This is a genomic window from Cohnella sp. CFH 77786 (assembly GCF_019400745.1).
GTDB lineage: Bacteria > Bacillota > Bacilli > Paenibacillales > Paenibacillaceae > Cohnella.
The window spans coordinates 230,687-288,032 of record NZ_WJIB01000010.1 but is presented as its reverse complement, the minus strand read 5'-3'; the positions used below and the strand labels follow the sequence as shown (position 1 = coordinate 288,032).

General features: G+C 53.9%; 42 protein-coding genes and 1 other RNA gene (1 of these 43 only partly in view). 34 read left to right on the top strand and 9 right to left on the bottom strand.

Features of this window, described 5'->3' with window-relative positions:
- The first annotated feature begins 32 nt into the window (after positions 1-32).
- The 4 genes from GE107_RS16735 to ssrA all read left to right on the top strand — a co-directional run bounded on the left by GE107_RS16735 (position 33) and on the right by ssrA (position 3,917).
- Positions 33-365: a hypothetical protein gene (locus GE107_RS16735; RefSeq protein ID WP_219641121.1), complete on the top strand. Its 333-nt coding sequence runs from the start codon at positions 33-35 to the stop codon at positions 363-365.
- Positions 366-1,914: 1,549 nt separating this feature from the next.
- Positions 1,915-2,859, top strand: a complete 945-nt coding sequence (pyrB, locus tag GE107_RS16730) for an aspartate carbamoyltransferase (RefSeq protein WP_219641139.1) — start codon at positions 1,915-1,917, stop codon at positions 2,857-2,859.
- Positions 2,860-2,919: 60 nt separating this feature from the next.
- Positions 2,920-3,405, top strand: a complete 486-nt coding sequence (gene smpB, locus GE107_RS16725) for an SsrA-binding protein SmpB (protein ID WP_219641120.1) — start codon at positions 2,920-2,922, stop codon at positions 3,403-3,405.
- A 149-nt stretch (positions 3,406-3,554) separates the two neighbouring features.
- Positions 3,555-3,917, top strand: a transfer-messenger RNA (tmRNA) gene (ssrA, locus tag GE107_RS16720).
- 89 nt (positions 3,918-4,006) lie between these two features.
- On the opposite strand, the gene GE107_RS16715 is transcribed toward ssrA, so the two are convergent.
- On the bottom strand, positions 4,007-5,212 hold the full coding sequence (locus GE107_RS16715) for a stalk domain-containing protein (protein ID WP_219641119.1): 1,206 nt from the start codon (positions 5,210-5,212) through the stop codon (positions 4,007-4,009).
- Between the two features lie 226 nt (positions 5,213-5,438).
- On the opposite strand from GE107_RS16715, the gene GE107_RS16710 reads away from it, so the two are divergent.
- Complete coding sequence (locus tag GE107_RS16710) at positions 5,439-5,795, top strand: winged helix-turn-helix transcriptional regulator (RefSeq protein ID WP_219641118.1); 357 nt, start codon at positions 5,439-5,441, stop codon at positions 5,793-5,795.
- Between the two features lie 347 nt (positions 5,796-6,142).
- On the opposite strand, the gene GE107_RS16705 is transcribed toward GE107_RS16710, so the two are convergent.
- A complete protein-coding gene (locus GE107_RS16705; RefSeq protein WP_219641117.1) occupies positions 6,143-7,129 on the bottom strand; it encodes a class I SAM-dependent methyltransferase in 987 nt (328 codons plus the stop codon).
- A 561-nt stretch (positions 7,130-7,690) separates the two neighbouring features.
- On the opposite strand from GE107_RS16705, the gene GE107_RS16700 reads away from it, so the two are divergent.
- The gene (locus GE107_RS16700; RefSeq protein ID WP_219641116.1) at positions 7,691-9,871 is read left to right on the top strand and encodes a glycosyltransferase; all 2,181 of its coding nucleotides are present in this window, start codon (positions 7,691-7,693) and stop codon (positions 9,869-9,871) included.
- A gap of 57 nt (positions 9,872-9,928) precedes the next feature.
- Here the strand turns inward: GE107_RS16700 and GE107_RS16695 are convergent, their stop codons facing one another.
- Complete coding sequence (locus tag GE107_RS16695; protein ID WP_219641115.1) at positions 9,929-10,678, bottom strand: glycosyltransferase; 750 nt, start codon at positions 10,676-10,678, stop codon at positions 9,929-9,931.
- 183 nt (positions 10,679-10,861) lie between these two features.
- Between GE107_RS16695 and GE107_RS16690 the strand changes: the two genes are divergently transcribed.
- Complete coding sequence (locus GE107_RS16690; protein ID WP_219641114.1) at positions 10,862-11,476, top strand: DUF1796 family putative cysteine peptidase; 615 nt, start codon at positions 10,862-10,864, stop codon at positions 11,474-11,476.
- A 184-nt stretch (positions 11,477-11,660) separates the two neighbouring features.
- Here GE107_RS16690 and GE107_RS16685 read toward each other — a convergent pair whose 3' ends face one another.
- A complete protein-coding gene (locus tag GE107_RS16685) occupies positions 11,661-12,281 on the bottom strand; it encodes a TetR/AcrR family transcriptional regulator (RefSeq protein ID WP_219641113.1) in 621 nt (206 codons plus the stop codon).
- 119 nt (positions 12,282-12,400) lie between these two features.
- On the opposite strand from GE107_RS16685, the gene GE107_RS16680 reads away from it, so the two are divergent.
- Positions 12,401-12,976: a cysteine hydrolase family protein gene (locus tag GE107_RS16680; protein WP_219641112.1), complete on the top strand. Its 576-nt coding sequence runs from the start codon at positions 12,401-12,403 to the stop codon at positions 12,974-12,976.
- Positions 12,973-14,091 carry an MFS transporter gene (locus GE107_RS16675; RefSeq protein ID WP_255570536.1) on the top strand — a complete coding sequence of 373 codons (1,119 nt, stop codon included), beginning with the start codon at positions 12,973-12,975 and terminating at the stop codon, positions 14,089-14,091. The genes GE107_RS16680 and GE107_RS16675 overlap by 4 nt, the downstream gene beginning before the upstream one ends.
- Positions 14,092-14,392: 301 nt before the next feature.
- Here GE107_RS16675 and GE107_RS16670 read toward each other — a convergent pair whose 3' ends face one another.
- Positions 14,393-14,569, bottom strand: coding sequence for a YjfB family protein (locus tag GE107_RS16670; protein WP_219641111.1), 177 nt, complete (start codon positions 14,567-14,569; stop codon positions 14,393-14,395).
- A gap of 143 nt (positions 14,570-14,712) precedes the next feature.
- Positions 14,713-15,696 carry an NAD(P)-dependent alcohol dehydrogenase gene (locus GE107_RS16665; protein ID WP_219641110.1) on the bottom strand — a complete coding sequence of 328 codons (984 nt, stop codon included), beginning with the start codon at positions 15,694-15,696 and terminating at the stop codon, positions 14,713-14,715.
- Between the two features lie 301 nt (positions 15,697-15,997).
- On the opposite strand from GE107_RS16665, the gene GE107_RS16660 reads away from it, so the two are divergent.
- From GE107_RS16660 to GE107_RS16650, 3 genes are all read left to right on the top strand, one after another.
- Complete coding sequence (locus GE107_RS16660; protein WP_219641109.1) at positions 15,998-19,288, top strand: ATP-binding protein; 3,291 nt, start codon at positions 15,998-16,000, stop codon at positions 19,286-19,288.
- A gap of 142 nt (positions 19,289-19,430) precedes the next feature.
- Positions 19,431-20,129 (top strand): hypothetical protein, encoded by a 699-nt coding sequence (locus tag GE107_RS16655; RefSeq protein WP_219641108.1) that lies wholly within the window; start codon positions 19,431-19,433, stop codon positions 20,127-20,129.
- Positions 20,130-20,155: 26 nt separating this feature from the next.
- Entirely contained in the window at positions 20,156-20,650 is a 495-nt protein-coding gene (locus GE107_RS16650) for a quercetin 2,3-dioxygenase (RefSeq protein ID WP_219641107.1), read from the top strand.
- Between the two features lie 53 nt (positions 20,651-20,703).
- Here GE107_RS16650 and GE107_RS16645 read toward each other — a convergent pair whose 3' ends face one another.
- A complete protein-coding gene (locus GE107_RS16645; RefSeq protein ID WP_219641106.1) occupies positions 20,704-21,336 on the bottom strand; it encodes a YfbR-like 5'-deoxynucleotidase in 633 nt (210 codons plus the stop codon).
- A gap of 452 nt (positions 21,337-21,788) precedes the next feature.
- On the opposite strand from GE107_RS16645, the gene GE107_RS16640 reads away from it, so the two are divergent.
- The 16 genes from GE107_RS16640 (at position 21,789) to GE107_RS16570 (ending at position 41,746) form a co-directional block, all read left to right on the top strand.
- On the top strand, positions 21,789-22,244 hold the full coding sequence (locus GE107_RS16640; RefSeq protein ID WP_219641105.1) for a DinB family protein: 456 nt from the start codon (positions 21,789-21,791) through the stop codon (positions 22,242-22,244).
- A 297-nt stretch (positions 22,245-22,541) separates the two neighbouring features.
- Positions 22,542-23,072: a dihydrofolate reductase family protein gene (locus GE107_RS16635; RefSeq protein WP_219641104.1), complete on the top strand. Its 531-nt coding sequence runs from the start codon at positions 22,542-22,544 to the stop codon at positions 23,070-23,072.
- Between the two features lie 316 nt (positions 23,073-23,388).
- Positions 23,389-23,874 carry a signal peptidase II gene (gene lspA / locus GE107_RS16630; protein WP_219641103.1) on the top strand — a complete coding sequence of 162 codons (486 nt, stop codon included), beginning with the start codon at positions 23,389-23,391 and terminating at the stop codon, positions 23,872-23,874.
- A gap of 71 nt (positions 23,875-23,945) precedes the next feature.
- Positions 23,946-24,203 (top strand): hypothetical protein, encoded by a 258-nt coding sequence (locus tag GE107_RS16625; RefSeq protein WP_255570535.1) that lies wholly within the window; start codon positions 23,946-23,948, stop codon positions 24,201-24,203.
- 574 nt (positions 24,204-24,777) lie between these two features.
- Complete coding sequence (locus GE107_RS16620; protein ID WP_219641102.1) at positions 24,778-30,174, top strand: Ig-like domain-containing protein; 5,397 nt, start codon at positions 24,778-24,780, stop codon at positions 30,172-30,174.
- Between the two features lie 255 nt (positions 30,175-30,429).
- Positions 30,430-31,239, top strand: coding sequence for a ribose-phosphate diphosphokinase (locus GE107_RS16615; protein WP_219641101.1), 810 nt, complete (start codon positions 30,430-30,432; stop codon positions 31,237-31,239).
- Between the two features lies 1 nt (position 31,240).
- A complete protein-coding gene (locus GE107_RS16610) occupies positions 31,241-32,728 on the top strand; it encodes a nicotinate phosphoribosyltransferase (protein ID WP_219641100.1) in 1,488 nt (495 codons plus the stop codon).
- A 26-nt stretch (positions 32,729-32,754) separates the two neighbouring features.
- Entirely contained in the window at positions 32,755-33,525 is a 771-nt protein-coding gene (locus tag GE107_RS16605) for an NUDIX hydrolase (protein ID WP_219641099.1), read from the top strand.
- Positions 33,526-33,547: 22 nt separating this feature from the next.
- Positions 33,548-34,039 (top strand): riboflavin biosynthesis intermediates N-glycosidase, encoded by a 492-nt coding sequence (locus GE107_RS16600; RefSeq protein ID WP_219641098.1) that lies wholly within the window; start codon positions 33,548-33,550, stop codon positions 34,037-34,039.
- A 10-nt stretch (positions 34,040-34,049) separates the two neighbouring features.
- The gene (locus GE107_RS27205; RefSeq protein ID WP_370636444.1) at positions 34,050-34,334 is read left to right on the top strand and encodes an ADP-ribosylglycohydrolase family protein; all 285 of its coding nucleotides are present in this window, start codon (positions 34,050-34,052) and stop codon (positions 34,332-34,334) included.
- Positions 34,297-34,956 (top strand): ADP-ribosylglycohydrolase family protein, encoded by a 660-nt coding sequence (locus tag GE107_RS16595; protein ID WP_370636443.1) that lies wholly within the window; start codon positions 34,297-34,299, stop codon positions 34,954-34,956. Before GE107_RS27205 ends, GE107_RS16595 begins: the two co-directional genes overlap by 38 nt.
- A 232-nt stretch (positions 34,957-35,188) precedes the next feature.
- Positions 35,189-36,577, top strand: a complete 1,389-nt coding sequence (locus GE107_RS16590; protein WP_370636442.1) for an MATE family efflux transporter — start codon at positions 35,189-35,191, stop codon at positions 36,575-36,577.
- Between the two features lie 87 nt (positions 36,578-36,664).
- On the top strand, positions 36,665-37,663 hold the full coding sequence (locus tag GE107_RS16585; RefSeq protein WP_219641097.1) for a polysaccharide deacetylase family protein: 999 nt from the start codon (positions 36,665-36,667) through the stop codon (positions 37,661-37,663).
- Between the two features lie 771 nt (positions 37,664-38,434).
- Positions 38,435-40,060 carry an S-layer homology domain-containing protein gene (locus tag GE107_RS16580; RefSeq protein ID WP_219641096.1) on the top strand — a complete coding sequence of 542 codons (1,626 nt, stop codon included), beginning with the start codon at positions 38,435-38,437 and terminating at the stop codon, positions 40,058-40,060.
- 406 nt (positions 40,061-40,466) lie between these two features.
- Positions 40,467-41,225, top strand: a complete 759-nt coding sequence (locus GE107_RS16575) for a hypothetical protein (RefSeq protein ID WP_219641095.1) — start codon at positions 40,467-40,469, stop codon at positions 41,223-41,225.
- 11 nt (positions 41,226-41,236) lie between these two features.
- Entirely contained in the window at positions 41,237-41,746 is a 510-nt protein-coding gene (locus GE107_RS16570; RefSeq protein ID WP_255570533.1) for a DUF3995 domain-containing protein, read from the top strand.
- Positions 41,747-41,945: 199 nt separating this feature from the next.
- Here the strand turns inward: GE107_RS16570 and GE107_RS16565 are convergent, their stop codons facing one another.
- Positions 41,946-42,173 (bottom strand): hypothetical protein, encoded by a 228-nt coding sequence (locus tag GE107_RS16565; protein WP_219641094.1) that lies wholly within the window; start codon positions 42,171-42,173, stop codon positions 41,946-41,948.
- Between the two features lie 889 nt (positions 42,174-43,062).
- On the opposite strand from GE107_RS16565, the gene GE107_RS16560 reads away from it, so the two are divergent.
- From GE107_RS16560 to GE107_RS16540, 5 genes are all read left to right on the top strand, one after another.
- Positions 43,063-44,433 carry an ABC transporter substrate-binding protein gene (locus tag GE107_RS16560; RefSeq protein ID WP_370636441.1) on the top strand — a complete coding sequence of 457 codons (1,371 nt, stop codon included), beginning with the start codon at positions 43,063-43,065 and terminating at the stop codon, positions 44,431-44,433.
- A 79-nt stretch (positions 44,434-44,512) separates the two neighbouring features.
- Positions 44,513-45,421 carry a carbohydrate ABC transporter permease gene (locus tag GE107_RS16555; protein ID WP_219641093.1) on the top strand — a complete coding sequence of 303 codons (909 nt, stop codon included), beginning with the start codon at positions 44,513-44,515 and terminating at the stop codon, positions 45,419-45,421.
- A gap of 1 nt (position 45,422) precedes the next feature.
- Positions 45,423-46,268: a carbohydrate ABC transporter permease gene (locus GE107_RS16550; RefSeq protein WP_219641092.1), complete on the top strand. Its 846-nt coding sequence runs from the start codon at positions 45,423-45,425 to the stop codon at positions 46,266-46,268.
- Between the two features lie 21 nt (positions 46,269-46,289).
- The gene (locus GE107_RS16545) at positions 46,290-48,080 is read left to right on the top strand and encodes a cache domain-containing sensor histidine kinase (protein WP_370636440.1); all 1,791 of its coding nucleotides are present in this window, start codon (positions 46,290-46,292) and stop codon (positions 48,078-48,080) included.
- Positions 48,073-49,650, top strand: coding sequence for a response regulator transcription factor (locus tag GE107_RS16540; protein WP_219641091.1), 1,578 nt, complete (start codon positions 48,073-48,075; stop codon positions 49,648-49,650). The genes GE107_RS16545 and GE107_RS16540 overlap by 8 nt, the downstream gene beginning before the upstream one ends.
- Here GE107_RS16540 and GE107_RS16535 read toward each other — a convergent pair.
- Positions 49,644-51,731 (bottom strand): RCC1 domain-containing protein, encoded by a 2,088-nt coding sequence (locus GE107_RS16535; protein ID WP_219641090.1) that lies wholly within the window; start codon positions 51,729-51,731, stop codon positions 49,644-49,646. The two genes, GE107_RS16540 and GE107_RS16535, sit on opposite strands and share 7 nt — an antisense overlap.
- A gap of 320 nt (positions 51,732-52,051) precedes the next feature.
- Between GE107_RS16535 and GE107_RS16530 the strand changes: the two genes are divergently transcribed.
- Positions 52,052-57,346 carry the 5' portion of an S-layer homology domain-containing protein gene (locus GE107_RS16530; RefSeq protein WP_255570532.1) on the top strand. It continues 2,754 nt past the right edge of the window, so 5,295 of the gene's 8,049 nt are visible here — the first part of the coding sequence; the start codon lies at positions 52,052-52,054; its stop codon lies off the right edge, out of view.

Here is a 57,346-nt window from a genome sequence, read left to right as displayed (position 1 = left end):
CGCGGGCGGCGGAGGGGGTTGTCCCCGCGCCGGTGCGCGGCGGGGACGCGGGAGCCGGCGCCGGCGCGGCGCGGGCGCGCAAGGCGGCGGCAGCCGCTCCGGCGGAGCAGGCGGCTGCGGTGGAGGCGAAGGCGCCGCGGACAGGCGGTCGCGGGGCGAAGAAGGTCGACATGTGGGGGCTTCCCGTGTCGGGCATCGGCCTCAAGGACGACGGCGGCGAGAAGGAAGCCCTGGCCGAAATGCGCCGGGAGGCTCGCCGCCAAGGAGGCGGCCGCCGCAAGGGCGGATCGCCTTCCGGCACGGACAAGGCCGGCGGCGGCGACAAACCGGCGGGCCGCAGCAGGCGGGGCAAACCGAAGGAATGACGAGCAAAGGGCCAGCCGGGCATTGACAGGCTGGCCCTTGCGTCTGCAAACGCACCAACGGATGGGATTCCGCCGAATTAGCCTCTCAGCGACACTAATTTGCGCCACTTGGTGGGATTCCGCCGAAGTAGCGTCTCAGGGACACTATTTTGCGCCACTTGGTGGGATTCCGCCGAAGTAGCGTCTCAGGGACACTAAATTGCGCCATCTGGTGGGATTCCACCGAAATAGCGTCTCACGGACACTAATTTGCGCCACTTGGTGGGATTCCACCGAAATAGCGTCTCACGGACACTAATTTGCGCCACTTGGTGGGATTCCGCCGAAATAGCGTCTCACGGACACTAATTTGCGCCACCTGGTGGGATTCCGCCGAAATAGCCTCTCAGCGACACTAATTTGCGCCAACGGGTGGGATTCCGCCGAAGTAGCGTCTCAGGGACACTAATATGCGCCATCTGGTGGGATTCCGCCGAAATAGCGTCTCACGGACACTAATATGCGCCACGGGGTGGGATTCCGCCGAAATAGCGTCTCACGGACACTAATATGCGCCACGGGGTGGGATTCCGCCGAAATAGCGTCTCACGGACACTAATTTGCGCCACTTGGTGGGATTCCGCCGAAGTAGCGTCTCAGGGACACTAATTTGCGCCACTTGGTGGGATTCCGCCGAAATAGCATCTCAGGGACACTAATATGCGCCACGGGGTGGGATTCCGTCGAAATAGCGTCTCACGGACACTAATTTCCGCCACCCGGAGGGATTCCGCCGAAATAGCGTCTCACGGACACTAATCTGCGCCACCTGGTGGGATTCCGCCGAAATAGCGTCTCAGGGACACTAATTTGCGCCACTTGGTGGGATTCCGCCGAAGTAGCGTCTCAGGGACACTAAGTTGCGTCACCTGGTGGGATTCCGCCGAAGTAGTGTCTCAGGGACACTAATCTGCGCCACCTGGTGGGATTCCGTCGAAATAACGTCTCACGGACACTAATTTCCGCCACCCGGAGGGATTCCGCCGAAATAGCGTCTCAGGGACACTAATCTGCGCCACCTGGTGGGATTCCGTCGAAATAACGTCTCACGGACACTAATTTCCGCCACCCGGAGGGATTCCGCCGAAATAGCGTCTCAGGGACACTAATTTGCGTCACCTGGTGGGATTCCGTCGAAATAGCGTCTCACGGACACTAATTTCCGCCACCCGGAGGGATTCCGTCGAAATAGCGTCTCACGGACACTAATTTGCGCCACCCGGAGGGATTCCGTCGAAATAACGTCTCACGGACACTAATTTGCGCCATCTGGTGGGATTCCGCCGAAATAGCGTCTCAGGGACACTAATTTGCGCCACCTGGTGGGATTCCGTCGAAATAGCGTCACACGGACACTAATTTGCGCCATCTGGTGGGATTCCGCGGAAATCGTGGGTCCGAAGTTAGCACTTTATAACAGGACGAGCGGCAGAAGCCATTTTACAATTCCGGCCGTATCTTATAGGATAGAAAATAGTGTGTACGGAAGAGTCGGAGAGGGTGCGTGAGCATGGATTTGAATCGGGATCGCAAGCTGTATCATGTACTGGGTGCCAAGCAGTTCGACCGTGCGGAGCTGGAACGCCTGTTCGCGGCTTCGCAGGAGATGGAAGGCGTGGTGTCCGCGGGAGGCGACAAACGACTGTCCGGCAAAATCATGACGACGCTGTTCTTCGAGGCCAGCACGCGTACGCGGCTGTCGTTCGAATCGGCGATGCATCGGCTGGGCGGCAGCGTCATCGGCACGGAGAATGCCGCGCAGTTTTCGTCGGCGATCAAGGGAGAGACGCTCGAGGACACGATCCGGATCGTGACGGGCTACAGCGACGTCATCGTCATGCGGCATACGGAGATCGGCGCGGCCAAGCGGGCGGCGAAGGTCGCCGGAATCCCGGTCATCAATGCGGGCGACGGAGCGGGGGAGCATCCCACCCAAGCTTTGCTCGATGCCTATACGATCAACAAGGAGTTCGGCCGCATCGACGGACTCAAAATCGCGATGGTTGGCGATCTCACGTATGGACGGACGGTCCACTCGCTCAGCTACATTTTGGCCAATTACCAAGATGTCATGATCTACTTCATTGCCCCCGAGAACGTGCAAATCCCGGGTTACGTCAAGCAGTATCTCGACGAGATGGGCATCCGGTACCAGGAAACGAACGATCTGAACGCGGTCGCCGGCTCCGTCGACGTCGTGTACCAGACGCGCATCCAGAAGGAACGTTTTCCGTCGGTCGAGGAGTACGAGAAAGCCGCGGGCAAATACATCATCGACCTGGCGCTGCTGGACCGCATGCGCAAGGACGCCATCGTGCTCCATCCGCTTCCGCGCGCGGGCGAGATCGCCGAAGAAGTGGACGCGGACCCCAGGGCGGCGTATTTCCGCCAGGCGCATAACGGCCTGTACATCCGGATGGCGCTCATCGCCAAATGTTTGAATCTGGCGGATTGACGATACGGCGTGCTATAATAAATCTCCGGCTATATTCGTAGAGAAGGAAGGTGAAGGAAAGTGGGCAGCAAGAACAAAGACCAGTTCGACAAGCCGTTGGCGCAAAACAAGAAAGCCTCCCACGACTACTTCATTGAAGAAACCTATGAAGCCGGGATGGTGCTGACGGGTACGGAGATCAAATCTCTACGCCGCGGCCGCGCCAATATCAGCGATGCCTTCGCGACCATCCGCAACGGAGAGATGTTCATCCACAACATGCACATCAGCCCGTTCGAGGAAGGCAACCGTCATAACACCGATCCGACTCGCGCGCGCAAGCTGCTCTTGCATCGCCAGCAGATTCATAAGCTTCTGGGCGAGACCAAGCGGGAAGGCTACACGATCGTTCCTCTCAAGATTTACACGCGCAACGGCTACGCCAAGCTTCTGATCGGCCTAGGAAAGGGTAAAAAGCAGTTCGACAAACGCGCCGACGCCGCGAAGAAAGACGCCCAGCGCGACATCCAGCGGATCCTGAGGGAGAAGCAGAAAGTCAGCTTTTAAGCGTCTTGCCAGGCTTACCAGCAACAATCATGCGGATATCAAGCCCTCCGTGTGGTATAATATCTTTAGTTCATCATGCTCCATAGCTGCCGTCTGGATAGGCAGCGCCCTTCGATTGCAGCCGCTGGTGGGCGGCATCAATCCTTTTCGGGGGCGTTTATGGATTCGACGGGGACAGTTCGAGCATGGGTAGCGGGTAGTAGGGCTGCGTCTGCTTCATCAACGCGGAAAGCCTATAAACGGCAACAAGCAACCTTCTCTGGCTCTGGCCGCCTAATAACGGTCACCAGGCTCTTACTCTCCATCGCCCATGTGGCGGGATAAGGGCTCAACTTTAGTGGGATACGCTGTCTAGTCTCCGCCTGGGGCTAGCTGAAGAAGATAATCAGGCTGACCCAACGCGAAGCCGGTTCCGGGGCGTTGCTCGGGTGACATCAAAACTGGGACTACACCCGTAGAAGCCTATGTGGCGTTGTCTTCGGACAGGGGTTCGACTCCCCTCGCCTCCACCAAATCAAGAAAGCCGACCGCATGAGGTCGGCTTTCTTGCGTGGAGCGCGGGGTTGGAGGGTCGCCCCCAGCAAGTATAACCTTCCTTCGGTTAAAATTTCCCGTTCGTATTTTTCCATTGATCCTTCGGCGGAATCGTCTCAATGACATCCCAGTGCTCGACGAGCTTGCCATTTTTCACCCGAAACATATCATAGATGGCATTATGGATGCCGTTAAATGTCGCTTCGCTTACGACCAGTACGAAATCGCCTTCGCCGATGACCATATGGATCTTATCGAAGCTCACCTTAACGCCTTGTTCGGCCATTCCCTCAAACGCCTTCATCACTGTCGACAAACCATCCCCAAACATCGGGTTATGCTGCGTATACGTTTCTCCGTCGATATAAGTGGGCATCACCGCAATATTGCCGCCCATAAATACATCATTTACAAATTTCTTGACAATTTCCTTGTTTTCTTCCGTTTTGTCCAAATCCGTAATCTCCGTCGTTCCATCTACCATCGTATGCCCACTCGGATTCGGCTCGGCGAGCTCCTGCAAGTTATCCCAGTGCTCTACGATTTTCCCGTTCTCGAACCGGTAGATATCGAATACGGCGAATTTCGAACCGAACAGGTTCACAAGCGAATGAACGGCTACGTAGTCGCCGTCTTCAATAACCCGCTGGACATCATAGGTCACGCCCGCTCCTTTCAACTGCCTGATTGCACCGACCAAAGTCTCTCTTCCGTCTGCAAAAGCAAGATTGTGCTGAATGTATTTGTCGGCGCTGATCCATTTCAAAGCTGCGGCAGGGTCTCCGGTCTCAAGGCCTTTTAATACCTCTACCACTTTATCTTTATTGCTTGTTTCAATTGACACAGCTTTAGAAGATGCATTCCATGTTACCCGTTGGCCTAACGCCTGCCCGATAAAATCCGCGGGGACATAGGTTATCCCGCTCTTGGAAACGAACGGCGCAACGGACAACTGTACGGCCTTGCCGCCGATATTTGCCTCCGTTCTGCCTATGCGAATATATATTTTCGTATCGCCTTTTTGCAGCGTAACGCTTCTTTCCGGCGAGCTCCAGACGATATCTGCTGCTCCGAGATCCGCCGCAACGGCTCTGAGAGGTAGGAATACTTGGTTCTTTTTCACGATTGGGGCATCTGCGTAAGCTTCCTCCACCCCGTTAATGACGATTCTAATCCCGTTATCCTTCTTTGCATCCGCTGCTGCAATCACGGGCAGCGAAGCGGACACTGACAATAAACCGACCAGAATCATAGAAGCGACTTGTTTTTTCATCCTATTACCTCCCCTAATTTATCATAAGCATACTTGTAACAAATTTAGTTACATCTAAGTGTAAAAAAAAGCGACTGGGTGTCCAAGTAATCCGGATTGCCGTTTTACGGGTTCACTCCTTCCTGCTGTCTTGTTACAATAAGAGAATAATAAATACCTATATTTACAACAAGTACTATTATTTTTTGTAGGTAGTATCAAAAAAGATAGTATTGGAGTGTTACAAATGGCCAAGTACGAAGAGAAATTTATGAAGTGTCCGGTATTTACGGTTCAAAGCCTGATCGGAGGAAAGTGGAAGGTTTATATTTTGTGGCAGCTGCATGACGGAGCAAAACGGTTCAGCGAAATTCATCGGGCGCTTCCTCACGTCACCCAATCGATGATTACGAACACACTCCGCGATCTGGAGAATGACGGCTTGATCCACCGCGAGGTGTACCGTGAAGTGCCGCCGAAGGTGGAGTATTCTCTCACCCCGATTGGCTTGAAGTTAATTCCCTGTCTGGGGCAGTTCGTCGAATGGGGCGTCGAATATATGAGCCACATGGGCAAGATGGACGAGGAAGAGGCGAGCGGTTAGAGCAGTAAGAGCGAGATAATGAGTAAACCCTTATCTTTCCACAACCTCTCATATGCATTTTCAATTGTTGCTGTGTTCGAGTTCGAATATTTCGGGGGAGCGCATCCGTCAAATAAGCCGTTCGCCTGGGCAAAGCATTTGGTTGATTTGTAACCAAATGCTTTTCTATTTTTCGAGGAGAGTATTGGAATGGGAACAGCGAAAAAAGTAGCGGTGCTGGTATATGATCAAGCGGATGCTTTGGAGGTAACGGGGCACAGCCCCAAACTTGGCAGTTGTCCAAACCGGAAACGGACTGCGGACGCACCAACTAGCCAAGAATCCCACGGCTTTAGCCGTGTGGAGTGTCATTTTTTTCTCATCCATAAGCTTCCGCCGCCGTTGCCACGGTATGCAAGCGGCGCCCGAAACACGTCATCCAGCAGTGTCCTGTGTTTCATGAAAGCGTATTTCGATGAAAATACGATTTCAAATTGATCGTTATACATCAAGAAAGCATGCAGCACATATTGCTCGTTCCAGAACAAATTCAAATCGTTAACCCAATCCTTCGGCATCTCTTCGGGAAGAAAAATATCATGTACATGAACGTATACGCCGCTGTTGAGTGCCGGCAGTATTTGAAAAAAGAAATGATTAACATCGGATCCATATTTCGATACGTGCGTACCATCAAAAAACAAGATATCGCCGGCCTGAAGTTTTTGGAACGTCTCCAAGTCTGTGTCCTGTAAGGTTTGCTTCCGGATTTGTAAATCGAACTGGTCCGACATCGTTGCCAAATCCTTCGAAGGATACGGCTCGATCACGGTTAAAGTATCCCCGAGGTTGCGCTTTCCCAACGCCTGCAACGCTTTGACGGCCATTTTCGTAGAATTTCCCGCACCGATTTCCAATACTTGCTTCGGCTTGAGCAACCGGATCAGCGAATAATAAAAGGCTGCGTCCGTATGGGAGAACGCTTCGTTATCCCAATAATACTCGACATTGTTTCTTCTCTGCACCGGTGTATCCATCAAGTCCCGCTGGGACTCCCGGCTTCTCTCCATGAAATCGATCTGAACAGCATCATTCCAATCGATTCCTTCCGCTCCATTTTTCGCGTTGTATTTCTGGATTTCTATCTTGGTAGGAACGGGAGCATAAAAATGCGTAGGCAGCAGAAACAAGCCCTTATTTTGCGCCATTTCCATCAGCTTGTTATCGGGATGATAAACAGCCGGGTTTCTGTTGATGTAATTTTGGGATAACCATTGAAAGAAGCTTCCCAAAAACTCCTCTTTTTGTTCATCATTCATGTTTTCGATGTTCTTCATCATTTCTTGAGGATCCATGAATCGCCAGCCCCTTCGAATACGTTACGACCATCATACTGACTTGGGGAAAAAATGGTGAATCGACTTCTCTTTGGAGCACCTGCTGGGTGTTCTTTTGTTGATCATTCAGAATCAAGATTCACGTCTTTTCCTTTCTAAATGATCTTCGATAAAAACGACATTCTCTGTTCCTTGAGGACGACGAAGTCGTTTTTACTTGGCATGTTCCGCCTTCGTCCATGCAATTCATTATCGCCACTAATAACATGGGGAAAGAGCAAGTACACGATAAAGCATGGCGAGGTGATAAGGATTGTGTCCAATACCCATACGGCGCTGAACGAGATCCACTCAACCTTGCGTAAATGGAAGCCCCAATCCAACGTTTCGAAACGCAGAAAAAGACGGCTCTTGCGCACCATTTCCGTTTGGCTGGAATCCAAACGAAAGAGGTCGCGAAGGAAAGGCCGACGGTCGCATGATCTCGCGAGAAAGGAAGCCGCTCGTCCCGATTCCGTCCCATTTTCTATTCCCCAACAGTGGCCGGACATCCCCTCTTCGGAAGACCTCAAGTACGACGTGTTCCGTTTTCCCATCATCGATTGGCATTATCGCTGGCAAAGGCCGCAACATCTGTCTACGAAGTGGGCTGAGGATGGCCACCGCGTTTTTTATTTCACCATGCAGACGAAGACGATCAAGCAGGAAGACGCCACCTTCAGCGACATCGCCAGTGCCATGGAAGTGAATCCGCTCGGCAATCATATATGGTCGGTCACACTCTGCTCCCATAAGCCTGTCGATCCCTATCATTCCGTCATCTCTCACCCATTGGACTATCAGTATATGCTGTGGTCGATACAGGCGCTGAAAAGTTACTTCAACATTCGCCAAACCTTATCCGTCATCGATTTACCTTACTGGTACCAGCTGGTTCAGCATTTCGACCGGACCAGCAACAAAATTCTGTACGACTGCATGGACGATCTATCGGGGTTTGGGGGCGTTAGCCCCAAGATACTTGAATTAGAGGATGAACTCGCGGAAAAGGCCGATGCCGTAACCGTAACCTCACGGGTTTTGATGCACAACAGGAAGAAGCAAAACGAGAATGTGTTTTACTTGCCAAACGCATGCGAATATTCGTTTTTCTCCAAGGCTCCGGATACCTTGGCCCCTGAACTGGCCTTGCTGCAAAAACCGATTATCGGCTTCTACGGCGCGATCTCGAATTGGTTCGACGGGAACCTCATCAATCAACTGGCCGAACGGAATCCGGATTGGCAGTTCGTGTTGGTGGGACATTACTACAGAGAATTGGTAGAAGCCTTCGACTCACGGTCCAATATCCTGCTTCTCGGAGAGAAGCCGTACTCGGACTTGCCGAAATACCTCTACGCCTTCGATGTATGCCTCATCCCGTTCAAGCAAAACACGCTCACGACCGCGACCAATCCGGTCAAAGCGTACGAATATCTCTGCTCGGGGAAGCCGGTCGTCTCGACGAAGCTGCCCGAACTCGAGGCCCTTTCCAGTCACATCTACTTGGCGGAGGGCGTTCGGGAGTTCGAGTCCGCCATTCTGAAGGGGCTGCATGAATCCGGCAAGGAGGCGCGCTTGCGGCAAGAATTTGCTGCCTCGAACACCTGGGACGAACGCTACGCGGAGTTGAAAGCGATCGTAAGCGCGGTCCTCTATCCGAAAGTCAGCGTCGTGATCCCCGTATTCAATCAATGGAGTTTGACGGAAGGCTGCCTGAAAAGCCTGTTGAACTCTTCCGGACAACATCATGTCGAGATTATTGTCGTAGATAACGCATCCACGGACGGTACAAGGCAGGCTCTGGCGACCCTCCAACATCCTGCGGTCCAGGTCGTATCGCTTACAACCAACCGAGGTTATGCAGGGGCCGTCAACATCGGATGCCAACTCGCCACTGGCGAATACTTGGTCTTACTGAACAATGATACGCTCGTGCCCCAGGGGTGGCTCGACCGACTCATTCGGCCTTTGCGCGAACAGGAGGAGATTGGCATTGTCGGTCCCATGTCCAATCAGATAGGCAACGAACAGAAGCTGGATTTCTTCGCTTCGGGAGATACGCAAGCATGGAACGAGAAATGGCTGGATCTTTTCTATGCTGTGAACAAGGGAAGCCTGAGGGATACCGACCGGCTCGCTTTCTTCTGCGTAGCGATGAGGAGAGAAGTGTTCGACCGGATCGGGGATCTGGACAGCAGATTCACCGTGGGCATGTTCGAGGATGACGATTACTGCGAGAGAATCGCCCGGGAAGGCTATCGCCTTGTCATCGCGGAAGACGCCTTCGTGTACCACCATGGGAGCGCCACCTTCAAGAGCATGAACCAGGAGCAATGGCAGCAGATATTCAACCGCAACAAATCGCATTTCGAGAAGAAGTGGAACAGGTCGTGGAAACCTTACCCATGGCCGGAAAACATCTTCGACACGGCGTCGAACGGACGGGAAGCCGCCGAAATCGTACGCGCCTCCGGGTTACGGTGCAGCATCGTCGCGGGGAAGCCGGATTGGACGGAGTCGCCGGCGCATTGGAAGAAGCTTGTGCGTACTTTGCTGGACGAAGGCCATTTGGTCATCGTGTACGCCACGAGCTTCTGCAATCAGGCGATCCAAGGTTTCAAGCGAATCGGTCCGCACCTGTATCTGACGAACGAATCGGATTGGATCGCAACCATCAAACATTCGGTCCCGGAAGTCGCCTGGATCGAACCGCAATGATCGGGAACAAACGAATATCACCGGTTCCTCTAGGGCGGAACCGGTGATTTGTTGCGGTCAACGCCCAAGCTGATCCAGGTATCGCCGGACGACAGCAGGGTGGGTGCCGTTGAAGGGTTCCGTGATGATCGGGTATTCTCCGTGATTGTAAGTCCAGTCCGGTTCCCCTTCGTTCGTCCAGACGTTCAAGTCGCCTCTGCGATTGTCGTTGAACTTGATCCGATTGCCGAGGGCGTAGTGGTAATGGTAGAGGGGAATGTCAACACGGGTTCTTCGGGCGGACCAGATCGGTTGTCCGTCGGCGGTTTGCAAGGTGCAATGGTGTTTCCTGGATTCGTATCGTATGCCGATGCCATGCCTCCATAACCGGATGATATCGTTTGACCATCTTTCGTCGCTGGGGGCGTTCACGCGTATTTTCCACGGGTTCTCCCAGAAATTAATAAAAGGAAATTGATAGACGTCGAAATCGGCAGTGTGCATTAATTGCGGCAGCACGCCGGCAAAACGATCGTCAAACACTTCGTCCGCGTCGATATTGGCGATCCATTGGCCGGTTGCCCGATCGATCATGAAATTGCGGACAAGCGACTCGTTCCAGTCGTCCGAATACGGCATTCCGGTCTGTTTGATCTCGAACAAATGAATGTTATGCCTTTTTTGATACTGTCGAATCAGCTCTAAGCTGTTGTCGGTACTGCCGCCGTCGACGATGATCACCTCGTCCGCGAAAGAGGTGACGCTATCCAGATAGAACGGCAGGAAAGCGGCTTCGTTCAAAACCGGAGTCATGACGGTCAATTTCATTTCTTTTCTCCGTCCTTTACCAGAGAATTGTTCTCTAATCGTCAGGCGAAAGCCTTGGTGACAGTCCGGTGGCATGGCCATTGGATCCGTTGATCGGTTCTCTGCCCATTTATCCGGCCCCGTGCGTTTATATCAATCACGCCAACTCGCCCTGAATAAGATGTTAAAGAAGGAGTGAGGCCAATGAAGCTTAAAGAGCTTGCCGGTTCCTACGATCTCATCCTAAGCATGGGCTACAATTGTCAGCCCGCGTTTCAATTGCGCGCGAATCAAGTTCGCAGTTTCACGGGGCCGGTAGACTGGGTCATCACCAACTCCATCCCCAACCTAATCCAGCTCCTGGACAACGGATTCAAGGATTACATGAAGCTGGAGAATCTCCAGATTATCGGGTCCATCTATGGCCATTACTCCGCGGAGGATGTCGCGACAGGGACTCTTTCGTTCCACGACTTTCCGGTACCCGCGGATCAATCGCGCCGCATCGACAATTACCCGGAGTTCCGGCAACAGCTCGACCGTCGAATCGAAAGATTCTACGAACGCGCCCGAAGCAGCAGAAAAGCCTTATACGTTCGAGAACGCGCCAGCTTGCCGGAAGCGATCAGCCTTCGGCAGGCATTGATGCGATTGTCCGGCGGGGATGTCTATTTATTGGTCTTGAACGACGCAGATGGCGCGCCCCTGCACGATGCCGATTGGGACGAGCCTTTCATCGCGGCTGCAGGACTCCCGAAGGAAGAGTCAGAGTGGACGGACGCATGGAAAGAGCTTTTAAAGGGAATCGCCTTGGAATGAAATTACGGCGGTTTCCCGCGGTTTGCCGGCCATCCGCTTCGCTCCCTCCCCCTGCTATGTAGCTAATGTATGCGCCGGGTGTTCAAGCGTGTCAAAGACAATGTGGAATTGATAAGCCGCGTTTCGCCTCCAACATAAAAACTCTGACCGCGTGAGGTCAGAGTTTTTTATTTAGAACTATCTCTCATTCATCCTTCGCCGTCACGAAAGTCCTGTAGAGCTGCTCCAGTATCGCTTCCCGCGAATACCCGCGAACGTCCCGCTGGAATATATAGGAGTCGCTGCTCAGGGCGGTCAGCAGCATATCGGCGCGGAAGACGCTGTCGGGGGGCGTCCTCTCGACTCCGCTTGCGGCCATTTCCTCATACAATTCGACGAGCAGCTTGTGCAATTCATGGTAAATCGGACCGCGCGTGCGGGTCTTCGATCCATTGGAAGATACGGATTCCTCGACTCCGGTCAGCAACTGCAGTTTTTTCTCCCGAAAAGCCAAGAATATCCGCAGCACGCCTCTCAAACGCAGACTCGGGGGTTCTACCCGGTTCTCCTCCAAGTAAGCCTCGATGTCCCCGAATAGAAGATCGACATGATCCTTGATCAGATCCAGGCAGAGCTCGCTCTTGTTGCGATAGCGGCGATAGAGCGTACCCGGACCGAGCTGCGCTTCCGCGGCAATCTGATTCATGCTGACCTGATCGACGCCATACTGCTCGAACAGCCGAATGGCCGCATTCAGGATCCGTTGTCGATTCTCCGCGGCATCTCTGCGCTCCGCACGAAAGGGGGGGATCTCCGCCTCGCTCATGACTCCCATCTTCCTTTCCATTATCCTACTCTGCCATTGACATGCGGAGAATTCTCCGCTTATATAAAGAGGAGAGGTCTCCGCTTTATCCTAACATGCGATTGAGGAGGGATCAACACATGACAAGCGAGCTTCGGAACACCGCTCTCCTGGTTATGGACCTGCAGAACGGCATCGTGTCACGGTTCGCTGCCATGCAGGAGTCGCTGCTTCCGTTCAAGCAGGCGATCGAAGCCGCGCGCGGCCACGGCATCCAAGTTATCTATGTCCGGGTCGCCTTTCGTGAAGGCTATCCGGAAGTCAGCCCGAACAACAAGTCTTTTGCGGCGATCACCCGTTTCGGAGGCTTGACGGAATCGGACGAGGCGGCGCAAATTCACCGTTCGGTGCAGCCGCAACCAGGCGAGCTGCTGGTGACGAAGCGCCGCGTGAGCGCCTTCACCGGCAGTGACCTGGAAATCGCTCTCCGCTCTCGAGGGATCGACACGCTTGTGCTCACCGGCATCGCAACGAGCGGCGTCGTGTTGTCGACGCTGCGGGAAGCGGCAGATAAGGATTTCGCGCTTAAGGTTCTCTCGGATGCGTGTCTCGACGCCGATCCCGAGGTGCATCGCGTGCTCATGGAGAAAGTGTTTCCCCGTCAGGCTGACGTGATGACAGCGGGCGCTTGGATCGAAAGCTTGAACGAATCATGATGAAATGGAAACGAACCTTATGGATATTATGGACATCCAATTTCATCGCGGTGGCGGGGGTCAGTTTGATCATACCCTTCTTGCCCTTATATATCGAAGAGCTTGGTGTTCATCAGCTGAGAGACGTAAATCTATGGTCGGGATGGATCTTTGCCGCGCAATCCGTGACGGCTGTGATTTTCCAGCCTTTATGGGGGGCGATGGCCGACAAGTACGGACGCAAAGCAATGCTTTTGAGGGCGGGAATCGGCATGGCGATCATGACAATCCTCATGGGTTTTGTCAGCGCGCCCTGGCAATTGCTTGTGTTGCGGCTCATCAACGGCGTTTTTTCCGGCTTTATCTCGATGTCCGTTTCTTTGCAGGCGTCGGTCACCCCGGATAAAGATGCCGGAAAGGCCTTGGGTACATTACAGACAGGCCAAATGGCAGGAAGCTTGATTGGCCCTCTGATCGGAGGCATTCTAGCTGAAGCATTCGGGTTTCGCGATGTATTCGTCTTGACTGGGCTGCTTCTCCTTGCGGCCAGTATCGTCGTGATGATCTTCGTTGACAAAGGAGTGCCTGTACGAGCCAAAGAGAATGATAATGCTCGCGGAGCGGGCCATTGGCGGACGATGACTCCGTTGATTCCGATCTTTGTCGCAACAATGGTAACCCAAATTGGGATGATGTCTATTCAGCCGATCCTATCCATCTATACGAAACTGCTTTATCATGGCGTCCATCTTGAATTTATAGCGGGGCTGGTTGTCTCCATCACCGGTGTCGCCAATTTGATTGGTTCTCCCCTGCTCGGGAGGTTCGGTGATCGCGTCGGTCAGCGGAAAATCCTCATTTTTTCACTGGTGATGTCGGGTTTGACTTTCATACCGCAGGCATTAACCGACAATATCACAGTGCTTTTGATCGGGCGATTCCTGCTCGGGCTGTTTGTCGGCGGGATGCTTCCGTCTCTCAATGTCCTCGTGAAGAAGCTGGCTCCGCCGGATGTTCAGGCCCGGGCTTTCGGCTACAATTCTTCCGCCAATTTCTTGGCAACCTGTTCGGCCCTCTATTGGGAAGTACGGTGTCCGCGGTATTTGACATCCGTTACGTTTTCTATATCACCATGAGTATCCTTTTCGCGAACGCATTGATGTTACTATTCAATCGCAAGTTAGAACAAACGATCGCTAATAAAGCCTGCTCCTGACTGCAAACATCCGAATCATTACGCAGAGGCGGCAGCCGGAAGCGTAAGCGATCGCCTCGTTGAATCGCGCCAGCGGGCAGGTGACCGGCCGGAACCCGTCCAACTTCAGCATTCCGGCCCGGATCATCCGGGCGATTTGCGTCGGCGTCGCTTGGAACCGGCTAGCGTGCGCGCGGCAAGGAAGAAAAACTCCCCCGGATCACGGATCACGGGAGAGTTACTTACGCTCTAACGTCCAGAAGGCGCCCAAGATTGGGGTCGAGACTTTGCTGCATCATCCTCACAAGATCCTGGCCTTGTTGCACGGCTTGGTCTTTCGCCATAGACAGAACTCTAACTCCCAGTACAGTGGACAACGTCGATTGACTCATTGCCATAGATGCGGCAGCGATATCCATGATATCCCTCCTCTACAGTCATATATCGGTTTCCGCCTATTCACAAGTTCACTATTTACGCTAAATCCGTCGCGATCGATTTGTTGAATAAATAAGGTCCCGGATCCGATACTAACTTTCACATGGTGTGTGATTGAACGGAGTCACGGCTTCGCATGTTCCATCGTGATGACGACGTTTCCCTTTTTACGTCCTTGGTCGACATACCGGTGAGCTTCGACGATTTGTTCGAAGGGATAACATCGGTCAATGACGACTTTCATCTTCCCCGCTTCTGCCAATTCCTTGAGGTAATTCAAGGCTTCAGCCGTTTCGGGTGAGTTTTGGCCCAGAATCAATTTCTTTCCGCTCGTTAATTGAGTCCAGAGCATTCGAACGCTTGGTAACGGTTCAGTCGCATTTAAATAGATTCCTGTTTTCTTGAGCGATTTCATGCAAGCGGTGAAGGAACTTTTGTTTACCGCATCGAAAACAACATCGAAAACCTCTCCGCGATCAGAGAAATCCTCCGCCGTGTAATCAATGACCTCATCGGCTCCAAGGGATTTCACCAATTCCAAATTCGCGGTACTGCAAACTCCCGTAACCTTGGCTCCGAAATGCTTGGCAAGCTGCACGGCATAAGTGCCTACGCTGCCTGAAGCCCCATAAATGAGAACTTTTTGTCCGGTTTGAATGTTCGCTTTGCTAAGGTAATACAATGCCGTTCTTCCCCCAATGGGAATGGCCGCCGCTTCCTCGTAAGTCAGATTGTCGGGTTTGATGGATATCGGCCCGTCTTCAGGCAGGCACCTGTATTCGGCATAAGCACCATAACCGGCCAGCGTGGCTGCGAATACCGGGTCCCCTTTTTTGAACCGCCTTACATCTTTTCCAACCGACTCTACTACCCCGGCTAACTCCATCCCCAAAATCGCTTTCTTGGGCTTGATAATCCCTAAGGCGATTCGGGCAGGCAGCCAGAAAGAAGGAGGAACCGTAAAACTCCGCACCCGAACATCCGCCACGGTAACCGTTGTCGCAAAGACTCTGACAAGTATTTCATTGTCCTTGGGAACCGGTTTTGGAACCTCTTGGAACCGAAGAACGTCCGGCGGGCCATAAGTAGAGTAGACGACTGCTTTCATGCGTACACGCCCCAATCGCTTAGTGAAATGACAATCCCGCAGAAATTCCTGTTTTATCTATACTTTTTTAAGACTTCTCCCTATACCGCTCTTCTCCTGCAATCGACTTGATCCTGAAATAAAGAAAAGTCCTCCCGAGCATGGAAGAGCTTACGCTCCATTCCTTATTCTCCGCTTTCAAACGGCGATTTCCGAGTTAGGGTCATCTGCAGATGCGGCCGCCCGTTCGAATATGTACAATGTAATTATATGGAGATTGAAACGGGCGGAGTGAGCTTATTTGCAAGGATACCAGGTCCAAATGCTTGGAACGTTTCATTGTTTATACGAAGATCGGCCGTTACCGAAAATGCCGACCGGCAAGCTGCAGATCCTGTTTGCCTATTTGCTGCTCCATGCCGATACTCCGATCAACCGGAAGCACCTGGCTTTCCAGTTTTGGCCGGATTCCTCCGAGGCGCAGGCGCTGACCAATCTCCGCAAGCTGCTCTATGATCTGAAGAGGCTACTGCCATCATCGGGCGACGATCTGGAGCTGAGGGACGGTCAAGTCGTATGGAACGCGAACGGGGCATGCCGGGTAGACGTGCTGGAATTCGAAAAACAACCGTTGGAGAGCCTGCAGGTAACGGAACTGGCGGAAGCGGCGGCCATGTACCGGGGGGAGTTATTGCCGGGGGTTTATGACGAGTGGGTCGTCAACCGGCGCGAAACGCTTTCCGGACGATACGCAACCCTGTTGGATCAAATCATTTTCTTGCATGAGCAGAAGAGAGAGTTCGATTCGGCATTGCCTTACGCGATGAGATTGATTCAGCTGGACCGCTTTTCCGAATCGGCCCATTTGAAGCTGATCCGCCTGTTTGCCTTAAGCGGCGAAGTGACGGCGGCTCTCAAGCGTTATGAAGAAATGAAGGCCTTATTCGAAGAAGAACTGGGCGTATCCCCAAGCGAAGAGACGCAAGAGATTGTCCGGCAGCTGCTCGATTCGAGAAATACGGTTGAACCGCCCGTTGCGCCAAAACAGAAACCGCGGCTCATCGGCCGCAAACAGGAGTGGGAATCCCTTCTGAAGGCATGGGACCGGGCCGTTCAGGAGCGATCTCTCCTTGTCGAGCTGGAAGGGGAAGCCGGGATCGGCAAAACCCGCTTGGCGGAAGAGTTTGCCTACTGGGCGCAAAGCCAGGGAATCCGTACCCTCATCTCGCGTTGTTATGCCCCCGGAGGGGCGTCCGCGTACGAACCGGTCCTGGCTTGGCTGCAGAAGGTTTCGTTTGACCACCTGGACCCGGCGGAGTTAATCGAAATCTCAAGGCTCATGCCTGAAGTGAAGGAGAGGCATCCCGGACTGGAGGCCCCGGGCCCGCTGCACGAAAGCTGGCAGCTGCGCAACTGGTATCACGCCAATCAGAAGGCGCTTTTCCAAGATCAGCCGACGCTCCTCGTGCTGGAAGACCTTCAGTGGTCGGACCGGGAGACGCTGCAGATGATCGAGTACTTTCTTCGTACGGATCATCCCCATCCGCTGCTTATTCTTTGTACGATCCGCACGGAAGCCGGGGCTCGCGACGTTTCCGTCCGGGGATTGCTCCATGCCTTGCGGACGCGGCGCCAGTCCGTTCATATTGCCGTGAATCCCCTGCAGGAGGCGGAAACCGGGGAATTGATCCGATTGTATTCGGACAGGGGCGCTCTCCCCCTTCCGGTGAAACACATTCACGAAGAAAGCGGAGGGAATCCGTTATTCATCCATGAAATCGTTCGCTCCGGCACGGGTTCCATTCCGGAGGGCTACGGCTCAAGCCTCTTAACCATGATGGTCCAACGGCTGGCTGAGCTGCCCTCCCTGTGCCAGAAGGTCATCAACCTGATGACGGTTGCGGGAAAGCCCGTATCCCTCTCTTTCCTAACCGGTCTTGCCGATTCGGTGGAGCAGACGTTGGAGCAGTTGGAGCTGCTGCAGCAGCTGCGAATCCTCAAACGGCTGGAGAACGGCGAGTTGGATTTTTTCCATGAACGCATGAGAGAAGCGGCCCGACTCCGCATGAGCGAATCGAAAAAGCAGCTGCTCCACGGCTTGGTTGCAAGAGCGATGGAAAGCAGCGACAATCTGCGCCGTTATCCGGCTGCCGAAATCGCCTATCATCACGAGCATGCGGGCAACCGGGAGGAAGCCGCGTTTCGTTACGAACAAGCCGCCCTGGAAGCCAGGCAGGTGTTCGCTCATGAAATGACGATCCGTTATTGCCTGAAGGTTCTCTCCATGGCGGAGCCGAAGTCGAAACTCGAAATTCTTTCCTGTCTGGCGGAGGCTTATCGCATATCCGGGAATTGGGAATCCGCCGAAAAAACCTACCGAACCTGGCTTCAATTAAGCGAATTGAACGAGCCGTTAGAGCGGAAGGCGATGCATCAAGCCGCTTTAGGCAATTGCCTGCGGCTGCAGGGAAGGTATGCGGAGGCGCTTCTTCACTTTAAGCAAGCTTCCCAATTATTCGATACGCTGGAGCATCGCGAAGGATTGGCCGAAGTTTACGGGTATTTGGGGATCGTCTATCAGTACACGGGCGAGTACGACGAGGCCGAGAGTTGTTTGAAGAAACGCATCACGCTCAGCTCGGAGGACGGAGAAGACGGAAAATTCACGGGGATTTTGGGCAACGTTTACTTCGAGCAGGAGCTATATACGGAAGCCATGAATGTCTTCAAGAGGCAGATCCGGATCGCGAACGGCAATGGCGACAGGCACTCCTTAGGCCAAGCGTTCGGCGGTATGGCCTTGACTTACTTGGAATGGGAACAATTCGACTGGGCCTTCCATTCCGCGAATGAAAAGCTGAGCATCAGCAGCTCCCTTGGCGATCGGATGAACGTGGCCAACTCCATCGGCATCATGGGGAAGATCTATATGAGGGCTGGTTATCATCCGGAGGCCCGTTCCTGTCTTCTCTTCTGCCTGCAAGAGGCGCTTCAGATCGGAGACGTTCGGGTCATGGCTATCGTGCTCAGCCTGCTTGGCCATACATTGGACGAACAAGGGAATGAAGAAAGCGCATGGCGGGTCCTCGTACAAGCGGAGCGGATCGCGGCCCAATTCGGCATTCCCTATTACCTCTGCGACACGTTATATTACATGGGGCATCATGCCGTGAAACGAATGAGGTGGGACGAGGCGCAGCGGTGCATTCATCAAGCCATGGCGCTAGCCGGCAAGCAGCGTCGGCAGGGGTTATGCTGCAAGTTGGAGCTGCTGTTGCTGCGAACTTATTCCGGAAAAGAAGAGATCACGATGCAGAAGATTGCGGAGCGGCTGCAGCAGCTGCTCAGTCAGCATCCCGACCGCAAAGAGCAAGCGATGATCCATCTTGCGTCGTGGGAGCTGTGCGGATCCGAAGAAAGCCGCGTTCATGCAACACGGTTGCTTGAAGAATTGTACCGAAACGCTCCCGTCCCCACTTACGCGAAGTGGGAAGCGGTTCTTCGCACAAAGCTCCAAGGAGTCCCGCGAGGCGCGCCTCCGATTCCGCGGGAAGCGGCACAATGCGAAACTCGGATGGAGCAGTTGTTAGATGCGGTTGCGAGACTCACGTAATTTCACCTTGCGCCTTGTGATCAAGGCGTATTTTTTTTGTCTCTGAAACGGTGTCCTTTTTTCGCGAAACGGATTTGAAACGCAGGCTGCGATAAGATCCGAGTGTGATCACAAATCAAACTATTTTCCAAGGAGGAGCAGGATGAAAAAATGGATTCTCGCCATGACCTTGCTCGTGGCAGCGGCAGTGCCGGCAGGGGCGGCATTCGGACATCCGAATCACGGGAGCGCGCACGCGAAATCGGAGGTATCCGTGTCGGTGAACGGAGTGAAGGTACCCTCGGTGAAAAGCGCGGGCGGCAAAGTTTTCGTATCCGTTCAGGTTTTTGCCGGTTTATTCGGGGAGACGGCGCAAGTGGATGAGAAACGTAAAACGGCGGTGTTCCGCAACCGTACCCTTACGCAAGTGATCGTGAATCAGGGAGAAGCATACGCCTGGATTCGCGATTTGGCGGATGCGGTACAAGCGACGAAAGTGACGTGGGACCCGAAGGAAAACGAGGTCTATGTGCTCGTATTGCCCCAAGGAACGATTCAGCTCGAGCCGGTCGTCGTTCCCGCCATGGGCGAGCATTGGGCGAATCCCGCCGATTTGCCGACAGGTCCGATCTATGGCGTTTACAAAGACAAACTCGTTTTTATCGAATACATGATTTCGCAGCAAGACTTCAAGGAAGGCAAGTCCTTCGATAATTTGCAGGGGATGAAGGGACTGCCTTCGCCCGCGATCGTGCAGTCGGATATCGGCTTCATGCCGGAAGGCCATCCGGGTTTCGAGGTTCCGCATTACGACTTGCATTACTACTTTATTTCCGACGCGGAACAGCAGCAAATCAAATAAAAATAGGAATCATGGAGGAATGAACGATGAAAACGGAAATGAAACCGAAAATCCTGTCCCGCGAGGAAGGAGATCACATGTGGTACCTGGGCAATCTGTCCACCGTGAAAGCGAACGCGGAGCATACCGGAGGGCAGTTCAGCTTGGTCGAGGACCTCATGGCGCCGGGCTACGAGACCCCTTACCACATTCACCGCAAGGAAGACGAGACCTTCTATCTGCTCGAAGGCGAGATGGAAATCATTCTGGATGGCCGCAAGTATCAGGCGAAGGCAGACCACTTTGCTTTCTTGCCGAGAAATATCCCCCACGGCTTCCGGATCGTAGGCGATCGGCCCGCCCGCATGCTGGTCATGATCCATCCGTCAGGATTCGACCGATTCTTCGCGGAGCTTGGCGAGCCGGCACAGCGGCTGGAGCTGCCGCCTCAGGTCGAACCGGACATTCCGAAGCTGCTGGAGACGGCCAAGAAGTATGAAGTCGAAATCCTCGGCCCGTTGGACTTGTTTATTACGGAATGAAATCCTGATCCGGTACCCGATCGCAATATCAGCCCTCCCGAGCATGGGAGGGCTTACGCTCCAGCCAACGCTTCATTCGTAATCTGAGCAATATCGACGGGTGCTCTCGATCCTTCGCGGACCATATCGGGTAAAATGTTGTCTAGAAAATAATCGACGCAATGGAGCTTGATTCCTTTGATCTTGATCAGAGCGGAACGATACATGACGATAAATTCCTTATCCGTATTGCCTCGTAGCAGCTCGGCGAAGGCTTCGTAGATCTGATCCAGCTTATCGGCCACTTCCAAGATGAGTCCTTCCACCGAATCGTCTTTTCCCTCGCGCAATTGCCTGCGGAAAATGGGCTTGAATTCCTCCGGAATGTGCTCGTCTATGAAATGAGCGACCATCCCTTCCTCTACTTGCAGCAGCATGGCTCGAAGCTCGAGCGAATAGTGCTTGACGGGCGTTTTGATATCCCCGATAAATATTTCTCCGTAATCATGACTGCTTGTGATCTCGTACAGCTTTTTCCAATTCACGGCGACACCGTTGCTTTCCTCGATATCCGCTAAGGTTTTGGCATACTGAACAACCTTCCAAGAATGAGCCGATACACTATGCTCCTGAAACTTGAATTTGCCAGGGCAACGGATAATGCGCTCCAGATCGGTGAGAGACTGAAAATACGTATGAATGCCCATTGTCGTGGATTCCTTTCATGAAATCATGTTGGCAAGGATGTACGAGTAGTATAAATTTTGTTTGTCATTGGATGATTAACGTGTATCTGGAAGTTGCTGCATTGATGCGAAAAAAACCCCAACTTGAAGTGGAGGGGATTCCGCTGCATGATTTGTTTTATGAAGGTCCCAATGTCATGACCCCGTACCTGGCCAGAGGCGACTCGTTATAAAGGTTACAGTTTACAGTTCTATGGTTCAGGTGAGGTAGCAATTAAAATATACGGTGGTTTTATCGGATCGCGAGAAATACATATCGAGACCAACGCTGTAAAGAACAACCGGACGATTTACCTCTACAGCCAAGGGCAGGTTAGGACCAATCAAGTATGGCCCGAGGCTACCTAGAATGATTCAACAAACGGATAACAGTAGGTTCCAGTAATCGATGAGACGAAGAGGGGGAATCCGAAATGAAGACGATCAAGTGCATGATGGACCACTTGTACTGGGCGGACGAACGCATCTTGGACGCGCTCGAGGAAAGTGAGACGAAGAACAAGGACCTTCTGAAGCTGGTTCGTCACGTCGCGGTCGCGGAACGAGTCTGGCTATCCCGATTACAGGGCAAGGGTAGCGCGCAATATTCATTGTGGGAGGAAGCGGAAGACCTGACGGCGATTCGGACGATGTTCGAAGAAAACGCCGAGCAATTTCGCGTCTATATCGAAGGGCTCAAGGAATCCGAGTTGGACGAGATGATCGACTATGCGAACCAGAGCGGGGTTCCGTTCCGAACGTCCGTCCGGGACATCCTGTCGCAGGTCATCTTACATGGGCAATATCACCGGGGACAGATCAACCGGGCACTTCGGATCGAATCGGCAGAGCCTGTCCAAGTCGATTACATCACGTTCGTGCGGCTCTAACTGGGCCTAATTATCACCATTACTCGGAATAGGATTGACATTGAACTCTCTCGGGGAACAATTGTTCAATAACACAAAAGCGAGGCGGCCGGCAGTAAAAATCCGGTCGCCTCGTTCCGTTATCGGGCAGGATAGTTGAATCTCATCGACGAACTTAGAGAATGTTTGAAAGGATTGGAGATGATCAGTCTGCCTTGGACTGTGCACATTAGCAATCCATGAGAAACCGGACATGCTGTTGGATGATAAAATCTTGATGATGAATGTGCGAGAAAACCAGGGAGGAGAGTCAGTCGAATGGCAAAGATCGTTTTCGCATTGAACCAGTCTCTGGACGGATTCGTCGACCACACGGCATTCCAGCCCGACCCCGTGCTATTCCGTCATTTTATCGACGACGTGCGCGGCTTGGCGGGCTGCCTGTACGGGCGCCGCATGTACGAGACCATGCGGTATTGGGACGGAGACCATATTGAATGGGATGCGCCGGAACGGGAATACGCAGCGGCGTGGCAAAGCAAACCGAAGTGGGTGGTGTCGAGGACGTTAAAGTCCGTCGGTCCGAATGCTTCTCTGATCGAGGGTGACCTCGCAGCGGCCATACGTGGGCTGAAGGCTCGGCATGAAGGGGAGATTGAAGTTGCCGGGCCGGAGTTGGCGCATAGTCTAACGGAGCTCGGTCTCGTTGATGAGTATCGACTCTATCTCCATCCAGTCGTGCTGGGTCACGGCAAGCCGTTCTTCGCCGGTCCGCGGCCGCCGCTGCGCCTCGTGGCAAGCGATCGAATTGGCGAGCAGGTGATCAGGTTGACCTACGTTCCAGCTTAGTTGTGCGGTTGACCAAGCGGCCTAGAGGGATACGATAGTTCAGCATAGATGACGGCAGCCGGCCGGATGCTCGGCTGCCGTTGTCTGTTGAAATAACGGGCAGCATAACGTGGAAGGTGTTCCCATTTAATTAGGAGTAAGATAAAATTGTTGATGACCAGACAAACTCTATTGGAGTGAACCTTTCCGGTAGGTGATGCTTGTGAGAGGATATGTGTAGCGACATGAACTTGCTAGAATATGCGACATAGACATGCGGAATATTTTTGACATTCGAGGCTGGTCGTCCATGTTGAATTAATCGGGGGAAAACGCAGTGAAATACTATTATTACTGGATTGCGCTTGTCGTGTTTGTATTGGACCAGATTACGAAGAAAATCGTCTCTGGCAGCATGGACGTAGGCGATCAGATTTCAGTGATCGGCGAGTTTTTCAAAATTCATCTGTACAAGAACAACGGCGCGGCATTCAGCATGCTGCCCGACCAGCTGCTGTTCTTCATAATAATTACGATCGCTGTCGTGACCGGCATCATATGGTACATTCGGAGGAAGCGGAGTTCGGGCAGAACCCTGCTTCTGGCGGCGCTGGGATTGATTCTCGGCGGCGCGATCGGAAACCTGCTCGACAGGGCGCTGTACGGGGAGGTTGTCGATTTCTTCAAGCTGACATTCGGCAGCTATATCTTCCCGATCTTCAACATTGCTGACATCGGAATCATAATGGGCGTGATACTCATCCTGCTCGATACGATTCTCGACGTGAAAAATCAAGGAGCCAAGGCTCCAGGGATCGGCTGAGACTAATAAGTGGGGGCTGCCCGCCGGGGACTGTGCTTGAGTTATTCCATAACTTTCAGAGACCGCTGCAAATGGAGAAAGGCGATATGCAATTAGGGCATCTCCTAACGCATGGCAACGCTATTGTAGAATTGAAACAAGCTTTTTATGTACTCGACAACCTCGATCCGGCCTTTTACGCAAGAATCAACATTTTGACTGATGCAAATACACTCGAGCAAAATCGGGTTGAAGCCGATTCGTCTATTACAGTAACCGAGTTGAATCCATTGGAGCCATCTTACTGGGAACAGGCATTAGCTGAAATTAGGCATGGCCATTATTATTAATATGCGTACAGTTATCTAAGACTTTGCAGAATGTCGGGCCGGAGTCCATCCGATATGCGATCGTTTCAACGTATTCATTGAACGGCTTGTGTTTGAACCGAAAGTACGACAGTTCATTCAACTAACGAAAACGATAGCTCAATTAACCGCCTTTTCACAAAGGCGGTTTTCTTATGGCTACAAATCAACATTAGAATTTAACATAGCCAAAGATTAATAAAGAAGCAGTTGGCGCAGAACTTCTTCCGCGGCAGCTGCTTGTTCTTTCTTGAGCAGTTGTCTAGGCACTGGCGATTGACCCTACCCATGTCATTGTCGGGATGAAGATTCGGTTCGGTTGCGCTTAGAGATGCTGGTGAACGGCAGTCCGGTCCGCAAGATGATGTAGCTATTCTCGTAGAAGCAGATACGGAATTAACGCAGGCACAGATCGATATTCATTGTTGTTCAGAACTTGTTGAGTTATGTTTTGCTATAATTGCCCGTTGGGAGAACGACATTTCCAGAGTGGGAGTCTTTTGCTGAATACTCGGGAATGAAGAAGATTACTGCAGAGAAAAAGGAGACAGAGAACATGCTGTTTCAACGAAATTTAAAACTGCTCGTAGCTTTTGGGGTTTTGTGTCTGGCGGTACTATTCACCGCTCATCGCCAGGCGGCAGCGGAAGGCAGCCGAGAGTTGGTGAGCAATGGCGGGAACCGGCCGTTCCTGGAGTGGTTTCCAACCGGCAATATCTCCGGTATTCAACGCACGACGGAACTATTCGTGTACGTGAAATCAGGAGAGACGATCAATTTGGGATCCAATGTGCACACTTCATACGACAACAAAGACATCGTACTCACAAGCCCTTCCAATCAAGTGCAGGTTCTTGATGTTAATGCGTCGACGGGCGCCGGTAAAATCAGCACCGTCGCCCAGGAGACCAGTGGCCCTCTGCCTAATGCGGGAGGTTATACGCCGCTCACCGTGACGGCCGGAGAGGAAGGCTGGTGGAAGGTGGAATTCCACGGTCCGGCTTCTTCCGGGAATCCGACGACCATCACAACAACAGCAGCCTTGCCGGGGGGCGGTGACGCCACCGGAAGCGGTGATTCCGTCGCAGCATGGGACGTCACCATCCGAGATGCGGGCGGCGTCGAGAAGAAGGGGAGAATGTTCACCTACTCACTCGCGCTCAACATGGGGAGCAATGGAACGAGTACTACCCCTGTGGAATTAAAGTCAAAGGTTTATATCCTTACCAAAGACGGCTATCAATACCTGACTAACATGAACGGCATCGATCCGTTCGGCTTCATCTTCTTCTCCAATAACCGGGGGTACATCGACGGAACCAATAACAAGACGCTGTATCATTCGGTTCCTTTGCCACTGCCCGGGGGAATTACGGTGCAAAATCCGAAGTCGGCGGATACGGCCACGGCTGTAACGCACCGCGTTTTCTTCAATGAGCCGAGCAGCGACCTGCCTGCGAGTGTGCCCACCACGCCAATCGTGCCGCCAACTCCGGTGAACCCAGGGTTTACAAACGTTGCGGGAACCGGTCCGATCGCACAGGTAGGACAGGGCGGGAGCTTTACATTCGAACTCGCACGCGCTGCGACATACCAGTTGATTATCGATACGAATCAAGACGGGGTATTCGATCCGAGCGTAGATACGTTGACTGAGAATATTGCCTCATCAGGGTTGAATACATTCCAATGGAACGGGAAGAACCGTTCCGGAGTCACAGTCGGCGTTGGCGAGTATAAAGCCAAGCTGCTCATCAAGGGCGGGGAGTACCATTTCCCGCTTCTCGATGTGGAGCATGCGCCCAACGGGGTCGTCATTCAGATGTTAAACGCGCCGGGCGCTTTCCCTTCAGGGACGTCGGCATCTACGGTTTATTATGACGATTCCAACTACACGACAGCTAATGGAACTGCGGTGAATCTCGATCCGTCGACAGGAATGTCTGCTGCCAATCCGAGGAATGCGAGCATGGGCATCGACAGTACGGGCGGAGCGCACAATTACAGCGGAAATTACGGCAACGATAAGGCCATGGATACATGGACGTACTTTCCAGGGCCGACTTCCATTATCAAATTCTCCATTACGGACAGCACGGTAAGCGGCGTCGTCTTTAACGATCTGGATCAAGACGGTATGCAAGATCCGGGTGAACAAGGAATTGCCGGCGTGAAGGTCCAAGTGACCGACTCGGCCACGCAAGACGGAGCTTATAACGGCGGCACTTATACGGTAACAACGGATGCCAATGGGAACTATACCCTCCCTATCCATGCCGGCAATGTGACTGTGAAGATAGATCGTTCCGCCAATCCGGGCTTGAACGGGATGGCGTCGACGACAGGAGGATCGGAGAAGAGCCTGATCGCGGTTGCTGGAACGAATCAAGTGAACTTCGGTTATGTAACTCAACCAAATCAAACGCCGACGGCAACGAATGCAACGGCGACGACGCCGGTAGACACGCAGCTGACAGGCCAGCTTGCGGGAACGGATCCGGATGGCGATACGCTGACGTACGCGAAGGCGAGCGACCCGGTGCACGGAACGCTGGTTGTGAATGTGGACGGGACTTATACGTATATGCCGACACCCGGCTACACCGGTCCTGACAGCTTTACCTTCACGGTGAATGACGGCACGGCGGATTCGGCTCCGGCATCGGTGAGCATTACGGTGACGGCGGAGAACGGGGTACCGACGGCAACGAACGCAACGGCGACGACGCCGGAAGGTACGCCGCTGACGGGCCAGCTTGCGGGAACGGATGCGGATGGCGATACGCTGACGTACGCGAAAGTGAGTGACCCGCAGCACGGTACGGTGGTTATGAGCGTGTACGGGTCTTACACATATACGCCGGAGGACGGCTACACCGGTCCGGACAGCTTTACCTTCACGGTGACTGACGGCACGATGATTTCGGATCCGGGAACGGTGAGCATAACGGTAACGGAGCCGGAATACCTGGAAGGATGGGTCGGCAGCCGGACGCTCGAAGATTCGACAAAAACATGGACGGTCGCGCCTGGACAACCTCTCAAGTTGTCAGCTCGCACGTCCCTGAATGCAACCAGTGTCACGGCAAGCGTGTACCTCGACGATCAGAAATTCGATACGGTCACGCTGAAGCTGGCGAACCCGGGTACCTTTATTCAAGACGGATACAAGCTGTGGGAGAACGTTACCTATCGTCTGCCCGATGACGTAACGGCAGGCTCTCATCTGGCAACTTACACGGCTAAGCAAGGCGATGTGGTGCTGCCGGAAGAACCAAGCAACAGGCTGGACAACAACCGCTTTTCCGTCATTAAGAAGATTAACCTCTCCGGAACGATTACGGACCGCGATAGCAGCCAGCCTATTGCAGGAGCCAAGGTCACGCTATATGATCCGACCGGGACGACCAAAGCGGCTGGGATCGAACCCGTGATTACCGGGGCGGACGGCAAATACAGCTTCCCGGACATCCCGACGGAGCAGTACCGCATCGTGGTAGAGAAGCAAGGCTACGCTTCCCAGAGCCGCGTAGTGGACACGCTGCCGAAAGATCCTAACGTTACGACGATCACGCAAGATTTCCAGCTCGTGAAATACGTGCTGAAGCTGACGGCGAATCCCAGCTCCATCGTGGGCGACGGCAACTCGACGTCGCAGCTGACAGCCGTACTCACCGACGTGAACGGGGTACCGCAAGCAGGTGTGCCGATTCGGTTCACGGCTCCACTGGGGACCTTCGAAGACTCGGATCAAACGGTAGTGACAGACACCGACGGTAAAGCGAGGATCGTATACCGGTCGGCTCAGATCGAAGGCATCGTCTCACAGAGCATTCCGGTCACGGCCACCGCCGACGATTCCGCCAAAGGCTTATACGCCCAGGAACAAATTATCGTCACCTTTGAACCTGCTTCTATCTACGGCGTCATCACGACGATCCAAAACGGCACGAAAGTCGTTGTTCCAGGGGCGGTCGTTAAAGTAACGAAGGACTTCAATGGAGACGGAGTCGTGGATTTCGCCGCTGAAGCCGTCACGGACGCGGACGGCAAGTATTCCATCGCTGTACCGCGCGGCGACACGAATTACGAGATCGAAGTGACGAAACCCGTTCAAGTCGGCGGAGAAACGAAGGAGCTCGCATTCAAGCAAACGGTGGAAGTCGGTCCGGTTAACGGCGCCGGCGGGGAGAATTTCGACTCCTCCAAGACGGCATCCGGATATATCCTGACCCAGCTGCCGAATGGACAGAAGAAGTTGTTCGACGACGGAAATGCGAACGAGCAGAATATCCTCGGACAACTGAAGGTTCGTATTAAGGATCCCGCAACCGGCAATTACATTACGATCAATGGGAATAGCTATTTCGACTTCACGAATGACGGCGTGTTCAATGTGCCGGGTCTGGTCAAAGACAAAGACTACGAGCTGGCGGTCGTGTACCGTGTTCCCGATGCCCAGGGCAACGGACCGGCCAAGGACATTATTGTCAATGCGTTGAACAATACGGGCACGCTGCCGACGTTCAGAGTCACGGCAGACGGGGAAATGAACATCCTGGACGCGCTGATCGACCCTTACGGCGATATTACCGATGCGATTACGAATGCTGCGATCGATGGAGCGAATGTCACTCTCTATTATGCGGATACGCCGAGGAACGTTGCGGGCGGCATCACGCCTCATACCGTAGTGACGCTGCCGATCATTCCCGGGTTTGCTCCTAATGACAACGCGAACCCGCAGACAAGCAGAGATGGCGGCAAATACGCGTACATGGTTTATCCGACGACGGATTATTATATCGTGGTTACGGCTCCAGGTTATGATTCGTATACCAGTCCGACCATCCCGGTTGAGTTCGCGATCGTCAGACACGACGTAAAATTGAATCCGAGATCCGGAGGATCGGCATCAACGCCTGCAACAACGCCGGCTCCTGCAGTCAAACCGAATTTGACGGTGAATCTGACCAGCGATCGCAGCTCTTATGAAGAGAACAGTACGGCAACGATCGTATTAGATTACATCAATGACGGTAAAGCTTCATTGAAGTCCGGCGAAGTCTCCGTTACCCTGCCGGAAGGCGCCCTCGTTATCGACGCCGATGGCGGAGCGGTGGCCGGAAGCAAGATCACTTGGAAAGTCGCCGATCTGGGCGTGGCCCAAGGCGCTCAGCACAAGATCAAGGTGCAATGGCCTACGCTGACGGCAGCGGAGAAGCTGGTTGACGTAGCAGCGCAAGGTACCTCGGATAGCGAGTTTGCCAACCCGGAGAATGCGCGTGCCTCCCTGAAGCTAATGTTGTTCTCCAATCGCTATGGAGAAGTTCAGCACATCCGCTACATCCTGGGATACCCGGATGGCAAGTTCCATCCGGAGAGAACGCTCACGCGAGCTGAGCTTGCGGCGATCATTGCGCGTCTGATCAATGGCGGCGGAACGAACGAGAAAGCGAATTACGCCGACGTGCCTGCCAATCATTGGGCCAGCGGGTACATTCGGATCGTGACGGATAACGGCATCTTCACGGGATTCGACGACGGAACCTTCCGGCCGGACATCCCGGTGACGCGCGAGCAGATCGCTATCGTCATGGTCAAATACCTGAAGCTCAAAACTCCCGCACCGATCCGTTCGAACTTTGCGGATGCACAGGGACGTTGGTCTTCTTCCGCTGTTGAAGCGTTGTTCCGCAACGGCCTGATTACCGGCTACCCGGAAGGCACGTTTAAGCCGGGTAACAGCATCCTTCGCACGGAGGCAGTCACGCTGATCAACCGGCTGCTGTTCCGCGGACCGTTGACGAATGTTGCGCCCTCATTCCCTGACGTGCAAGCCGACCATTGGGCGTTCGGGCAAGTGGAGGAAGCGACCCAATCCCACCTGTCAACGCGGAATGTAGACGGCAGCGAAGTGTTCGTGAAGAGGATCGACGACAATGTGAAATAAGCTTCACCCGCACCTTATGCCAATGCCCGAATCGGTCTTCTATGACTGGTTCGGGTATTTATTTTGAGACCCTTCCGAGCAAACAAACGCCCCAGTTTCACTTCTTCGCTCTTGGCAAGAGACGAAGGGTCATTTTTTGTCGTTTACCTAAAAAATGGTTGACGATTTTTATAAATGTCATTATGATAATCTCAAACAGAGGTTATGAAACTTGAAATCGGTACTGAACCTGTCGAAGCGAGGAGCGTGACCGGGTTGATTCTATTAAACGGACAGCCGCTGGAATTTCGGAACTTTCCCAATGGCGAAACGTTGGTGAACGGCGAGCAAATACTGACGCTTGCGGGAGTCAGTAATCTACTTAGCTTGAAATACGAGAACGACGGCGATTTGATCAAGCTGATGTTCGTGAAGAATTTCCTCGACGATCACCGGTACCAAGCTTCTCTTATCCTTTACTACATGCCTTATAGTCGGATGGATCGGGTGGAAGGCTCGTCCGTATTTACGCTGAAATATACGGCGAATTTCATTAACGCGATGAATTTTGAAGAGGTAACGGTTGTTGAGCCTCATTCGGACGTTTGTATGGCGTTAATTCACGGGAGCCGCGCGAAATACCCGTCGGTTGAGCTGCTGGATCAAGTGATTCAGGAGACGGGTTTTAACCCGGATCAGGACTACTTGTTCTTCCCGGACGCAGGGGCTCAGAAGCGTTACGGCAAGGTCAAAGGGTTCCGCCAACTGGTAGGCTTTAAAGTACGGGACTTTCAAACCGGTCAAATTCAAAATTTGGATATCGTCGGCAGCGTGGAAAAACCGGGCTTCAAAGTCATTATCGTAGACGATCTCTGTTCCTACGGCGGAACTTTCCTGTTAAGCGCGGAACGGTTAAGGGAGATCGGCGCTTCGGAAGTCTACCTGCTCGTCGGTCATTGCGAGAAATCCGTTTTCCAGGGCAAAATTCCGCATTCGAACTTACTGGATCGCGTGTTTACTACGGACACGATGCTGGATCAAACCGACTCGGATAAATTCCAAATATACAAAATCGGAGGAATGTAACATGGCAAACAAATTCGTTTATCCCGCCTCGTTGCTTTGCGATTTCTACAAGGTTAGCCACAAAAACCAGTACCCGAAAGGTACGGAGCTCGTTTATTCGACCTGGACGGCACGTACGAGCCGCGTTGCGAATATCGACAAAGTCGTTGCATTCGGTTTTCAGGCTTTTATCAAGGAGTATTTAATCGATTATTTTAACGATCTTTTTTTCGGAAGATCCAAAGAGGAAGTAGCGGACGAATATAAGCGGGTCATTCAATACGCCCTTGGCGTGACGAGTCCGGATGCCTCCCATATCGAACAGCTGCACGATCTGGGGTATCTGCCGATCAGAATCAAAGCGGTGAAAGAAGGCACGTTGGTCCCGATCAAAGTCCCTATGCTGACCATTGAGAACACGAAGCCCGAGTTCTTCTGGTTGACGAACTATTTGGAAACGCTCATGTCGTGCCAGCTGTGGATGCCTGCAACCAGCGCCACCTTGGCTTACGAGTACCGCAAAATCCTGGAGGCGTATGCCCGTGAAACCAATGGCGACACCTCGTTCGTTCCGTTCCAAGGGCATGATTTCTCGATGCGGGGCATGAGCTCGCTCGAAGCCGCCAAGTGCAGCGGGGCCGCACACTTGATTTCGTTTACGGGTACGGATACGATTCCGGCCATTCTCTACCTCGAAGACCATTACAATGCCAATATGGAGAACGAGCTGGTCGGTACGTCGATCCCCGCTACCGAACACAGTGTCATGTGCGCGCACGGAAGGGATGAAATGGCTTCGTACCGGTACTTGATCAAGGAAGTATATCCGAGCGGATTCGTCTCGATCGTGTCGGATACATGGGATTTGTGGAGCGTGCTCGATGTGGTTATCAGGGGATTAAAAGACGATATCCTGAGCAGAGACGGCAAGGTCGTCATTCGTCCGGACAGCGGGGATCCCGTGAAAATCGTGTGCGGGGATCCGGAATCGGAGAACGAGTTTGAGCGCAAGGGGGTCATCGAGCTGTTGTGGGACATTTTCGGCGGCACGATAACCGAGCGCGGATACAAGCAGCTCGACAGCCACATCGGGGCGATCTACGGTGATGCCATCACGATCGATCGCTGCCGGGAAATTTGCGAGAAGCTCGCGGCCAAAGGGTTCGCATCGACGAACATGGTATACGGGATCGGTTCTTATACGTACCAGTACAACACCCGCGATACGTTCGGGTTTGCGCTCAAGTCGACTTTCGCTATCGTAAACGGTGAAGAACGCAAAATTTACAAGGATCCCGCAACGGACAGCAACAAATTCAAGAAATCGCAAACCGGACTGGTTCGGGTTGTCAAAGAAGACGGCAAGATGACTTACATCGATAATCTAAGCCGGGAGCAATACGCTCAATATGCCGATGCCGATTTGCTCGAAGAGGTGTTTGTGGACGGGAAGTTGGTCCGCGAGCACACGCTTGGCGAAATCCGCGCCGAGTTGTTGGGAAACCTGTAGGAAACTCGAATACAAGGTGATTGAGCATGGACGAACAGCACGCTAACAGCCATTACTCTCCGAGCCGATTCCGCACGCCTGACGGAGCGCCGACGGATATCGTCGTGTTTACCATTACGTCGGAAGTGAAGAAGGGCGTGAAGAAATCGCTCCCGAACCGCACCCTGCGGGTGATGCTGATTCGGCGCAAACAATGGCCGTTCGAAGGACAGTGGGCATTGCCGGGCGGGTTTACGAGGGAGACGGAAACGGTCCAAGCATGCGCCAGGCGAGAGTTGCTGGAGGAGACGGGGGTTTCCGACGTCCATTTGGAGTATTTCAATGTATACAGCTCCCTGGGCCGGGACCCTCGCGGTTGGATGATTTCACATGCTTTCTTCGCGCTTGTGCAGGAAGGATATCTCGCCGGCCGGACAACGTCGGACGAAGCGTCGGAGGTTCATCTGTTTCCCGTTGACGAGGCGTTATCGATGGCACTGGCGTTCGATCATCGAATCATCCTTCAAGACGCCTTGGATCAAATACGCCGGAAAATGTTGACGACGGCCATCGCGAAAGAGTTTCTGCCCGAACAATTCACGATCAGCGAGCTGTACCAGGTCATTCGGACCGTTGTCCCGACTTTCGAGGAACGGAACTTCATTCGGAAAATTACGTCCACCCGAAGCCGTAAAGGCATCCTGGAGGAAGTCCTCGATCGCAATGGACAGCCCCTGATGTCGAACCGGTACTCCCAACGGCCGGCACAGTTGTACAGGTTCACGGATTATGCACCGGAGCTGTCCATTTACGGCTAAGGTAATTTATAGGGAGGAAATGATGGAGAAGTTTACTTTTTTCTGGCGGACGGAATCTCCTTTTTCCCAGTGGCATCCGGCGCGTTTCGAGGCAGCCGGAATTGTCTTTCAGTGCGCCGAACAATACATGATGTACGAGAAAGCGAAACTTTTCGGCGATGAAGACGTTGCGAGTCAAATTTTACGGACAAACTCTCCGGTCGAGCAGAAGAAACTTGGCCGCAAGGTCAAAAGTTTTGATCAAGCCAAATGGGAAGCGGAATGCAAACGGATCGTGTACGAGGGGAATTATGCGAAATTCACGCAAAACCAAGCGTTGCTGCAGAAGCTGCTTCAAACTGCGGGTACTACATTGGTGGAGGCCAGTCCGGTGGATTGCATCTGGGGGATCGGATTAGCGGAGGACGATCCGAGAAGCAGGCATCGAAAGACGTGGCGGGGAAAAAATTGGCTTGGAGAAGTGTTGACTCAGCTTAGAGAGGATTTGCTAAACAAAGAGGGCTCGTCGGAATAAAACTTGGACGATGCTCGTCCTTAAACGAGGTGCTTCGGAAATTCAAGAAGTACTGCGGATTGGGGGAGTTTCTGTGGAATTGATGAACCGGATCAAAGGCGGTCTGTTTGGCGTTGCCGTGGGTGATGCGCTGGGCGGTACGACGGAGTTCATGTCACGCCGCGAGGTCAGGGAAAAGCATGGTTATCTTACTGACATCATAGGCGGCGGCGTCCTTATGCGTAGCAGAAGGTATTTTAGAAAGTCCTCACGACCCCATGCATGCGATTGGGCGAAGGTTTCTGCAATGGTTTGAGTCCAAGCCCAAAGATGTCGGAAATATCATCAGACATGTGCTTGGTAAGTTTGACGGCAACTGGTTTGAGGCCGCCCTGCTTGCCGACTTGGATCTGGGGCAAAGCGCAGGGAACGGTTCTCTTATGCGTTGCCTTCCGGTTGCGCTATGTTACCCGGAGCTTGGCGACGTGGAAAGAGTTTCGCGCATTCAATCGAAGATGACCCACTACGACGAACGATGCAGTCAGGTATGCGAAGCGTATAACCGAATTGCATTTCGAATTCTCAACCACAATGAAGCAATAAAGGATGCGATTGAAGCTGAAATTCGTCAAACCGGATATGAATCATCTCTGTACGCAGAGCCGAACTGTGAGCCAAGCGGTTTTGTCGTGCATACGTTCCGGTGGGTGCTGCATATCCTCATGACCTCAAACTCATTCGAAGAAGTTGTACAGAAAGCAGCCAATTTGGGCGGTGATGCGGATACGATTGCGGCTATAGCTGGCGGCTTGGCGGGCGTATATTACGGGTATAATGGCATTCCCGAACGATATTCGAGCCAAATTATCATGAAGGATCGATTACATGTCGCGAGTTGCCGCATACATGATTGGAGAAATGAGTTAGGCAGATCGTGATCATATTTTCGGGAATTTGAAGTACCTCACTACGACGTTCACGCGTACCTTATTTCCGACGAAGAGCAGCAGAGAATCAAATAAGAGACGGCTGTGCACCGCAGGCTGCCCCATTATTTGGGTCAGTCTCTTTGTCGTCCCTTCGCGAAATGTGTAGTAAAATGAAACTGCCGATGCTGGCGCATGTCCTCATCGACGGCTCCTACTATACGGAAAAGAATGTGATGACGAGTTGAGGCAGCTGCAAGCGAAGAGTATGGGGACGGGCTTGTTGGAGAGGTACTTGTCCGGCGCGTCCATGGACTACCGGAAAGTGATCGCGCTGTTTTTGCCCATTCTGATCGACCAGGCATTCATCATCGGTCTTAATCTCGTCAATACCGCTTTGATCAGTTCTTCCGGAGTGGAGGCGGTCAGCGCGGTAAGCACCGTCGATTCGCTGAACGTGTTCCTGATCAACGTCTTCGTTGCCGTAGCGACCGGGGGGACGGTCGTCGTCGCGCAGTATAAGGGAAGCGGGGATCGCTCCATGGTGTCCAGGTCGTCCGCCGGGACGATCGCGGCCGTTTCCTTGTTGGCCTTGGTCATCGGCGTTGCGGTGGCGGCGCTGCACGTGCCCGCCTTGAATGTGCTGTTCGGCACGGCGCCTGATGACGTGTTCGACCATGCGAGAGTATACTTAATCGGTAGCGGTTTGTCTTATTTGGGCATCGGCATCGAGCAGGCGGTGTGCGGCGTGATGCGGGGCATCGGAAAAACCCGCGTGGCGCTCGTTCTTTCGCTCATTATGAATCTGCTGTACGTGCTGCTCAATTTTCTTTTCATCCATGTCCTGGATATGAGCGTGCTCGGCATGACGATCGCGATCAATATCGCCCGTTACGCGGCTGCTTTCTGTTCCCTCTACTACCTCTTCAAAATGGAGAGTTCGCTTCATCTGAGACTGCGGGAAATGTTTCTGGTACCGTGGGCGATGCTGCGGAAAATCATGGGGATCGGTATGCCTTTCGCGGCGGAGCAGGCGTTCTTCAACGGCGGGAAAATGCTGACCCAGGTATTCATCGTTAGCCTGGGGACTCATGCCATGGCGACGAATGCGATCGGCGGCACGATCGCGATGGTTTACCAGATTCCCGGCGCCGCTTTGTCGCTGACGCTCGTCACGGTCGTAGGCCAATGCATCGGGGCGCGAAATGTCGCGGATGCGCGCAAGTTCATCCGCTCGTTCCTCTGGCTGTCGACCTTGTCGTTCGTTCTCATGACGGCGATCCTCATGCCGCTGTTCCATCCGCTCATCCGCCTGTTCCATCCTCCGGCCGACATCGTCGACGATCTATTCCGGTTGACCCTGATCAACGCCATCGCGCAAATCCCGCTATGGTCGCTCAGCTTCGTGCTGCCGGCCGGCCTCCGCGCGGCGGGGGACGCCAAGTTCACCTCCATCACGTCGATGCTGACCATGTGGTTGATCCGGGTGGGGTTAGCCTATTTGCTCGCCATCGTGCTCGGTTTCGGCATCATGGGAGTGTGGCTGGCGATGAACTTCGAATGGGGCGTGCGAGGCGCGCTATTCCTGTGGCGGTATCGCGGGAACAAGTGGCTTGCGCATCGATTGGTGTAGGATGATAAAATAAGAGTGTAGCCCGAAGCGGGCGCGTCATACGATGCATTGTTTCCGAATTCGCTGAACGAAGAGGGGTTCATTCTCATGGACAACCGGATGCTAAGGACCAAGTATATGAGGGTCATCATGACGTTAATTGTCGCTGCCGTATCGGCCGGTCTTTATCTGATCGGAGTCAGCCATTACCGAAATCAAAGCTACCCGCATCACCTGCTGAATCCAGGCCCAACCCGGCGGAATTCCGGTTCGACCGATCGATTGTCGGACCAGGACGAGAAACCGCTATTCCATCCTGTCACAGGAAAGATATATTATCAAAACAAAGTCGCCGTACTCACTTACCATCACCTTGATTCCGCCGAATCGTCCGTTACCATCACGCCGCAGCGGTTCAGATCCCACTTGGAGGCGTTGAAGGAGTATGGTTTTCATGTCATCTCGATGGACGATTTCGTTGCTTTCCTGGAGAAGAAGAAACCCGTTCCCCCGAACGCGGTCGTAATCACCTTCGATGACGGTTACGAATCCGTATATAAGTACGCCTATCCGATTTTGAAATCGGAGGGCATGACCGCGACCGTGTTTCTCATTGTCGGCTACATTGAGGACGGAGCCGTCCACCAGCCGCTCATTCTGAACTGGAAAGAAATCATGGAGATGCACCGCGCCGGCTTCAGCTTCTATTCCCATTCTTATCGCTCCCACCAGGATGTGAAGGTCAATGGGATACCGACATCGCCATTGGTCGCCAAGCTCTATAATCCCTCTGCGAATCGGCTGGAGACCGAAGGGGAATACGAAGCCAGAATACGCGAAGACCTGAGCGAAGCGGACGACATCCTGGACGCCAGATTGGGAAACCGGATCAACCTGCTTTGTTTTCCCCACGGCCGATACAACAGCACCCTGGTCAAGATTGCGCGCCAATCGGACATTCCATACCTGTTCACGGGCAAAGAGGGATTGAACACAAACCGGAGCACGCTCATCAACCGCATCAATGCCGGCTCTCCGTACGTTTCCGCTCAGCGGCTGATCGGCCGGCTCTCCGCATTCACCATGACGGGACATTTTAGCCATTGACGAAGAGAAGGAAACCCGATCGAATACGGTCGGGTTTTTTGATTCATCATTCAGAATTTATAAGTTTCACGCCTATTGGTTTCCAGTGAGTGGTTTTGGGAAAGCGGGAAGGGAGCCGTTTTTACGGCACTGGCGCTCCCGTTGATGCTTTGTTCATCTTGCGAAGCGGATTTTGTGACTTGTCTTCCGGTGTCTGCATCCCCACTCCGCTCCGCCGAAGCAAACCTAGAGAATTCGGAGCATGCCCGAAGTCGCACGCATGAGCGTCGTACGGCAGGTCCGGCAAGTCTCCGAACGGGTGCTCAGATGACGCGGCTGTCGCGCAGTCAAGGCGATGAAAGGGAAAATTGCCCTCTATTTTTGCGTATTACCCATAAGCGAGTGATTAGAAGGAAAACCTCCCTCTAATTCCGGCTATATCCCCTCAATTGAGGTATTTCACCGAGATTAGAGGGAGGTTTTCCCTCTAAATATCCCAAATTCTCGAAATCACCGAGATTAGAGGGAGGTTCTCCCTCTAAAGTTGACCGGCGGGGCGAATCCGGCATGCGGTTTCACGAAACTGCCTTATCCGGTCGGTATCCCAACAAAGGTATCCTTTCGTTAGGATCTTTCCAGGAATTCATTATTTGGCGGAACGTATTTCGGTTCCCTTTACTCGTATACCTGTCAGGACGGCGTCAGGCGTTTTACTTGTGATAGGAATTGTTGGAATTCGGGGTTAGCCGCTATAATAACGAAAGGAAAGAACTTACCACTTGGAGGCAGCCCGTGAAAAAGTTCATTACGTTCATCATCAGCCTAACCTTACTGTTCCCTGTGGCGTTAACGAAGAACGAAGTCCATGCAGCCGGTTTTCCGGATATTCAGAATCATTGGGCGAAGAAGTACATCTTGACTGCGTTGGATAAAGGCATTGTTTCCGGGTACCCCGACAACTCCTTTCAACCGAATAAAGCGGTCTCCAGAGCGGAAGCGGCGGCCATGCTGAACAAGATCACGAAATTGAAGCCCGATTCCGCAGCGCCGCCGAACGTGTTTCCCGAGTTGGAAACCCACTGGAGCAAGGAGGCCGTGCGGAACCTGGCCGCGTTAGGCGTCATCCTGCCGGGGGATTACGCCAAAGGATTCCGCCCGGACGAGAAAATCACCCGGTTTGAGGTCATGAAGTGGCTTGCCCTCGGTTTGGCGAAGTCGGACCCAGATTTCTCCAAGGCTCTCGACGATACGCGAAATACGCTTCTGCCGACCCCGGAGGTATACAAGGGTGGGATCGAGTCCGGTCAAATCCCTTATATCGCCCTGATGAAAGGCACGGGCATCGTATCGGGGTTCCAAGACGGCACCTTCCGGCCGAAGGAATTCGTAACCCGGGCGGAGTTGATCGTCAGTCTGCTGAAATACGAGACGGTGGAAGGGACGGAAGCCGCGACGTATCGCGACTTGAACGAGCTCCGGGAGGTCGGGTTAACCGGGACGAACATTACGAGTTTAACTCCGTTTCGATTCGCGCGAATGAACCTCTACGACGATAAGGGGCGGATCAAGGCGAGTTTGAGAAACGTGATCCGAAACCTCGGAATCGATACAAGGGATTTCATGACCTACGATACAGGGAAGCTTCGTTATATTTTCGATGTTCAAGGCGCGAAACCGTATTTGTCTCTACCCGACACTGCGCTTATCGTGTATTCCATGGCTGATGGTAAGATCGCCGAGATCCTGGACCTTCCGCAGGACCCGTCGGAAATCGTGCGAATCACGCTGCAAGCGTGGGACAACCAGCAGAGCGTGCTCCTGGGTCCCAAGGATCCGAAGGCCATCACGGATCAGGAATACGATCTCTATCGATCCAGCCCGAAGCTCGTCCTTTCCATCGACAAGGATAAAGTTCCGTTCCACCAATTCGCCGACGTGGCCGAAAAACCGACCCAGCTGGGCAAGCTTGCGACCGTGACGCTTCACCGGATGATCGTCGTCGATGCGACAGGCAAAGCCGGAGAGAAGGGAAAGGGCGTTTACGCCAACTTCTTCATGGACAAGATCGAACCTTGGATGACCGGATACGGCCGCTCGCCGACTTCCGATCTGTACCTGGTTTTCTCCGATTTCACGTACGAGAGTCATGCCGACAAGCTGGACATGCGGGCACTGCTGAATGCGCCGGGCAACGCCCGAGGAACCTCGTTGTTGTCCTTCCAACGGGTCGATGACGACTTGGCGGCGAAGAAGGGCATTCCGACCGTACCTTACCGGAATTTCAGCCAAGCGCTGTCGAAAGGCAAAAGCGTCCGATTTTGGACGCTCAGCTCGTTCAAGAAACACGAGAACTACGGCCCAAGCTTCGATACCGATCCAGACGGCACTCTGCATATGTACAATTCGTTGAAGGAATGAGCGAACGATGAGACGAAAGAATCCGTTTTTGCCGGAGCCTGAAATATAGGCTATTCTTAGAGCCGCCGACGATATCATCGATACCGCTACTTGTTCGATGAAACGAATCCTGAGCATTACTCGAGTGACGGGCTGCGGTTCCCGGAGAGGTGTCCGCGCTGCTCTGGGTAACGCTATAAGTGGCATACGGATCGAATGGAATAATTCGAGAATAACAAACGCCCGCAACCGCGAGGATCTCTCCTTGCGTTGCGGGCGTTCCGTTAACCGTCGTCTTATTCGTTCGTTTCCGATGTCACGAATCAGATCCTTATGTTCTGATCGACAATCAGCCAGGTGATCTGCGCAACAATTCTCTTAATGGGAACGTCTGATCATTACGTACAATCATTAAGGGGTTAACGAAATGAGAATTAAAGGGATCCTTATGGTCTTCTTGCTGGTTCTGGTTGCCGCCTGTTCATCGAAGAGCGTTGAAACGAAAGACATTGAAATGAAAGACGTTGAAACGAAAGTTCCCGATGTTAAAAATTGTCCGGATGCGGAAATTGACTATATTGACGCTTTCATGTGGAATGACATCAACTACGTCCATGTCGGAGAAACAGCTTCGATTCCCTCGCCGGATGCCTCCAAGGTCGCTAAGGGCAAGGAAGTCGGTGAAATCGGTTATACTTTGACGGGCCACGCGTGCATGGGATATCAAATGCAGAACGGGGATGCAACCTTCCTGCCAATCGGTACGAAAGTGTATGAAGCGGCGGGCTATAAAGGGTCCTTCAGGCTTCTCGCCGGCGATAAATTGTATCAAGCGAATGGAAACCCCAAAGCCAAAACCGTTTCGGATGTATACGACATGAAAGGAAGAGTATCCCGAGTCAGCTTCGAAAGCACGAACGACGGTCATCTGATATCGTATTTCTCCGAAGAAGCGTCGAAGGAATTCATCGACGAATACCTTGCGTTGGAGTATATCGGCTTCGACGAAATCTATAAAATGGGAAACGGACTGGGTGACGAAGGAAAGGAGTTTCTTCGCATTCATTTGAACGATGGCACATCGTTCCGAATCAGCTATTGGACAAAGGAGAACCTGATCAGCCCCGGCGCGGCGGGAACGGAAAGGCTAAAAACAATCACGTTGCAGCAAGCCAGTAGACGGTAGAGCGAACGAGAATGAATTACGCTCGGGAGCTCTTCCGCAAGGCGGGAATGACTCCCGAGGCGGCCGAGCAGAAGTCCCATATTTGGGAGGGGTACGAGATGGTAAACGTGATCTCTTGGATCGTGGGAGCAATTTTGTTTCTGATCAGCGGCATTCATCTGTATTGGATGGCAGGCGGGAGAAAAGGAGCGTTGGCCGCAATACCGAGCGCAGGTTCGGAACCGGTATTTCTACCGACGAAGATTGCGACAGGCATCGTGGCTGGAGCATTGGCTTTGTCGGGATGGTTCGTGTTAGAGCTGGGCGAAGCGATCGAGCGGCTGCTTTTTCCCGATTGGTTACTGACGTACGGAGGCTGGACCTTGGCCGGCGTATTCCTTATCCGAACCGTCGGGGATTTTCGCTGGGTCGGCTTCTTCAAGAAACGGAAAGGAACGTTATTCGCCAAGTGGGACACCGTTCTGTATTCCCCGTTGTGTCTCTTCCTCGGACTCGGTTTGATTTACGTCATGAATGATTAACCGGGCTTGATTTTCCACCGAAAGCAATCGTACGATCTTATGTTTTAAATATTCCGATCGGAAAGATAATGAGCCCCCAAGGAGTTACGGCTTTAACCGCTGAAGGCGGCCGACCGGAGCGGGGTCCATCCGTAAACAAGCCCGCAGGCTGTGAAGACAGCTTTGCGGGCTTGCGGCATTTCATGGCGTAAGGAAGGATTTATCCGTTCAATCCGCCAAGCGTTTCTTTCTCCTCGTTCAGCTGCTGGGACAGGGCACCGGCGTTGCCGCTATCCTCCGCTTGCCGGACGGCGATTTCAGCATGGGCGACGGCGTTGTCCGCTTCTTCGATTTTGTCCGACGAAGGATGGGATTGCGCTTGGTCTACGGCATGCTGCAGGGCATCCAGCGCATGTTCGGCTTGCTTCGTTTTCTGTTGCTCGCTCATGTTGGGGGGATCTCCTCCTTGGATGGGTGACTTTTCCTTTTCAATATGCATTCTTCTGCTTCGGATTATTCGCGCCTCGTCGGTTGGCTTCCGTAACACCCGCTCGCAACACGGCATGTCCAATTAAGGCCGCCTCTGAAGCTTAAGCTGGAACAAGATTGCACCGGGCTTGCAGAAGCGGATCTGCAGGCACCGGTGCTTTATTTGACATGTTAGAAATTATAAGTTTTCAGAGAGTGGTTTTGGGGAAGCGAGAGGGGATCCGTATTCGGTATTGGCGCTCCCGTTCTTGTTCTGCTCGTCTTGCTGCGAAACCCTCCACAACAAACAACAAACGCTGTAGTGACTTCCGGAGACGTTATTTTTGCGAAATCCCCGACTATGGGCGCTGTAGTGACTTCCGGAGACGTTATTTTTGCGAAATCCCCGACTTCGAGCGCTGTAGAGACTTCCGGAGACGTTATTTTTGCGAAATCCCCGACTACGAGCGCTGAAGTAACTTCCGGAGACGTTATTTCTGCGAAACCCCCGACTACGAGCGCTGTAGTGACTTCCGGAGACGTTATTTTTGCGAAATCCTCAACTACCAACGCTGCAGAGACTTCCGGAGACGTTATTTCTGCGAAACCCCCGACTATGGGCGCTGTAGTGACTTCCGGAGATGATGTTTCTGCGAAACCCTTAGGTGAGCTGTAGGTATAATAGAGGAAGCAGAACCGCGCAAGCGGTCTTTTTTGTCTCGACATGAGAAACGGTCCCCGACCCAAAAACTCGGAAAATTAGAGGAGAAACATCGGTTTTTTAGATTACGGCAATCGCGGCCGGGAGGGATAATGATAATCAGAATTGTAAACGCTGTCAATTCAATTCGGATACGGGGGGATTAAGCGTGAGGAAGCGATTGGTCTCCGTTCTAGCTCTGGTGATGGCCGGTGTCATCGCCGGCTGCGGCAACGGGGGCGGCAAGGGAACCGCAGAGCCGTCCGCGAGCAGCGGCGAAACCACGGCGAAACCGGCAACGTCAACCGCGCAAGCGAGCAACGAGGCAAGCAAGGAGGCAGGCAAGGATCCGGTCAAGCTGCGCATGACCTGGTGGGGGGGACAATCCCGCCACGACTACACCATGAAGGTCATCGAAATGTACGAGAAGGACAACCCCCATGTCAACATAGAGCCCGAATATGCCTCCTGGAACGACTACTGGAAGAAGCTCGCGCCGCAAGCGGCGGCCAACCAGCTGCCCGATATCATTCAGATGGACTATGCGTACTTAAGTCAATATGGCAGCCGCAATCAACTGCTCGACCTGACGCCGTATACGAAGAACGGCCTGCTGAACGTGGCCGATGTCAACCCGAATGCGCTCGACTCCGGCAAACTGAACGGCAAGCTGTATGCGATGAACCTCGGCGTCAATGCGATGGGACCCAGCGTCGATATGGAAATGCTCAAAAAAGCCGGTATTGCGGAATTGAAGCAGGATTGGACATGGGACGATCTGGATGCGATTGCCGCGAAGCTGAAGGCAAGCGGGAAAATGTTGGGCGGCTTCGGGCTCGACCACGACGGGATGCTCGGCTATTATCTGCGCACGTTCGGCCAGATGCTCTACAACAAGGAAGGAAACGCGCTCGGGTATGCCGACGACCAATTGTTCATCGATTTCTATAAGCGCTATCTGCAATGGTACGACAACGGCTATGTGCCGACGTGGGATAAAGAATTGCAGCGGAAAGGCACGCCGGAGGACGACGAGTTGTCGCTCGGCAACGCGGCGGTCTCGTTCCTCTGGTCGAACCAGTTCATCGCCCTCAGCGATGCCTCCAAACGTCCGCTCGAGCTTCGTCCGATGCCGGGACCGAATCAGAGCAAGGGACTGTTCCTGAAGCCGAGCATGTTCTTCTCCGTCTCGGAGAACTCGAAGAATAAGGAAGAAGCGGTCAAATTCATCGACTATTGGACCAATAACATCGAAGCGAACAAGGTGATCAAGGCCGAGCGCGGCGTGCCGGTTTCGTCCAAGGTGAAGGAGGCGCTGGGACCGATGCTCACCGACAAAGAGAAGCAAGTCTTCGATTATATCGCCTGGGTGGAGAAGAACAGCAGTCCGCTGGACCCGCCGAACCCGGCCGGCGCCCCGCAGGTGAAGCAAATCTTGCGCGATTTGACCGAACAAATGCTCTACAAGAAAATATCGGTCGAGGAAGCCGCCGCCAAATTCCGCAAGGGCGCGAACGAAGTGTTGGCGAATACCAAGTAAGCCGCGATCGGACCGGTTCCAACTGGAGCTGGTCCTCTTTCTACCCCATGCAAATCCTATGAGCGGGGAGTTGAACCACATGAAGCCGCAAGCATGGAAGGTGAATGACCATCTGGTCGGTTATATTTTCGCCGCTCCGTTCGTCCTGGGCTTTCTTATCTTCACGTTGTATCCGATGGCCTCGTCCCTCTATTATTCCTTTACCGATTACAACCTGATGGATCCGCCGCGCTGGATCGGATTCGGCAACTATTCCAAAATGCTTCACGACGACGCGAAAATCGGCAAATCGCTTCAGGTGACGTTCATCTACGTGTTCGGCAGCGTGCCGTTCCGGCTTGCGTTCGCGCTCCTGGTCGCCCTCATGTTGAACGCGGCAACCAAGGCCGTCCGGTTATACCGGTCCGCTTATTATTTGCCCTCGCTGATTGGCGGCAGCGTTGCCGTTTCGATCATGTGGTCGCAAATTTTCGGCGAGAAGGGATTGCTGAACTCGGTGCTCGGCTTGATCGGCATTCAGACGAACGTGAATTGGATCGGCAATCCCGGCACCGCGCTGTGGACGCTGGTCGCGCTCTCGGTCTGGCAATTCGGCTCCTCCATGCTGATCTTCCTGGCGGGGCTCAAGAACATACCGGCAACCTATCAAGAAGCGGCCAGCGTAGACGGGGCCAATGCGCTTCGCCGGTTCGTCAGCATCACGCTGCCGCTGCTGAGTCCGATCATTCTGTTTAACCTGATCATGCAGACGATCTCGGCCTTCCTCACCTTTACGCCGGCGTATATCATTTCCAGAGGGGAAGGCGGCCCGCTCGACAGCACGCTGCTATATTCCCTGTACTTGTACCGGAGAGCGTTCCAGTTCTTCGAGATGGGCTATGCTTCCGCGATGGCCTGGGTGATTCTGCTGATCATCGGGCTGATTACGCTGGCGATCTTTAAAACCTCGTCCCTCTGGGTTCACTACGAGTCGAAAGGGGAGAGCTGAGATGAGCGCGAACCGGAAATTCACGAGCGCGGCGCTCTACCATTTGCTCGTAGGCGGGCTGGCGCTTCTCGTTCTCTACCCGGTTTTCTGGATGATTTCCAGCTCCTTGAAGCCGAATTCGGAAATCTTCGCGCAGGCGTACTCCCTGATTCCGAGCCGCATCGAGTGGAGCAACTACGCGTCCGGCTGGAAAGGGTTCGGGAATATGACGTTTGCGACCTTTTTCACAAATTCGCTTATTCTGGTCACGCTGTCCACGATCGGAGCGGTCTGTTCGTCCGCCCTGGTCGCGTACGCGCTGGCTCGGATTCCTTTTATCGGCCGCGGGTTCTGGTTTGGCTGCGTCTTGATGACGATGATGCTGCCCACCGACGTGACGACCGTCCCGCAGTACATCATGTATACCAGTCTGGGCTGGGTGTCCACGTTCAAGCCGATCATCGTGCCCAACTATTTCGGATTTCCCTTCTTTATCTTCCTGATCATGCAGTTCATCCGCACGATTCCCCACGAGCTGGACGAAGCGGCGAAGATCGACGGCTGCAGCAGGTTCGGCATCTTCTTCAAGGTCGTTCTTCCGCTGATCAATCCGGCGCTCATGACGTCCGCGATCTTCTCGTTCTATTGGAGATGGGACGATTTCATCACGCCGCTGCTGTATTTGAACAAGCCGGAGATGTATCCGGTGTCGCTTGCGCTCAAAATGTTCCTGGATGCCGATTCGGTCAACAATTGGGGGGGCTTGTTCGCCATGTCCACGTTATCCTTGGTGCCGATCCTGATCGTTTTCTTCACTTTCCAGAAGTATATCGTAGAAGGTATCAGCACGACCGGCTTAAAAGGATAGCATAGCCTGGCCTCGGAAGCGGTGTTATACTTTGGAAAACGGCTTGTCTGGGAGGGATATCCTATTAAACCGGTTTTCCCCACCCAATGGAAGTTTGGCAGGCTGCGGATCAAACACAAGGTTTTCGCTCTCATTTCGCTGATTACGGCGGCCGGGTTTGCCGTTACGTACGCCTCGCTTTCCTACGCTTATGCCACCTATGACGAACAATTGTATGTCAAATCGTCGCAAGTGCTCCATTTGTCGTCCCAAGCGATCGAGAACGAGCTCAAGAAGATCGAGCTGCTTTCGTATAACATCGCTACCGACGCAGGGATTCAAGCCGATCTGATCGGACTCGCCCAGCCCCGCTCCGATTACGATCGAACGATGTTGTCCGTCGATCTCATGGATCGGTTGATCAAGTATGCCGGGAACGGCAATGATATCGATTCCGTCGAGATTGTCAGCAACGGCGGCAAGGAATTCCTCGCCGGGCAGCTCGAGCCGATTCCTCCGGAAAGATTGCAGCATATCCGACTGGAAGCGGCCCAAGCCCTGGGCGGCCTGCGCTGGATTTATCCGGATCAAGCGAACGACGAGCTTCTCGCAGCCCGGACGATCCGCTCCTACGCGAATCTCGAACTGAAGCCCATCGGCACGTTGATCGTGCAGTTTCGGCTGAATCGGATTGTCGAGGATGTCCTGCGCGGGACGGAACTGCAATCCGGCGAGCTGCACATCGTGGCGGGAGGGAAGCCGGTTTATTCGTCCGGGGGACGGGATATGGCCATTGCTGATTTCAGCGGCTTTAAGGGGAGCGGGTATCAGATTCTTCAGACCCGGGAGCCGTCTTTTTTGTCTTATTTTCAATCCGTGACCTACCGGTGGATGTATTACTCGGTCATTCCGTTCGACCGGATCTTCGACCGGATCGTGTGGATGAAACGCGTGCTGCTGATCAGCTTCGCCGCCAGCCTCGGGCTGCTGTTCTCCGTTTCGATTCGTTTCGCGCAAGGGATTACGCGCCCGATCGAGGATTTGATCGAACGGATGAAGCAGGTGCAGAAGGGCAATTATTCCTTAACCGAAATGGAAGCGCTGCCAATGGACGAGGTCGGGCAGCTTCATCGGGCATTCCGCATGATGATCCAGGAGATCGATCAACTGATTCACGAAAACTACGACAAACAGCTGCTGATCCGGGAGACGCAATTCAAGGCGCTTCAAGCGCAAATCAACCCTCATTTTCTGTACAATACGCTCGACTCGGTCATCTGGCTGGCGAAGATCAACGGGCAGAGGCAAATTGCCGACATCGTGGAGGCGCTGGGACAATTGTTCCGCAGCTCCATTTCGGTGAAAGAAACGTTGATCACGGTCGGCGAAGAGCTCGAGATTGTCCGGCATTATGTCACGATCCAGAAGTTCAGGTTCCGGGACCGGCTGCATTTCGAGATGCACGTCGACGAGTGCTATTCCGGCTGTCCCATTCCCAAAATGTCCCTGCAGCCTCTAGTAGAAAACGCGATCCACCACGCGCTGGAACCTTCGGATATGCCGTGCTATATCCATCTCTACGCCATCCCTGGACCCAAACGGCTGACGATCGTCGTCGAAGACAACGGACCGGGCATGGGGGCAAGCCTGCTCGAACAGGTTCGCGTCGGAGAAGCCCGCACCCGCGGCCAGGGGATCGGTTTGATGAATATCCGGGAGCGGCTCGAGATCGCATTCGGCGATTCCTACGGAATTCGCATGGAAAGCGAGGAAGGAGCGGGCACCCGGGTCTATGTGGACATCCCAATGGAATCGAGGGAGATGCATGCATAAAGTCGTGATCGTGGACGACGAACCTCTCATCCTCGAAGGCATCACGCAGCTCGTCGACTGGGAGGCGGAGGGAACGGTGCTGGTCGGCCAAGCCCGCAACGGAGCGGAGGCTTTCGATATCATCGTCCGGGAGCAGCCGGACATCGTCATCACGGACATCCGGATGCCGCGGATGGACGGTTTGCAGCTCGCCGCCAAAGTAGCGGATACGTTTCCTCGGATCGCGATGATCATGTTGTCCGGCTTCAGCGATTTCGATTACGCCCAGACGGCGATGCGCCACGGCGTCAAACATTATTTGCTGAAGCCGTGCAACGAGATCAAGATCACCGAAGCGCTGCGCGAGGCCGCAGCGGAGCTGAAGCGAGCCGATCTGAAGGAGCAATTCGTCCGCTCCGTTCGGGAGGAACTGGCCAAAGTGCTGCCCCATGTCAAGGAGCAGGTGCTTAAGGAATTCCTTACTAACAAAACGTATGGAAATCAAGATTGGGAATATTACCGGAGGCTGTTCGATCTGCGGCTGGACAACAAGCGGGTACGCCTGGTTCTGTTTCAATTGGAACCAAGCGAGGTCGAATTCGAACACGTCTTCGCGGTCCAGAATATCGCCAAGGAATTGCTGCCTAAACCCGTATTAAGCACGACCGTGGGCGAACATGCGCTGATCGTGGTGGAAGAGAGCGGGGACTTGCCGTCCTTGGAGGAGCGCATCTTCCAGGTCCGACGTACGTTCCGGGACTATTATAAAATCGATCTGACGATCGCGCTCAGCGATCCCGGCGAGATGGCGGAGGCGCGACAGCTCTATAAGCAGACGCGGGAGTGTCTCAAGCACCGGTTCTATTTGGCCGAGGGCAGCCTCATCACCGGCCGCGACATTGCCGATGCGCACGGGAGCGGCGGCAAGGAATTCGTCTTCGACAGCGAGGATTTGCTCCTCCAGATCAAGACCGGACGCTGGAGCGATGCCGCTTCGGCGATTGATCGCTACTTCGAGCAGCTTGGCGAGCTGCGATTGGACATACAACAAGCCAAATCGTACGTGATTGAGCTGTATATGGCCATGATTCGGCTGGAGGATTCGAGCGGACATAAGCCCTATATGGAGAAGCTCCTCGAATTGATCGATCTGGACACGTTGCAGGCGATCCGGGCCTTGTTCAAACCGCTGGCCGAGAAGATCGCCAATCGGCAGTACGAGAGACGAAGGAAAACCTATTCGGCGGTCGTCTCGAAAGCGATCCGCATCGTGGAGGAGCAGCTTGGGAATTCCGAGCTGTCCTTGAATTGGGTGGCGCAGCGGATGCTTTATTTGAATCCGGATTACCTCGGCAAGCTGTTCAAACGGGAAACCGGCGAGAAATTCTCCAATTACGTACTCCGGCGTAGGATTACCCAGGCGATCGATTGGCTCCGGGATAACGAAGATATGAAAATCGTCCAGCTGGCCGAACGGCTCGGATACGGCGATTATCCGCAATACTTCAGCCAGGTGTTCAAGAAATACACGGGGTGCACGCCAACCGATTATATCAAGGTTATGCCCATCAACGCCGGGAAACCTCAATAATCCACTTCCAATTGTCTCTCCTTTGTCTTGCTCTCGTTGAACAGAATGATCAATAGCTGTTTTCCGTCCACGGTGATATATTGTTCGCCGGTGTTCTTGCCATAAGGCAGCTCGTCGATCCGCAGCTCGTCGAATTTCTCGAGCAGAGCCTGCTTCAGGCTGGGGAGCGCGTAACCTCTCTCCTTCCCGATGATGGCGGCAATCAAGTCCAGCTTAAACTCGTCTTTGCCGGGCATGTAATTGACTTTAATGCTTGTCGGAAGAGATTCGTCCCTGGCATATGTCCCGCCGTCTTCCTGCGGGAGGAAATAATCCCAATATGCCAGTAATTTATCATGATCATATACGAAGTAATGCTCGCCGATGTCGCTCTTGCCTGCAAGGGTCCGATACCCTCTGTCATAGAATAAATATTTGACCGCCGCGGAATAAGGCGTATTCGCCAAATACTTCTCGTAAGCACGCCATACGTATGCATAGGCTTCCTCGCGGGAGACGGCCTCGCTTGGCCGGATTCGGTCCGGCTCGTCCTTGAGCAATCCCGCCTGATCCAAGTATTGCAGCGCTTCCTTTGCTTTGGCGCTCACTTCGCTTACGTCCGCATAAGGTTGGGTCCATTGCTGCGGAAGAGGATCAAGCTTTAAGCCGGACGCCTTCAGCACGCGATAGACGCCGGTCAAGAAATCCTGCCTCGTCATCGGCTCGTAGATCCCGAACTTGTCTTTGGAAAAAGGTTCGATGAAACCCGTTTGGTATGCGATGATCGGGTCGCGCGAGTATAAATCGTCGTAAGGCCTGTCTTTCCGCTCCGTAATCGTATCCCAGGATAACGAATCGTACAGCTTGACGAGCAGTCTGGCCGCCAATTGACGGGTCACGTCCGATTTATAGAAGCGAAGATCGTCATCTTGAATCAGCTCATGCTGCCTCGCGAGCGCCATCTCCGAAGCTGCCCGATCGACAGGCTTCGTCTGAGACACTTCCATCGGAATTCCGAACATATCGAACGACACTTCAGAGGACTGTCCCATCAGGATCTGTCCGCTTCCATTACTCCCCCAGCCCCAGAGGGACCCGTCTTTTTTCTTCACCATGACGTGCTTCGCACCCGCCGCATGCTTGGCGATCATGCTCCAATCGCGATCCAAGCCGATTTGACGCGGTTTATTGTCGTATTGTTCTCCCCATGCCCAAAGCGTTCCATCCTTCTTCAAGGCGAAGCTGTTGAAATCGTTAGCCGAAATCGCAGCCCAATCGCTCTCCTTGCCGATTCGAATCGGCTTCAGGACATTCTTATTCGTTCCGATGCCGATCTGCCCGTATTGATTGTAGCCCCATGCCCATAGCGAGCCGTCGGACTTCAAGGCCAGCGTGTGGGTGCTTCCCGAAGAAAGCGACTTCCAGCTTTCTTTGCCGATTTTCGCCGGGGTCGTCTGATATTGCGTCGTTTTTCCGTTGCCGATGGTGCCTAATCCGCCCCAACCCCACGCATAGGTCGACCCGTCCTTTTTGATGCCAATCGTAAAAAACTCCCCTGCGATTACCCGGTCCCAGTCCTTGTCTCTGCCGATCTGTACCGGCTTGGATCGGTTCCTTCGATCGCCTGTTCCGAGCTCTCCGGTCGGATTGAATCCCCAAGCCCAGAGCGTGCCGTCCCGAGCAATCGCGGCGCTATGAGCGTAATTGCTCGATACGGTTTTCCACTTTTTGTTCGCGCCAATCCGGGTCGGTTTCTCAACGTTTTTGGTCGTTCCGTTTCCCACTTGGCCGACGTCGTTGAAACCCCAACTCCACATCGTTCCGTCTTTTTTTATGGCTGTAATAAAATAAAGTCCCGCGCTGACTAACGCCCATTCTTTCGCTTTTCCAAACACGGGAACGTAATCTTTGCCGTTCATGCCTTCCAAGGTTCCCCAGATAGACAGGGTACCATCGCTTGACAAAGCGGCCGTAAAATTGCTGCCCGCCTCAATCTGCGTATAATCGTTTGCCCGAGCAGCCGCTTGGACTTCGAGCCGACTGGGCCATGCGGAGAAAGTGAGTAAAATGGACATTAGCGCATATACGAATTTTCGCTTCATTTCGACATCTCCTTCCAAACTATCAATCATCGTATCATGTTTGGCTGATTGTTGATAGTTCGGAAGCACCGTGCCTGCAGAACCTTAACTGCGGGTACAGCTGCTTTTCTATTGGCCGCTCCATGGGGAGCATGGTCGTTTAATGTCACCTCTCATGGGTCCGCAGACGCATTACGATTTCCATTACTGCCATCACTATCCGTGACATACAACCCATGTTAATATGATACACATCGTATAGTGCCAGAAACGATATGTATCTATTTAACGGAGGTTAGCGCTCAATGAATCGTGGCTTGAAGAGTTTGTGGAAGAAAGGAATGGCACTTCTTCTTGCTGCCGTGTTAATGCTCACGGATCTTACGGCGGTATCGGCAGCGGAGTCCGGCGATCCGCGGGCGGACGAGAATGCTGCGTTCGTCGACCTATTGAACTCGGTCTATTCCTCATTGGGGGTCGAGGGCGGCAAGCTTTCCAAGGCAGTCGCACCCGTCGTACCGGCGGCGGACAACGGGTCTTCGTCCTGGAATTCGCTGTCCAAGGTGGGCCGGAGTCTGGACGAGGCCGTGATTCATCCGGACCTCTCGAAGCTTAAGCTAAGCGAGGACGGGCAGTACCTCGGCTTCATACGGTACGAAATCTTTCGGGAGCCGGCAGCCGTCAAACCGTCCATTAACGTGTTTGACCGTGTGACGGGAGTCACGGACAGCGTGTACGGCTTTGGGCAGTATGATCAACCGCTTCAATTTGACCTCAGCGGCGACGCGCGTTACGTCGCGTTCTCCATGGCGCAAGGTTATAACCTTCCGCAGCCGACGACGAATGTATTCCTGTTTGACAGGGAAACGAGGAATCTGACCGCGATTACGGCGAATTCCCCGGGCGCGTATGATCCGATGGACGGCTCGAATACGGTATCGATCAGCGCGAACGGCCAATACGTCGTCTTCGACTCCGCCGCGGACGGGATTGTGCCGGAAGATCATGACGGCATTCGCGACGTGTTCTTGTATGACCGCGGGAATGGCTCAATGGCGCGGATCAGCTCGAGAGACGGGATGGAAGACCCAGACCGCGGCGACAGCAAGGCTCCTTCCATCAGCGCGGATGGGAAATACGTGGTATTCCAGACGCAAGCGAAACTGGCGGATGACGATACCTACGGCATCGAAGATATTTACGTTTACAACCGGGAAGGCGGCAACTCTCCCTTACAACGGATCAGCGTCGGTTCGAACGGGCTGGAGGCGAATGGTCCCAGCGGCCTTCCGACGATCAGCGCCGACGGCCGATTCATCGCGTTCGAATCCGAGGCCGACAACCTCGCAGCGGACGACGTGAATGGACGGAAAGACATTTTCGTGTACGATCGCAATACGAATTCGACGAAGCTGGTGTCCGTAGGCCCTGGCGGCACCTCCTTCAATCGCGATAGCGAGAAACCGGAGATCAGCGACGACGGGCTGTTCGTCGGATTTCAATTGGCGTATGAATGGGTGCCGGATACGGACAACGATCCCGACAACGATGAGGAGAACGATCTCCCTCAAGAGGCTTATGTCGCGAACGTAGCCGCGCATACGACGGAACGCGTAACCGTTCCGAACGCGCCGTACCGGCTGCTCTATCCGAGCCAAAAGCCGGTCGTCGGCCGAGGGGGAGCATTGGTCGCTTTTTTCTCCCAGCATGTGTTGGAAGTTAACGATGAAACGTATGAGCTTCCCGGGATTTTCCTTGCTACCAGCGGGGCGGCTCCGGTCTGGCCCGAAGGCAGCGAGCTGCAGCCTTCCGATCAGACGGAAGACAGCGTCACGTTAAGCTGGCCGGATGCCGCGGACGCGAAGGGCATCCTCGGCTATCATGTCTACCTTAACGACAAGATCATCGGTTATGTTCCGTACGGGGGTGCCGGCGGCTCCTATACCGCAACGGGGCTGTTGCCGGGCGTCCAGAATTCGTTCCAGGTCGAAGCGGTGAATCGGGACTACCAGGAAAGCTATGGCGGTCCGACCTATAAGCTCGACGGCGGCGGCGGCACCCCCGGCAGTACGCTGCGGATCGGGTGGGATGCCGAGAAATCAACCGTCATGGGTTTGCCGATGGCGGGCAGCAAGCTGAACTTCTACGCGCACGGAAAGCCAGGCCAGCAAGTAACGGGAGAGTTGACCTACAAGGCGTGGAAGGACGATTCTACCCAAGAAACGCATACGGTGCCGCTGACGTTGTCGGAGAGAGCGGCTTCCCCGGGGAAGTACGAAGCCTTCTGGGAGATGGCGGAGAATACGAGCGAAATCACCTCGTTGACGATCAAGATGACCGATCCCGCGTCGCCGGGTACCGTCACGGAGAAGCAGGCCGCCGATCTCCCCGTTCAGGTAACGGGAACCGCGGTCATAACCTTCGACAATCCCGGTTCGGACAGCTTGAAGGGCGGGATTCTGTCCTTGTCGGGCGGTCCGTATGGCGAACAAGTGACCATCCTTACCGGGGACGATCCCGTCACCCTGGAAGGCCTTGCGCCCGACCAAGAGTACACCATCGTCCTCCGATCTCCGGATTTCCGTTATATCTGGGCGGAGCAAGGCCAAGTGAAGGCAGGGGCCGGCCGGAAGACCTCACTCACCTTGGCCATCGAGCAGCCGGCGAAGCTCAGATTCCAAGTGATCGATCAGACCGGACAACCGGCCGGGAACGTGCCCCTTGAATTGTTCGACGAGGAGCAGAACTACTTGGGGACGCTGTACACGGGCCCGGACGGATGGACGGATTGGGAGGAAGGCTTGGAAACGGGCAAGACGATCGTCGCGAAAGTGGACATCGGGGATCGGATGGTGGATCCGGTACCGAACCTGTCGGTCAAACTCGCGGCAGGCGCGAACGAGCGGGTCGTTCGGCTGCAAGGGCCGGGAGAAGGCGTTCTGGAAGGGGTCGTTACCGGGCCGGACGGCAAACCGGTTCGAAACGTGTACATGACGGCGACCCAAACGTACAACGGCCAGTCGATCGTCCGGAAGACGCGGACGAACGTGGAGGGAGCTTACCGCCTATCCCTGTTGGAAGGCGAGGCGAAGCTGGAGCTGTATGAGTCGTCCTATCAATACACGGCGCAAGAGACCGTCCAAATCGCGAATGGAGAGACAACCAGGAAGGATATCCCGGTGCGTCAGCCCCGTACAGGCATCATCAACTTGGAGGTCCGACTGAAATATCTGGAGGACAGCGATTTCGGCGATCCAATCAATATGGAGCAAGCGGGATTTCATACGGTCATTGAATCCAAGTTCGGCGGGATGTCGGGGTATTTCTCGAACGCCTATTCCTTCGGGGGGTATCCGGGACAGAAGGTATCGGTATGCGTCACGGGCACGAAGCCGACTTATATGACCGTGTGCGATACGGTGACGTTGGATGAGAACTCCAACGCAACCGCCAAGCTGTATTTCGAGGAGAAGGGAGGCCGAATTCAAGGAAGGCTGGCGAAGACGGATCACCGGTGGATTTCCGGAAGGCTCTACAAGCTGGATGGAGAATACAAAAGCTATAAGACGTACATTGGTGGCGACGATTTCTCGGGGGACGGCACGTTCGATATTAACGTTCCGGAGCCCGGCACCTATATCATGGAGCTGGCCAGACGTCCTATAGGCGACCAGGTCGATTACGAATATGCGAACGTCCAGTTCACGGTGGCGGATAAACAAATCCTGCCGATCGGGACGGTAACGTTCGGCGAGAAGAAGTATTTCTCCAATTATTACGGAAACTTTTACGATGCCCTGAGCAGCAGGGTACAGCCAGGAGGTACGGTAAGCTTCCGCGCCGGATTCCATAATCGGAACGAATCGGAATCGACCGGCGTCAGTCTCGTATTCGACATCCCGGAAGGCATGACGCCGGTCAAGGATGCGGGCGGCCGCATTGTCATTACCGGAGCGGCAACGGAAGGGGATGCCCGGGTCGAGGGCCAAACCTTGATCGTGCCGATCGGAACGCTGGCGAAGAACCAGTCCGGCACGATCGGCTTCCAACTGAAGGCGGATCCGGCATTTAACCAGCGTTCGCTGAAAACTTCCGCCATCATCCGCGCCAAGCTCGGCACGGAGCAGGTGGAAGAGACGATCGGAAGCATCCAGCTGGATGTGCCGGTCGTCACGCTGGAGGTACCGGAGAGAGTGTTCCGTTCGCTCGTCAAGCTGAGCGGAGTTGCGCCTGCGGGCAGCACGGTGAAGGTCTACGACGGCAAAGCGCTGATCGGCAGCGTGACGGCAGCCGCTTCGGGAATCTGGAGCCTGGAAGCGGAGCTGAACGATCCGGTCGATCCCAGCATCCATGGGCTTCGGGCAGAGACGGAATCGGCGGGCGTGACGCTTCAGTCGCCGGTGTCTTATGTCCACTATGATACGAAGAAGCCGCAGCTGCTGGAGGTCGCCATGGCCCAAGCGCCGGAGGGCAAATGGGTGACGCTCAATACCCGGGAAGGGATCTCCCGGCTTGCCTATACCGTCAGGCCGGGCAACCCGTTCCAATTCGATCTGAAGTTCGATAAGCCGGATGAAGTGGAGAATGTCTATATCTATCTGGAGGGTCAGACCGGCGATCCGATCAAGGCCGTGAGGGACGGCAACCTGTACCGCGCGGTGACCCCGACCGGCCGAGGCGCTCTCGGCGATATCTATGTCGACTATGACATCAAGCCGGAGCCGTTCGTCAACGATGGCCGATACCCCTCGCTGGAGGAGATTCGCCAGTCTCTCCCGCCGACGATGCGCGATTTCGAGGTGGAAGTGAAGTCTCCGTTCGAGCTGAAGAACGGCCGATATTCGGGGACCGTGCAGTTCACCTTCCCGCAATTGAAGGACCTGAAGGTCACGGTTACGCTGACGCTTGGACTGAATTCCAGCTATAAGGCGACGAAGGAAGAACTGGAGCTGGCCGAGCGGTCGGGGCTGCCGGTCCTGAACGCCACGTTCGGAGTGACGGAGACGGATGACGGATTCAAGAGCGTGTCAAAGGGTTATATGCCCATGAACGTGCTGTTTCCGAACGGAGCGCCGGAGGGCCTTCGTGCTTCGCTGGCAGCCGGGGACGTCCACACGCTTGACGACCCGGATCCGGTATTCGCCGACGTGGTGACGGAAACCTACGTTCAATTCATGCCCGGCGGAGAAGAGTTCGGTACGATCAACGGGCTTAAGAAGCAATATTCGGATACGATGGGATTCGCCGAGAAAGTCATGAAAATCACGGACAGAGTCCAAGCCAGCGGGCTGGATTGCCTTGCCGAGCTTCCGAAGACGGTCAAGCAGGCGGGCCATGCGCTGAAATCCCTCGTCGTCGGCGAGGTGGTCAAGTTCGGGCTCGGAGCTTGGACCGCCGCGATGGGCTTCAGCGGTCCGGGCGCGATCGCGGCCGCAGGCGCGACGGCGGCCGCCGGCAAACAAATCGATAACTACGTCGACGCGCAGATTGACGCGGTCGGTACCGGTTATAATCAGTGTCTGGACGAAGACGTCGACGAGAAGAAGCTGGAGCTGAAGCGCAAGAAAATCGCCCGTCTCCGCTGGATCTACGACCCGAGCGGCTATGTCTACGAAGCCGTTCCGTCGAACCGACTG

Excerpts from the sequence above, each read along its gene's own strand:
- GE107_RS16640 (WP_219641105.1), top strand. The coding sequence starts at position 21,789 with ATGAAGACGATCAAGTGCATGATGGACCACTTGTACTGGGCGGACGAA.
- GE107_RS16715 (WP_219641119.1), bottom strand. The coding sequence starts at position 5,212 with ATGAAAAAACAAGTCGCTTCTATGATTCTGGTCGGTTTATTGTCAGTG.
- GE107_RS16585 (WP_219641097.1), top strand. The coding sequence starts at position 36,665 with ATGGACAACCGGATGCTAAGGACCAAGTATATGAGGGTCATCATGACG.
- GE107_RS16685 (WP_219641113.1), bottom strand. The coding sequence starts at position 12,281 with ATGAGCGAGGCGGAGATCCCCCCCTTTCGTGCGGAGCGCAGAGATGCC.
- GE107_RS16705 (WP_219641117.1), bottom strand. The coding sequence starts at position 7,129 with ATGGATCCTCAAGAAATGATGAAGAACATCGAAAACATGAATGATGAA.
- GE107_RS16555 (WP_219641093.1), top strand. The coding sequence starts at position 44,513 with ATGAAGCCGCAAGCATGGAAGGTGAATGACCATCTGGTCGGTTATATT.
- GE107_RS16595 (WP_370636443.1), top strand. The coding sequence starts at position 34,297 with ATGCATGCGATTGGGCGAAGGTTTCTGCAATGGTTTGAGTCCAAGCCC.
- GE107_RS16675 (WP_255570536.1), top strand. The coding sequence starts at position 12,973 with ATGATGAAATGGAAACGAACCTTATGGATATTATGGACATCCAATTTC.
- GE107_RS16690 (WP_219641114.1), top strand. The coding sequence starts at position 10,862 with ATGAAGCTTAAAGAGCTTGCCGGTTCCTACGATCTCATCCTAAGCATG.
- GE107_RS16625 (WP_255570535.1), top strand. The coding sequence starts at position 23,946 with ATGGAGAAAGGCGATATGCAATTAGGGCATCTCCTAACGCATGGCAAC.
- GE107_RS16695 (WP_219641115.1), bottom strand. The coding sequence starts at position 10,678 with ATGAAATTGACCGTCATGACTCCGGTTTTGAACGAAGCCGCTTTCCTG.
- GE107_RS16635 (WP_219641104.1), top strand. The coding sequence starts at position 22,542 with ATGGCAAAGATCGTTTTCGCATTGAACCAGTCTCTGGACGGATTCGTC.
- GE107_RS16680 (WP_219641112.1), top strand. The coding sequence starts at position 12,401 with ATGACAAGCGAGCTTCGGAACACCGCTCTCCTGGTTATGGACCTGCAG.
- GE107_RS16575 (WP_219641095.1), top strand. The coding sequence starts at position 40,467 with ATGAGAATTAAAGGGATCCTTATGGTCTTCTTGCTGGTTCTGGTTGCC.
- GE107_RS16605 (WP_219641099.1), top strand. The coding sequence starts at position 32,755 with ATGGACGAACAGCACGCTAACAGCCATTACTCTCCGAGCCGATTCCGC.
- GE107_RS16565 (WP_219641094.1), bottom strand. The coding sequence starts at position 42,173 with ATGAGCGAGCAACAGAAAACGAAGCAAGCCGAACATGCGCTGGATGCC.
- GE107_RS16650 (WP_219641107.1), top strand. The coding sequence starts at position 20,156 with ATGAAAACGGAAATGAAACCGAAAATCCTGTCCCGCGAGGAAGGAGAT.
- GE107_RS16550 (WP_219641092.1), top strand. The coding sequence starts at position 45,423 with ATGAGCGCGAACCGGAAATTCACGAGCGCGGCGCTCTACCATTTGCTC.
- GE107_RS16645 (WP_219641106.1), bottom strand. The coding sequence starts at position 21,336 with ATGGGCATTCATACGTATTTTCAGTCTCTCACCGATCTGGAGCGCATT.
- GE107_RS16670 (WP_219641111.1), bottom strand. The coding sequence starts at position 14,569 with ATGGATATCGCTGCCGCATCTATGGCAATGAGTCAATCGACGTTGTCC.
- pyrB (WP_219641139.1), top strand. The coding sequence starts at position 1,915 with ATGGATTTGAATCGGGATCGCAAGCTGTATCATGTACTGGGTGCCAAG.
- GE107_RS16710 (WP_219641118.1), top strand. The coding sequence starts at position 5,439 with ATGGCCAAGTACGAAGAGAAATTTATGAAGTGTCCGGTATTTACGGTT.
- GE107_RS16540 (WP_219641091.1), top strand. The coding sequence starts at position 48,073 with ATGCATAAAGTCGTGATCGTGGACGACGAACCTCTCATCCTCGAAGGC.
- GE107_RS16655 (WP_219641108.1), top strand. The coding sequence starts at position 19,431 with ATGAAAAAATGGATTCTCGCCATGACCTTGCTCGTGGCAGCGGCAGTG.
- GE107_RS16660 (WP_219641109.1), top strand. The coding sequence starts at position 15,998 with ATGCTTGGAACGTTTCATTGTTTATACGAAGATCGGCCGTTACCGAAA.
- GE107_RS16535 (WP_219641090.1), bottom strand. The coding sequence starts at position 51,731 with ATGAAGCGAAAATTCGTATATGCGCTAATGTCCATTTTACTCACTTTC.
- GE107_RS27205 (WP_370636444.1), top strand. The coding sequence starts at position 34,050 with ATGCTCGTCCTTAAACGAGGTGCTTCGGAAATTCAAGAAGTACTGCGG.
- GE107_RS16610 (WP_219641100.1), top strand. The coding sequence starts at position 31,241 with ATGGCAAACAAATTCGTTTATCCCGCCTCGTTGCTTTGCGATTTCTAC.
- GE107_RS16570 (WP_255570533.1), top strand. The coding sequence starts at position 41,237 with ATGAATTACGCTCGGGAGCTCTTCCGCAAGGCGGGAATGACTCCCGAG.
- GE107_RS16620 (WP_219641102.1), top strand. The coding sequence starts at position 24,778 with ATGCTGTTTCAACGAAATTTAAAACTGCTCGTAGCTTTTGGGGTTTTG.
- GE107_RS16600 (WP_219641098.1), top strand. The coding sequence starts at position 33,548 with ATGGAGAAGTTTACTTTTTTCTGGCGGACGGAATCTCCTTTTTCCCAG.
- GE107_RS16665 (WP_219641110.1), bottom strand. The coding sequence starts at position 15,696 with ATGAAAGCAGTCGTCTACTCTACTTATGGCCCGCCGGACGTTCTTCGG.